29 protein-coding genes and 1 pseudogene are annotated in these 42,666 nt (G+C 71.3%); 13 read left to right on the plus strand and 17 right to left on the minus strand.

The genetic code is table 11. The features are described 5' to 3' along the window. The first annotated feature begins 1,175 nt into the window (after positions 1–1,175). The gene (locus tag IPI43_13180) at positions 1,176–1,646 is read left to right on the plus strand and encodes an AAA family ATPase (GenBank protein MBK7775063.1); all 471 of its coding nucleotides are present in this window, start codon (positions 1,176–1,178) and stop codon (positions 1,644–1,646) included. A 971-nt stretch (positions 1,647–2,617) separates the two neighbouring features. Beyond that, entirely contained in the window at positions 2,618–2,989 is a 372-nt protein-coding gene (locus IPI43_13185; GenBank protein MBK7775064.1) for a hypothetical protein, read from the plus strand. 542 nt (positions 2,990–3,531) lie between these two features. Here IPI43_13185 and IPI43_13190 read toward each other — a convergent pair. Then, on the minus strand, positions 3,532–3,756 hold the full coding sequence (locus IPI43_13190) for a hypothetical protein (GenBank protein MBK7775065.1): 225 nt from the start codon (positions 3,754–3,756) through the stop codon (positions 3,532–3,534). A gap of 787 nt (positions 3,757–4,543) precedes the next feature. Between IPI43_13190 and IPI43_13195 the strand changes: the two genes are divergently transcribed. Further along, entirely contained in the window at positions 4,544–6,286 is a 1,743-nt protein-coding gene (locus tag IPI43_13195) for a hypothetical protein (GenBank protein ID MBK7775066.1), read from the plus strand. Here IPI43_13195 and IPI43_13200 read toward each other — a convergent pair. The 12 genes from IPI43_13200 to IPI43_13255 all read right to left on the minus strand — a co-directional run bounded on the left by IPI43_13200 (position 6,271) and on the right by IPI43_13255 (position 23,322). Then, positions 6,271–6,498: a hypothetical protein gene (locus IPI43_13200; GenBank protein ID MBK7775067.1), complete on the minus strand. Its 228-nt coding sequence runs from the start codon at positions 6,496–6,498 to the stop codon at positions 6,271–6,273. The two genes, IPI43_13195 and IPI43_13200, sit on opposite strands and share 16 nt — an antisense overlap. An 803-nt stretch (positions 6,499–7,301) precedes the next feature. After that, positions 7,302–7,745 carry a putative metal-binding motif-containing protein gene (locus tag IPI43_13205; GenBank protein MBK7775068.1) on the minus strand — a complete coding sequence of 148 codons (444 nt, stop codon included), beginning with the start codon at positions 7,743–7,745 and terminating at the stop codon, positions 7,302–7,304. After that, positions 7,669–8,241: a hypothetical protein gene (locus tag IPI43_13210; GenBank protein ID MBK7775069.1), complete on the minus strand. Its 573-nt coding sequence runs from the start codon at positions 8,239–8,241 to the stop codon at positions 7,669–7,671. Before IPI43_13210 ends, IPI43_13205 begins: the two co-directional genes overlap by 77 nt. 3,134 nt (positions 8,242–11,375) lie before the next feature. Further along, entirely contained in the window at positions 11,376–12,047 is a 672-nt protein-coding gene (locus IPI43_13215) for a hypothetical protein (protein ID MBK7775070.1), read from the minus strand. Continuing rightward, the gene (locus tag IPI43_13220) at positions 12,044–12,622 is read right to left on the minus strand and encodes a hypothetical protein (GenBank protein ID MBK7775071.1); all 579 of its coding nucleotides are present in this window, start codon (positions 12,620–12,622) and stop codon (positions 12,044–12,046) included. Before IPI43_13220 ends, IPI43_13215 begins: the two co-directional genes overlap by 4 nt. Positions 12,623–12,888: 266 nt before the next feature. Further along, positions 12,889–13,158 (minus strand): hypothetical protein, encoded by a 270-nt coding sequence (locus IPI43_13225; GenBank protein MBK7775072.1) that lies wholly within the window; start codon positions 13,156–13,158, stop codon positions 12,889–12,891. 7 nt (positions 13,159–13,165) lie between these two features. After that, the gene (locus IPI43_13230) at positions 13,166–13,939 is read right to left on the minus strand and encodes a hypothetical protein (GenBank protein ID MBK7775073.1); all 774 of its coding nucleotides are present in this window, start codon (positions 13,937–13,939) and stop codon (positions 13,166–13,168) included. 1,933 nt (positions 13,940–15,872) lie between these two features. Then, on the minus strand, positions 15,873–18,701 hold the full coding sequence (locus IPI43_13235) for a hypothetical protein (GenBank protein MBK7775074.1): 2,829 nt from the start codon (positions 18,699–18,701) through the stop codon (positions 15,873–15,875). Positions 18,702–18,803: 102 nt separating this feature from the next. Beyond that, complete coding sequence (locus IPI43_13240) at positions 18,804–20,114, minus strand: hypothetical protein (protein MBK7775075.1); 1,311 nt, start codon at positions 20,112–20,114, stop codon at positions 18,804–18,806. Beyond that, on the minus strand, positions 20,111–21,055 hold the full coding sequence (gene bamD / locus IPI43_13245) for an outer membrane protein assembly factor BamD (protein MBK7775076.1): 945 nt from the start codon (positions 21,053–21,055) through the stop codon (positions 20,111–20,113). The genes IPI43_13240 and bamD overlap by 4 nt, the downstream gene beginning before the upstream one ends. Beyond that, on the minus strand, positions 21,052–22,809 hold the full coding sequence (locus IPI43_13250; protein ID MBK7775077.1) for a sigma-70 family RNA polymerase sigma factor: 1,758 nt from the start codon (positions 22,807–22,809) through the stop codon (positions 21,052–21,054). The genes bamD and IPI43_13250 overlap by 4 nt, the downstream gene beginning before the upstream one ends. Before the next feature lie 3 nt (positions 22,810–22,812). Next, positions 22,813–23,322: a DUF2505 domain-containing protein gene (locus tag IPI43_13255; protein ID MBK7775078.1), complete on the minus strand. Its 510-nt coding sequence runs from the start codon at positions 23,320–23,322 to the stop codon at positions 22,813–22,815. Between the two features lie 209 nt (positions 23,323–23,531). On the opposite strand from IPI43_13255, the gene IPI43_13260 reads away from it, so the two are divergent. The 7 genes from IPI43_13260 to IPI43_13290 all read left to right on the plus strand — a co-directional run bounded on the left by IPI43_13260 (position 23,532) and on the right by IPI43_13290 (position 36,925). Then, on the plus strand, positions 23,532–24,500 hold the full coding sequence (locus tag IPI43_13260) for a hypothetical protein (protein ID MBK7775079.1): 969 nt from the start codon (positions 23,532–23,534) through the stop codon (positions 24,498–24,500). A 62-nt stretch (positions 24,501–24,562) separates the two neighbouring features. Further along, positions 24,563–24,817, plus strand: a complete 255-nt coding sequence (locus tag IPI43_13265; GenBank protein MBK7775080.1) for a hypothetical protein — start codon at positions 24,563–24,565, stop codon at positions 24,815–24,817. Next, a complete protein-coding gene (locus tag IPI43_13270; GenBank protein MBK7775081.1) occupies positions 24,814–25,200 on the plus strand; it encodes a hypothetical protein in 387 nt (128 codons plus the stop codon). The genes IPI43_13265 and IPI43_13270 overlap by 4 nt, the downstream gene beginning before the upstream one ends. A gap of 240 nt (positions 25,201–25,440) precedes the next feature. Continuing rightward, complete coding sequence (locus IPI43_13275; protein MBK7775082.1) at positions 25,441–30,585, plus strand: hypothetical protein; 5,145 nt, start codon at positions 25,441–25,443, stop codon at positions 30,583–30,585. After that, positions 30,582–35,297, plus strand: a complete 4,716-nt coding sequence (locus IPI43_13280; protein MBK7775083.1) for a hypothetical protein — start codon at positions 30,582–30,584, stop codon at positions 35,295–35,297. Before IPI43_13275 ends, IPI43_13280 begins: the two co-directional genes overlap by 4 nt. A 146-nt stretch (positions 35,298–35,443) precedes the next feature. Then, the gene (locus tag IPI43_13285; protein MBK7775084.1) at positions 35,444–36,715 is read left to right on the plus strand and encodes an ATP-binding protein; all 1,272 of its coding nucleotides are present in this window, start codon (positions 35,444–35,446) and stop codon (positions 36,713–36,715) included. 66 nt (positions 36,716–36,781) lie between these two features. Beyond that, positions 36,782–36,925 (plus strand): hypothetical protein, encoded by a 144-nt coding sequence (locus IPI43_13290; GenBank protein MBK7775085.1) that lies wholly within the window; start codon positions 36,782–36,784, stop codon positions 36,923–36,925. Between the two features lie 563 nt (positions 36,926–37,488). On the opposite strand, the gene IPI43_13295 is transcribed toward IPI43_13290, so the two are convergent. The 4 genes from IPI43_13295 to IPI43_13310 form a co-directional block, all read right to left on the minus strand. Next, positions 37,489–37,869, minus strand: a complete 381-nt coding sequence (locus tag IPI43_13295) for a type II toxin-antitoxin system VapC family toxin (protein ID MBK7775086.1) — start codon at positions 37,867–37,869, stop codon at positions 37,489–37,491. Next, on the minus strand, positions 37,856–38,119 hold the full coding sequence (locus IPI43_13300) for an AbrB/MazE/SpoVT family DNA-binding domain-containing protein (protein ID MBK7775087.1): 264 nt from the start codon (positions 38,117–38,119) through the stop codon (positions 37,856–37,858). The genes IPI43_13295 and IPI43_13300 overlap by 14 nt, the downstream gene beginning before the upstream one ends. 106 nt (positions 38,120–38,225) lie before the next feature. After that, positions 38,226–38,579, minus strand: coding sequence for a hypothetical protein (locus IPI43_13305; protein ID MBK7775088.1), 354 nt, complete (start codon positions 38,577–38,579; stop codon positions 38,226–38,228). Between the two features lie 41 nt (positions 38,580–38,620). Beyond that, positions 38,621–38,959 carry a hypothetical protein gene (locus IPI43_13310; protein MBK7775089.1) on the minus strand — a complete coding sequence of 113 codons (339 nt, stop codon included), beginning with the start codon at positions 38,957–38,959 and terminating at the stop codon, positions 38,621–38,623. Between IPI43_13310 and IPI43_13315 the strand changes: the two are divergent. From IPI43_13315 to IPI43_13325, 3 genes and pseudogenes are all read left to right on the plus strand, one after another. Beyond that, positions 38,936–39,265, plus strand: a pseudogene (locus tag IPI43_13315) (hypothetical protein). The gene IPI43_13310 and the pseudogene IPI43_13315 sit on opposite strands and share 24 nt — an antisense overlap. Positions 39,266–39,492: 227 nt before the next feature. Beyond that, entirely contained in the window at positions 39,493–41,820 is a 2,328-nt protein-coding gene (locus tag IPI43_13320; GenBank protein MBK7775090.1) for a cadherin-like beta sandwich domain-containing protein, read from the plus strand. A 301-nt stretch (positions 41,821–42,121) separates the two neighbouring features. Then, positions 42,122–42,625 (plus strand): GNAT family N-acetyltransferase, encoded by a 504-nt coding sequence (locus IPI43_13325; GenBank protein ID MBK7775091.1) that lies wholly within the window; start codon positions 42,122–42,124, stop codon positions 42,623–42,625. Positions 42,626–42,666: the final 41 nt, after the last annotated feature.

The following is a 42,666-nucleotide window of genomic DNA, read 5'->3' on the forward strand; positions in this document are numbered from 1 at the left end:
ATGCGGGGTCGAGTCCATCGTCGATCCGAGGCGAAATCAGGCCGAAGAGCCCACCGTACTGGAACTCGGGCAGTGGTTTTTTTTTAGCACCCCACGAGCATCGGCCGGTGGATCTGATCCGGGTGGATGGGGTTGCAAAGACATAGCACAGGCTCGCCCCGGGCGGCGTACAGAAACCGGGAGGTGGCGCTGGGGCTCCCTTGCGTCCAGCCGCGACGCCTGGGAGCGGGCCGCCTCGACCGGGACCCGCGCCCCTTGCGATCCTTCGGTGATGGACCTTGTCACGTGCGGCCCGCATCCAAGCGATGCAAGCGGTTTCGGTCCCAGAGCAGTTGCTCCCCGCGCGATCCAGCGTTCGTTGAGCGAGGCCGGGAAAGCGCAAGCGCACCGCGTCTCGCTGGCTCGTGGACGTCGCCAGGGCGGAAACCACCTCGGCGATGCTGTAACGGACGGTGCCAGAAGAAACCAAGCCCTCGGGAATCGCGTCGGGTTCTGGCCCGCAGGACTGCCAGGTCCGCGGCGAACTCCTCCAACACCTGGCGGTAAGACCCTTGATCCGTTACCGGGATCAAAGGGTGCGGACCATCGCGCGCACGATCCATCTGCAAAACCACAGCTCACGTCGTCGGTCGCGCTGCTTATCGCTTCGAACGCAGCTTTGCCTCGAGGGGCACCCGAACGACTCGAGCAACCCGGCGCGTGGGTGTGACGGGACGCATCCGCAGGGTGCTGGAGGACGTCGATGAGCGCGTCGGTCCAGAATTGCCGAGTGGGGCTCTCGGCAGAGGGAGGTGTCTTCATGCGGCGCCGCGTTGGGACCGGCGGGCGAGGCCCGGCACAGGCGAAGGCCTGTGACTGGGAAGCCAGGAGCCTGGCGCGACACGCGCCCGGCCCACAAGCGTGGCATCCGTCATCAGGAGACTTTGCGGCCTGACTGTTCCTTGCAATTCTGGAGTCACACTCGAGTACAAGGATGATTGCCCGCCGTGCGAGCGCTATCCTGGCGGAACTCCTGGGTTCCACCCCCGCTGTCGCCCTGCTCGGCCCGCGCCAGGTGGGGAAGACCACGCTCGCGCTGGCTATCGCGGAGCAGCGACCTTCAGGATATCTGGGATCTCGAGTCCCGCGGCCGACCGCGCCAGAGATGGCGGACCGCGCGACCCCCCCCTCGCGCAGTGGACCAGCTGGTGATCCTGGACGAGGTGCATCCCCAACCAGGGCTGTTCCAGGAGCTGCGCGGGCTGATCGATCAGGGCCGCCGCCGGGGTACCCCACCGGACGCTTTCATTGCTCCGAGGTCTGCGTCCATGGACCTCCTGCGGCAGTCGGGGAAAACACTCGCGGGGCGTATCAACTACCTTGAGCTGGGCCCCCTCAGATGGGCTGGAAGGTGCGTGCCCCGTGACCAATCGAGCGGCTGTGGGTGCGCGCGGGGCTTTCCGAGGCTTTCTGACCGCAGCAGCGACGCACGCAGCGCCCGGTGTGGCTTTGACTTCATCCGCACTTACCTCAGGCGCGACGTGCCCAATGCTGGGACCGCGCATCGCCGCGGAGACCCTGCGCCGCTTCTGGACGATACTTTGGCACCACCAAGGAGCCCTGCTGCGTGCGTCGGCGTTCGCTCCGGTCGCTGGGCGTGGATGTAAAGACCGTGGCGTCATGCCCGGTCCTCTTGGTGGACCTGCTGCCCCGGTGCGCCGCCTCGAAACCGTGGCACGCGAACGATAAGGCAAGCGCCTGGTGAAATCGCCCAAGATCTACGTCGGGGACAGCGGGCTGGCTGCATGCGCTTCTCGGGCTCTCCGCGGCGGAGGAGGTGCTCGGGCACCCAGTGGCCAGCGCCAGCACGGGAGGGCTTCAATGATCGAGACTGGGATCGCCACCGCGGCCCCGACGGGACTCGCCCGCACTTCACCACTGCACGGCGGCGGGGGCCGAGATCGACCGGCTCCTGGAGCACCTTGGCCGGCGGCGCGACGTGGGACAACCTTCGAGGTGAAGCGCGGCCTCGCCCCCAGCCCGACCAAGGGGTTCCGCCGAGCGTGCGCGGTCTTTGCGCCCAGACGGAGGATCGTGGTCTATCCGGGCCGAGGCGCTTCCCGCTCGAAGCCAGGAACATCGGTGATGCCGGTGTGAAGAGCGGCCCGAAGCCGCAAGCGAGGAATGGGCTGGTTCGTGCTCTTCGGGGTGCTGCCAATTCGTGTCCGTCCACAGGGATAGCGCGATGCGTACCCTCATGATCGGCGACGTCCACGGCTGCTGGACGACTGCGTGCCCTGCTGGTGCGCTGTTCGTTCGATGGAGCGCGTCCGACCGTCTGGTCCTGCTGGGTGACCTGCTGGACCGCAGGGCTGATATCCTGTCGGCTGTGCGGTTCGCGCGAGCTGGGGGGCGGAGTCGGAGCAGGGCAACCACGAGGGGACGCACCTGCGCTTTCGTTCGCACTTTTCGGCTGAAGCGCGAGGCGGACCGGGCTATCGCCACCCCATGCGTCCGTTGAAGCCCGGCGCATGCGGCAGCACGAGGCGCTGTCCGACGAGGACTGGCGCTGGCTCGAGACGCTGCCGCACGTGCTGCCGCTCACGGGGGGGCTTCTGGCCGCGCACGATCGGGGCTCTTGCCCGGCAGGCGCTCGCCGACCAACCGCGGCGCGCCGATAGTGCGCCTGCGCTACCTGGACGACGGCGCGTGCTCTCAGCTCGAGCAGCAGGAGCGCCGCGCCTCGCCGAGCCCCTTCTGGATCGACACCTACGATGGGCCGGTGTCCACGGTGGCGCACGGCCACGCGGTGCTCGGCCTGACAGATCCCGTCCACGCAGCGGCCCTCGGGTGGAGGGCTTCAGCTCGGGCGCAGGCTGCGTGTTCGGCGGTGCCGGCGGCGCTCGTGCTCGACGACGCGCGACCCGGCGAGCGCACGTTCGTGGAAGTGGACGCGCTGCGCCGGTGTGCTCCGATGCGGGTGGGTCCCGAGGCGTCGGGCTGGGCCTGAGCTCGGCCGCTACTCGCCGATGGTCGAGCGCAGCGCGCCGTCCGCCGCGCCGAGCACCCGCAGCTGGGTATGGCTGCACCACAGAACGCGTCCTCGGTGACGACGAACCCGCTGTGCCGGTCGGCCGACCTCCTGCTTGAAGACGCGCCGGCCGTCAGTGACGTCGAACGCGGCGATCCACTCCCAATGGTCGACTCAATGGCGTAGGCACCGCCAGCGTGGTGCCCGCGAGCGCGGCCGACCCCGAGCTGCCCTGCTCGGCGTCGAGCGGGTTGGCGACCGGCGTCGAGCGACCAGACCCGCGACCGCGCTCGAGGTGGAAACGGCTTGGGCACGTAGCGCCCGGGCACGCACGCCGGACCCAGCCAGCGCGCCGTGCTTCCAGATGCGGTGGGCCACCATGCCGTCGAGGTTGCTCGGGATCTTGCTGCGACACCCGTCCGGCACGGTGTAGTTGGCGCTGCCCATCACGCGCCCAGCCGCAGCGGTAGGCCTCCACGCCGAGCGGGGCGCCGTAGTCGTCGCGGTCGGGTCCTCGCCGCTCATCGAGCGCGCCAGCACGGGGTGCACGCCGCGGCCGGGGCTCCGGACTGCCGACCCGTGGTGAGGTCCAGCAGGAGCTGGCGCTGGTCGGCGGTGGCCACGTGCAGCTCGCCTTCGCGGGTGGTGCACACCGCGAGCACGGTGTCGGCCAGCGCGCTGGTCCACTGCTCGGCGCCGCTCACGAGGTCATAGGCGTGCAGCTGCCCGAGCCGCGTGGTGACCACCAGCCGCTTTCACGCTGGTGCCGGCGACCGCTCAGCAACTCGGCGGCCGGCAGTCCGGCGTTGCGCACGCGCTCGGCGCCAGTGCGCGCGTCGAACACGGCCAAAGCGGGGCCTGCTCTTGCGACACCGGCGACCAGCTCGCTCGCGCCGTCGCCGTCGAGGTCCACCGCGAAGAAGGCGCTTCACTGCGCATGCGCAGCGGCGGCGCGGGGGGCGGCGTCGGTGGCTCCCACCTCGGCGGGCTCGGGCGCCTCGGCCACGTGGGGGGCGCGACGGCCGGGGCCACGCTCACCACCGGGGCGGGTGCAGACTCCACCCTGAGCATCGTGGTGACCGCGGCGACACCGCCGGCGGCCGCGAGCACGCCCACTCCGATGAGGGGGCAGCAGCCAGCCCGCGCTCCCGTGGTGGCCGCAGCGTGGCGGGCGGCGCCGTCTTCAAGATCGAGACGGTCTGGCAGTAGCCACAGGTGGCGCGGTCCGCTCCGGGCTCGACCGGGACGTGGGCGCCGCACTTCGAGGGCAGGTGGTGGTGGCAGGCGAGCCATGGCGGCCCGAGCATAGCGCGCCGGGCGGGGGCTTCGACCGTGCTCGGTGGTCCAGTGTGTATGCTGCGTCGACCGACGCGTGCTCTGGCGCCGCTCGGCGAAAAATCACGGGTGTCCAACTCGCGGCGCGTCGTTCGACGAAGGGAGGAGCCGCCAATTACGCCCTCCACACACTAGAACCGAAGGACCGAGCCATGACCACGCAGAAGTACCTCCTCATCTTACCGCACCCCTTCACCGCTGGCCCAGGGGAGCCGCCCTCGCCCGACCAGATGCAGGCCATGCTCGCGGCGTGGTCCGGCTGGAAGGAGAAGTTCAAGGAGCAGGTGGTGGACGTGGGCGACGGCCTCAGCCGGGTGGCAAGCAGCTCGCCGGGGGCGTCGTCATCGATGGGGCTTCATCGAATCGAAGGAGGTCGTGGTAGGCTTCTCCATCATCGCCGCCGCTAGCTACGAGCAGGCCATCGAGGTCGCGCGGGCGTGTCCCATGGTGCACATGCCAGGCTACAATATCCGGATCCGCGAGCTGGCGGCTTCTCGGCACCCGCGTGAGCGCTGGGCCGAGGGGCTGGGTTCGCCACTACTTCCGTCACGAGTCGGGCCGGCTTGCGTGGCGGCGCTCGCGCGCAAGTTTCGCCTGCTGCACCTCGAAGACGCCGAAGACGCGGTCAGAGGCGCTGATGGTGGCGCTCCACGGGCGTGGTCGATGAAGGGTATCCCCGATGGGCCCCGGCGTGGCTGTACCGCGGCGCCTTCCAACACGCTCGCCGATCGGGTGCGCAACGGCGCCTCGCGCGTGCGCTGGTCCGTCGGGGCGGCCAGGCCGGCCCCGACGTGGAGCCACGGAGACCGCGCTGCCCACGGAGCTGCCCGACGACCAGCTCCGCGTGCTCTTCGTATGCTGCGACCCCTCGCTGCCGGGGGAGTCGCAGCTGGTGCTGGCGCTGAAGGTGCTCTGCGGGTTCCGCGTGGACGAGATCGCTGGTGCGGCTCTTCACGAGCGAGGCCAACGTCTACAAGCGGCTGTCACGTGCCCGCGACGCGCTCGCCGCCCGCGGGATCGACCTCGACACCCCGCCCGACGTCGCCGCGCCCTCGGGACAGTCCAGGCCGTCTTGTACCTGCTCTTCAACGAGGGCTACAGCGCGTCCCGCCGCGGCGACGCGCTGCTGCGCGGGAGCTGTGCGGAGGCCCTACGTCTCGGGTACCTGCTGCTGGCGCACGAGGCCTGCTGACGTGCCGTCTTCGCGGGCCCTGGTGGCGCTGTTCCACCTCCACACGGCGCGCTTCGCCACGCGCGTGGACGCCACCGGTGAGATCCTCACCATGGCCGAGCAGGACCGTGGGTGCCGGGACCAGAGGCACGTGCATCAAGGGCTGCGCCTCCTCGCCACCTGCACCGACGCGGCCACCACGAGCCGCTACCACGTCGGGCCGCCATCGCCGCAGAGCACGTGCTCGCGCCGTCGTTCGCGGCGACACGCTTCGACGAGATCGCCGAGCTGTACGGACTGCTCGACCGCGTCGCGCCTTCGCCGCTCAACGCGCTCAACCGCGCCGTGGCGCTGGCCGAGGCGCACGGCCCACAGGCTGGTCTCGATGCGCTGCGCGACGTGCGGCTCCCCCCGGGACTCGCCGGCTACTACCTGTGGGACGCGGTGGTGGGGGACCTCTTCCGGCGCGCTGGACACATCCAGCAGGCGCGCAGCTACCTCGAGCGCGCGGCCGAGAACGCGCCGAGCCACGCCGAGCGGGGCGCTCCTGCAGCGCCGCCTCGAGACTGGGGTTGAGCCTCGCGCTCACCGCTGGCAGACGAGCAACCCAACGCGAAGCTCCCTGGATGGCATCACACCGTCGCGCTCGCCCGCTCCTTACCGCCGGCTTGATGGACGGAATGCGTGAGGCCGGCCCCGTCAGGTTACCGGGCCGGCCTTGCTACACATGTTCGACGGTGACTTGCGCGGCAGTTTATGGACAGCCGTAGGTGTCGTGTGAGTACCCGGTGCTGCCTCGCGGCACGAGCGGACGGCCACCCTGTGCGCCCACGCTCATCCATACGGTAGCGTTGATGGCGCGGAAAACGCTGTCGTGGGTGGTCAGTCGACTCACGCGGAACAGCTGCTCACCACTGGACACCCGCGCGCTGACCCAGAACGTGTTGCCATCCGCTGCGATGTCCAGGGTGCGGTGGCTCACGAAGCCACCCGCTGGGGCGTTGACGGTGAGCGCCCGAGGGTTTGCGCACGTGGTTCGAGCGCCGCCCCCTCAAACATGTGAGGGTGGGGGTGAGGTGGTGGAACCGTGGGAGATTGTCGCTTCCCGTGTACCCAAGCCGGAAGTTCCGCTGGCGTCTCGTACCAAGCTCGGGTTGCTGCCCGCGCCCACTGCGGCGTTGCTCGTGACGGTGGTTCCGCTCAGGAGTGCGACATGGGACTTGCGGGGTGGTCCCCTGCACCCACGTGATCACGAAGTTGGTGCCGCCCGCAGGGCAACGTCCATGCCGGTTCTGGCCGATGCTGGGTCCCGGGCAGCGTCGTTCCGCTCGTGGCCGTGTTGTTTCCGAGGGCCACCATGACGGCGGTTCGCACCACGGCGCCGGACGCGTAGATCACCATCCCAGCTGCCGTGCTGTTGTTGGCGACCCGCGAGACGCCATTGGCGCTCGTGTCCGCGACCAGACGTGAATGGGTGACGGTCGGGTTGCCGCTCCCATCCAGCCCCAGCAGCCGGTGCTGAACACCAGTGCCGTTGATGGTGCTCGCGACTCCCACTGTGTGTCCGAGAGACGGTCGATGTCGACGGGAGACGACGTTCGATGCTTCGAGCGTGACAAAGGCATCGGGCGTCCCGTGAACCTCACCTGCGGTGTCCACGCGGTAAGCCTCGGTGGTGGCCGCCACGCGTCCGGAACAGCTACATACCCTGCCGCGATGTTCGCGAGCTTGGCGTCATTGCCCAGCACCAACGTCGGGCCGGCGTGGTCCGCGCGATCATGCTCTTCATCGACCACCGTGTCGCAGTCCTCGTCGATGCTGTTGCAGGTCTCGGCGGGGGAGGCGTGCAAACAGCAGGACCGGGAGAAGGCATGCTGCCGTGCAGGAGCCGGTCCCTGTGGTGCCGCAGGTGGTGGTGCAGGGCTGAGCGCTGCCCCGAATGCACGCGAAGCCCTCGTCGGGGACGCCGCTGCAGTTGTTGTCCAACGCGTCACACGACTCGGCGTTACCCGTCCAGCAGGTGTTGCACGCGTCGTTGCAGTCGTCGCTGTTGTTCACGTATCCCGAGGGTGCCGTGCGCGCCATCATCGACATGGCGGGGTTGCCGCGCGAGTCCATGTCCGCGTCACGATAGAACGTGGTCAGAACGCCCTCATCCACGCCACCGACGCAGTTGTTGTCGAGACCGTCGCCAGACCTCGGGGGTTGCCCGTCCAGCAGAGGTTGCACAGTCGTTGCAGTCGTTCGTGTTGGTCACGTAGCCCAGCGGCGCGGAGCACGCGGTCATCGACATGTTGGGGTTGCCGCGGGAGTCCGAGTCGGCGTCCTGGTAGTAGGTCGTCGCGACGCCTTCGTCCACCGAGGCGTCGCAGTCGTTGTTGTTGCCGTCGCACACCTCGGTCCCGCCTGCGGCCATCATCACGTTAGGGTCGCCGAAGGTGTCGTTGTCGGCGTCCAGCCAGAAGCTGGTGCGGACACCGTTGTCGATGGTGCCATCGCAGTCGTCATCCAGGTTGTTGCAGGTCTCCGTGGTCTCCGTGACGCCACCCGTGCACACCAACTCGGTGCCTACGCACGCCATGGCGCCCATGGAGCACTCGCCTCGTCGGTTCCACAGGCCCCCCGCCCCCGCCACGTTGTCGTCGGTGCCATCGCAGTCGTCGTCCATGCCGTTGCAGGTCTCCGTGCGCGGCCCCACGGCCCCATCGCACTCACCGAACGTCATGTCGCTTCCGCACGTCTGCGTACCGGAGTGCAGGCACCCACATCCGTGCCGCAAGGCCGTGTCGACTTAACGGTGGTGCAATGGTCCCCACGCCGAAGTCCTGCATGGTGGCGTCCGGGGTGGAGCCATCGGGGCCGGCGTCGGCTGGGCTGGGATCGTCGCCGCATCCCCCCACGAACGCGCCCAGAGCCAAGAGCGTCGCAGCGCTACCAAGTCGAAACGTCATCTTATTCCTCCTCCTCGGGTTTGGTCTGCGACATGGGAAACGTCGCGGTGCCTACAGCTAACATGATTGTTCGACATGGGGTACTCAGTTTCCACCCGCCATAGCGACTCGGTGCAGCGCGCCCAATCAGACAGAAGGATGGCCGGCCCGGAGAGGTGTGGTTCGCCGAGGCCGCGGATGAACGGAGCCGCGAAGCATCACCCCCGTGGCGCGAAGGGCTCTGCCACTGGCAGACGGACAGCCGACCGCTAAGCTTACCGCTTGGGACTCCACCGTCGCGCGCGCCCGCTCCTCACCGCCAGCCTGGGCGTCGCCAGCATCACCATCACCGCGTGTGGCGGTGGCGCCACCACGGGCAACCTCATGGCTCCGCCCCGCGCCCGGCACGCAGGTGCACACCGGCAGCGGCTACGACGACTGCGCCGACGAGCGCCCTCCCGGCTATGCCGTGCTGCGCCCCACCGGAGACGCCCGGCTACGACTACTGCGAGCCGTGGACCCCGGCCCCACCGACGGTGGCCAAGATGGGGCTGTGGACGATGGCCGGTGTGGACGGCGGCGCCGACCCCGGGCTGCGCTTTGGCGGGCGTCAGCAGCGCCTGCGGCCACGCTACCGGCACCCTGCAGGCAGGCCCGCCACCAGGCCAGGAAAAAGCGCCTTCCGAAACGGCTCGCCCAAGAATTGGTGCCTGCGCGTTGGTGGCCCGCGCCGCCGTGGCTTGCTTCGGACTGCACGCGAGCGCGGCGGTGGAGGCTCCCCGTCCTCGAGCGCTGATCCACCAGGCTGCAGGGCGCGAAGAGGCCGTAATAGACGTTGGGCCGGGACGGACCACTTGTCCTCGAGCATGGGCCAGTGGAGGCTGCGGTACTTTCCGCCCGACAACACGCTGTGAGGGCTTGGGGTCACCGTCCTCGAGCCAGGTGTGCACCGCGGCGATGGTGGACTCGGCGAGCTTCCTGGGCACCGACGACATGGCCATGACGCCATCGAAGTAGGTGAGGTCGGCACCCTTGGCCCAGGCGGTCCAGACGGGCACGCGAGCTCGCACGCCTCGATCAGCGAGGCGGGACCGCGCGTCTGGGCACGGGCACGCTCCCGAGCAGCGCCCGCAGAGGTCTCGATGAGTGGTTGGGTGGGGCAGCTCGAAGCGACGCTGCGTGCGGGCGTCCACGTACGCCCACGGGGCTGCGCGCGGTGGGAAGGCGTCCTGGTGGTGTTCGTTGAAACAGCGCTGTACCGTGAGCAAGAACAGCGCATCCGGCGGGACAGCGCCGGTCGACCACCGTCACCGCGTGACGTCACCCACGGTGGGGCCTCGCTCGATGCGCTGGGGACAGTCGACGCTTCCACGCTGCGGCCGAGAAGCGCAGCACGACGCGCTGGTCGGCTCGCGGTGGCGACCTCGCCCGAGGAACCGGCCGTCATGTCCGTGGCGGCCTCCGCACTCGAGGAGCGTGAGGACGTGGTCCGCCGGATCCAGCCGAGGACGACCAGGTGTTGGGTGGGACCTCCATCACGCAGAGCCTACACGGCGCGCACCGGGGAGCGGGGGCCGACCCGCCTTAAGGCGTGTGTGGTACGTTCCAACCATGGCTGCTCCCGCCAGAAAACGCGCCACCTACGAGGATGTGCTCCGGGCGCCAGAGAACATGGTCGCCTCAGCTGGTGGACGGGCAGCTGGACCTCCAGCGCCGCGGGCCGTGCACGCCCGCTGCGCCTCGCCGCCCGGGCCCCGATCCCTTTGGGCTGGGGCGACGGAGGGGGCCCCTGGAGGCTGGGTCATCCGCCCGATCCACTTCGGCGAGCACTGCCCCGACCCCCGCTGGCGCCGAGGCGCAGCCCAGCTCGTCCTGGGAGCTCGCCCCCGACTGGCCCTCGCCCTCCACTCCGCTTCGCCGCTGGGCGCGACGGCACGCCTGGCTGGGGCCCGCGAGAAGACCGGGCTGGAGCCGGGGCCGGGTCGTCATGCGCGAGGCGCCCTTCGAGATGCCGCCTGTGGTCCTGCCAGCGGCTAGCAGCGTGTTGGTACCTACGCACCCACCCATGGACGGCTGGCGCCGGGGTCGCACCCCCCGCGCCCTGCCGCCCCTCGGCTCCAAGGAGCAAACGAAAGCTGCCCGCGTCGTCTTCTTCGCATTCACGGACAAGTCGCGCCCGACTGGAGTGAGTGGTGCTCCCAGGAGGCGCCCTCGGCACAGCCGGCTTCGACCGCGTGAAGAAACTCCCCTCTGCCGAACAGAGCTGTCGGTCCCGGCGCTCCACGAACACCTGGCTGGTTGGACCCTGGCAAACCCGGGCGCGGCCGCAGGCGGCAGCGGTGCTGGGCTGAGCTGGTCGGACGCGCTGGGGGAGCATGACGGCACGACGACCTGACAGGAGCTGGCCTGGCAGACTTGGACACTGAAGCAGGTGTTGCACGTTCCGCCACCGGTGCCGCAGGCGGCAGTGGTGTTTCCTGCCTGGCACACGTTGTTCTGGCAACAGCCGGTCGGGCACGTCGCTGCGTTGCACAGAAAGCCCGCGTCGCCGGTCTGGACGCGGCAGCCGTTCGGGCTGCCGGAGGACCCTCCGGCCTCGGCCTGGCAGGCGCCGGGTTTTCGGGTGCGAACGGAGCGCTCGCCGCCGACCTTACAGGGAGCAGGCAGCGCGCGTCATGAAGACCTCGATGCCTGGCGCCCGGGGGCCACTGGCGGCAGCCCGTGCGCCGAAGAACCGAGTCGACGACATCTTTCCCAGCTTGGTCCGGGGCCGCAGGCCTGCCCAGGCGCCGCCGAACGGGGGGATTGAAGGCCGGGTAGGTCTTCATGCGCACAGCGCCAATTATTGCTCGTGCAGGGACCTTTCGAGGTCGCACCGGCCGCGACGTTGGCAGGGGGACCGGAGGTGCGGGATCTTGCGGCGGAGCGCCTAAGAGCTCGACCTGCCGCCTGGGTGGCGCGACAAGACTCCGTGAACGCGTCCAGCGGGAACAGAGCGCACGACGCACGCGGCGGCACTCCAGCTGGCCCAGCTTGCGCAGCTGCGCGCGCGGCGCTTGAAGGTTCGCACACAGCGCCATCCGGCCACACGTTGGCAGGCCGTGGCGTCGCGGTCCGTGCGGATGGGCACCTGCTCCGCCTCGCGCCCCAGGCCGCTCGAGCACCGCGCGTAGTCGCCTCGCATCAGCGCGATGCGTGCCTCGGTGAGCCGCACGGAGGTATGCACCACGAGCACCTCCGACTCGCGCGGGACGGGCGCGAGCCAGGCCTCGGCGTCGGCCAGGTTGCCCGCGTCGCAGGCCCGGTTGGCGAGGGCCGTGCGCTGCACCGTGCGCAGCACCGGGTCGGTCAGCGTCTCGAGCGCGGTCTCGTCCACGGCGCGCGCGTGCCGGAACTCCTTCTTGGTCATGTACATCGTGCGCAAGATGCCGGCGGTCCAGAACAGCTCGATCTCGGCGTCGAAGCCACCGCCACCCAGCACCTTGGCCTCGGCCGCGCGGAAGAGGCTGTCCACCTCGCCGAGGCGCGCCACGTTCGTGGCCTGCTTCGCCAGGCCTAGCAGGTGCGTGGGCGGGAAGTTGTAGGGGTGCATGTCGCTCATCTGCTCGCGGAGCAGCGCGAAGCGCCTCGGCTTCGGTGGCCAACGGCTTCGGCGCGAGCGCCCGCTTCCCGGGCGCAGGTCTCGGGGCGCTCGTCACGGGGCTTCAGCTCGTGCGTGGCGCGGCAGTAGGTGCAGGTGTGGTGTCCACCGCTGGGCGCTGTCTCGAACGGCGCCCCGCAGTTCAGGCACACCAGGAGGCGGAGCGAGTGGCTGGTGGCGCTGACGGTGGACATGCGGCGGACGGTATCAGACCCCATCGGGAGGTGGCGCTCGATCCCGAGCGGCGCTCCGGCGTCGGCGCGTGTGCCGCCGGGTGTGAGGACCACCACCTGCTGCGGGCCGCTCCACGCGACGCTCTCGCGCTCGCGGGCCGCGTCGTCGCTGCGGTAGAGCGACAGCCGGTAGCGACCGGGTGGCACGTACACCCGCCCGCTCGGCTCGATCGCGAACGCGGGCGTGTCCACGAGGCGCTCGCGGCTCGCGATGCGCCCGCTGGGCACCGTGCAGCGCGCCGTCTCGGGGGCAGCCAGCGCCCGTGGTGCAGCTCGCTCGGCTGCGCGTCGAGCAGCGCCCACCTGCTAGGACGTGACGGTGACGCGCGGGCAGGCCGTACCCCACCACCAGCCCCTGCTTGCCGAGGGCCTTGTACCGGTAGCCGCGAGGATCGTGGGGGTCCAGCACGCCCGACTCCAGCAGCACGCTCAGGTGGCGCCCGTCGGAGCCACACCTCGGGGCCCACGCTCGGGAGGTAGGTGGCCTGTGGGCTCGGACGAGATCGGCCTACGCACGATGTTCGAGGTCAAGACGAGGTCCCGCTGCGCGAGTGGCGAGATGGAAGGGGTTACTGGAGGAAGCTGAGCATCCCGCCGGCCTCGCCGAGATCGCTCTTGGCGCTCTCGACGCGCGCGCGGACGCTCGGGTTGATGGGCTGGCCCTGGATGCAGGTGTGGAAGCGGATGAGCAGCATGGTCAGGCTGATGGGCTCGAGCACCGCGGTGCGCAGGAACCACGAGCCCAGCATGCCGAGCGGGACACCCACCAAGAGGCCCAGGAAGGCGGCGGCGAAGGCGCCCATCACGGCGGCCCCTTCGTCGGGGATGCCCGAGGACACGGCCGCGTCACCGGCCAGCGTTGACGATGGCGCCCACCACCGCGAAGCCCAGCGTCATGAGCACGAAGGCGAGCGTGCCGCCCAGGAACTTCTCCGTGAAGTACGCCCGGATGGCGGTGCCCAGCAGCGGCCCCGGGTTCTGCGCCACGTAGGTGATGGCGTCCTTCGAGGCCTGGTCCAGGTTGCCGTCGCCGCGGGCGATGGCGAACGAGAGCGCGAGGTCCGCGATGCGCGGGGCCACCCGGTCGGTCAGCCAGCCGAGCGCCTTGCGCAGCGGCTCGAGGTCGATGGGCAGGAGCTCGTCCAGCTTGTCGAAGGTGCGGAAGAACTTGCCCACCAGGCGCTGCACCTCGTTGTGCGCGTCGGCCACCGGCCCGAGGTTGCCGAACTGCTCCTCGAGGAAGCGCTTGGCGCCGTCCGCGGCGTTGTTCGCGGGCGCGGCCTGGCCGGCCACCAGTTGCTTGGTGGCGAGGTACGTGAACGCCGCGCGCATGGCCCACAGGCGACGGTCGATGTACGGCATGAGCCCGAACGCTAGGCCCAGGCAGAGCACCAGGAAGACGATCGCGCCGGCCGCCTTGTGCACGTACATGGAGAGCACGGCGGTGAGCAGGATGCCCACCGTGAGCGAGCCCGCGAGCAGGCCCATCTGGGCGAGCACCGCGACGGCGCGCTCGAAGGGGTAGCTGCCGGTCTTGCGGACCACGCTGGCGGCGGCGAAGAAGGACGCGCTCTGCTCGGAGACTCGGTAGCTGGGGACGGGATTGGCGGCGGTGTACATGGGTCCTCGGTGGGTGGTCGTTGGGGGGCTCTCCATGGGTTCGGGGGCAGGCCCGGCGATCCGTCACGCCATTTGCTGCAACGCCGAGAGGCGCCCGACCACGCGAAGTGGAGGGGCGCCTCTCGGCGGGTCGGGCGTGCTCGGCGGCGCGCGGTGGCTCAGCGACGGCGGCGCACGCGGCGGCTCACGGCCAGCAGCGTCAGCAAGCCGAGGGGCAGCGCGGGGTGCGGGCCGGAGGTGCTCTCGCCCACCACGCACCCGCAGCCACCGCCCGAGCTGGGCGGCGGGGTCACGCCCTGGTCTCCCGCGCCAGCGTCGGGGTTGGTGGTGCCTGCGTCGTCGTCGTTGCCTGCGTCGTCGTTGCCGGCGTCATCCGTGCCTGCGTCGTTGGTCACGCCGCTGTCATCGGTCACGCCGCTGTCATCGGTCACACCGGCGTCGCTGGTCACACCCGCGTCGTCGTTGCCCATGCCCGCGTCGCTGCCCACGCCGGCGTCCATGGTGTTGCACACAGGGTCGGCCGTGTACTCGCACGCGTTGCCGAAGCAGGCGTCCACCGTGCACGGGTCGCTGTCGTCGCAGTCGCCCGCGTCGTCGCAGCAGTCCGCCATGGGCGCGCCGAACACGCACACGGTGTTCAGCATGTCGCAGCTGTCAGCGGTGCAGGCGCTGCCGTCGTTGCAGTCGCTGTCGCTCACGCAGCAGTCCGCTGCGGGCGGCCCGGCCTCGCAGCTGCCGCGCGCCGTGTTGCAGGTGTCGGGCGTGCAGGTGTTGCCATCGTCGCAGTCGCTGTCGTCCATGCAGCAGCCGTTCGCGTCCGAGGGGCACTGCGTCAGGTCGCCGCTGCACACCTCCTCCGTGTCGCACGAGTTGGTGGAGCCACGGCACACCGTCAGGGCCGGCACGTACTCAGGCGAGCAGCTGCCGCCCATGCACAGGTCCTGCGCGTCACACAGGCCGCTGGGCGCGCCGCCACACGCCAGGCCGTTCATGGCGTTGGGGTTGTCCGTGGGGCAGCTGGTGGTGCTGCCGCTGCAGCTCTCGGCCGCGTCGCACTCGCCGGTGGAGGGGCGACAGGGCGTGCCCATGGGCTGCACGCGCGTCATGCAGGCGCCGCCCATGCAGAGGTCCTGCAGGTCGCACAGACCGCTGGGGGAGCCGCCACAGGCCATGCCGTTGAGGGCGCTGGGGTTGTCGGCCGGGCAGCTGGTGGTCACACCGTTGCAAGTCTCGGTGGCGTCGCACGCCCCGGTGGAGGGGCGGCAGGGCGTGCCAGCGCCCACCACGAGTGCCACGCAGGTGCCGGACAGGCACGTGTCCTGCGCGTCGCACACGCCGCTCGCAGCGCCGCCGCAGGGCGTGCCGTTGGTGGCCAGCTGGTCGGCGGGGCACATCGTGTTGCCGGCCACGCACACCTCTGGCGTGTCGCAGTCGGGGTTGCCCGCCGCACGGCACGTGACCGCGGGCGCGGCCGCCACGCTGAGGCCGGTGCAGGTGCCGTTGAGGGTGCCACCCGCTGCGATGCTGCACGCCTGGCAGTCGCCGGCCGCGCCGCCACCGCACAGGGTCCCGCAGCACACGCCGTCCACGCAGAAGCCGCTGCTGCACTCGCTGGCGGCGCCGCAGGCGTCACCGTTGCCCTTGATGAGCGTGTGCACGTAGGCGCTGCCCGCGTCGGTCGCGTCCACGTCGGAGAGCACCGCGCCGGTGATCAGGAGCTGCGCCGAGATGGCCACCGAGCGCCCGAAGGCGTCCCCGTCGGAGTCGTCGAGCGCCGGTGCAGCGATGATGGTCTGCGCGCTCCACGTGGTGGACGTCAGGATGTGCGGGACCACCACGCCCACGTCGGTGCGCCCGGCGTGCTCACGCCCGGGGACACCCACGGCCAGCACGTCGCCCGAGAGCGAGAGCGCGGCGCCGAACTCGTCGCCGATCACGCCGCCCGCAAGCGTGATGGTGTGCTCGAGCGGCCAAGTGGTGCCGCTCTGCGAGAAGGTGCGCACGCTGCCCGGGCCGGCGGAGACGCCGCTGAGCGGGACGGCGGCGGCGGCCACGGCCACGCGCGTGCCGCTGATGGCCACGGCGCGCCCGAAGGCTCCGCCGGCGCTGGACGGGCCCGAGAGCACGGCCTGCTGCGACCACGTGGTCCCGCTGCGCGTGAAGACGTAGGCGATGCCGATAACCACCGCGCCGCCACCCTCCGTCGCGGTTGGGGCGCCCACCACGACGATGTTGCCGTCGATAGCACGGCGCTGCCGAGGCTGTCGAGGTCCTGCGGGTTTCCAGCCACCAACATGCCCTGCTGCGTGAAGGTGGTGCCCGAGTCCACGAAGACGTAGGCCGCGCCGCGGTCGGAGCCGCCGCCGTTCACGCCGGGGGCGCCCACCACCAGCGATCCGTTGCTGAGACCGAGCGATGCGCCGAACGCGTCGCCGACCGCGCCGCCCATGGGCGTGAGCGCCGTGGGAGCCGACCAGGTGCTGCCGGTGCGGCGCGAGATCCACACCGTGTTGGCCGTGCCGTTGCGCGTGCTGAAGGCCAGCGTGTTGCCCTCGAGGGCCACGCTGCCACCCGCGAGCTGCACACCCGCGACGGTGAGCTTGGCCTGCTGCGCCCAGCTCGTGCCGCTGCGCACGAACACGTAGACCGCGCCGCCGTTCGGGGCCGCCTCGTCGTCGTTGGGGGCGCCGATGGCCGCGGTGTTGCCGTCGATGGCCACGCGCTCGCCGAAGCGGTTGCTGGCCACGCCGTCGGGCCGCAGGGCGGTCTCGGCGTTGTTGGTGGTGAAGTTCTCGCCATACACGATGCCGGCGTCGAACGCGTCTGCGTCATGGAAGGGGGCGCCATAGAGCGCCACCTCGGGTGCAGTGCCGTTTCGGTAGGGCAGCGCGCACGCCGAGCCTGCTGCGTCGCCGCCCACGGCACCCAGGAAGCGCTCCACGGACGTGAACGCGAACGCTGCGTCCATGGTGTAGCGATAGAGCGCACCGCGGTTGAACATGACGCCGCGCGCGCCGACGACCACGTGGTCTGCGGTGCCGTCATCCTGGAACGCCACGCACGTGCCGAAGCCGTCGTTGGCCTGACCGTCGGCCGCGGTGAGCGAGCCGGCGAGAGTGAGCGAACCGCCGGCGCGCGCCAGGCGGTGCACGGCGCCGTTGGTGCGGCCGGGCTCGCCGGTCAGAAACTGGGTGTCGCTGATGACCGCGAGTGACGTTCCGAACGCGCCGTTGGCCACCGGCGAGCCGTGCGTGACCTTCGCCTCTTGGGACCACTCTATCGGCGGGCCTGCCGCGCGCACGAAGCTGTAGACCGAGCCCGCGTTGGCCGTGGCCCCGGCATCATCGCTGGGCGCACCCACCAGCAGCGCGCCTGTGTAGCTGAACGTGGGCGGAAGCACCGCGCCGAAGCGGTCTCCGTCGGCCGCGTCGCCCGCGGTGAGCGTCGCCTCGAGCGCGTTGGTGCGGTAGACGAACACGCTGCCTCGATCATTGCTGATGCCGGGCGCGCCCACGGCGAAGGCGGTGGCGCCCACGATGTAGTTGTACGTGAGGGCCGCGCCGTACTCGTCACCGGCCGCAGGCGTGGGGGCCGTGAACGCGCTGGTGGTCAGCGCCAGGGTCGCGCTGGTGTAGGTGAAGGCGTAGACCTTTCCGCCCGCCGCCCGGTCCGGGGCGCCCACCAGCACCCGAACCTGCGTGCTGGAGGTGCTGCCCACCGCCACTGCGGCACCGAAGTGCGCGTCAGCCTCGGCGTCGTTGGCTTGGATGCGCGCGATCAGGTCCCAGCCGTTGTCGGCGGCGTTGCGGCGATACACGTAGGCCGCGCCCGCGTTGCTGGCCGCCCCGTCGTCGTAGGGTGCACCCACCACCGCCCATGTGCCCTGCACGGACGTGGTCGTGGCGGCCACGCTCGCGCCGAAGCGGCCGGTGTTGGCGAGATCGCTCGGCGCAAGGCGCGCCTCTTGCGTGGACACCAGCGGGTCCACCACCAGCGGGTAGCGCGCGTTCCGGTCGTCCACCTCGAGCACGATGCGGCCGTCGCTCACGTGCATGTGCGCGGGCACGTCGTCGCCCTCCGCGTCGAGCGCATAGAGGTCCGAATAGCGCGCCTGCTGCACGCCGGCCTCGTCCAGCAGCGCGATGAAGCTGCCCCGCGCCTCCGGGCGCAGGCCCTCGACCTCGAGCTCGAAGCGCAGCGGGCCCTCGCCCGCCGGCCGCTCGGAGAGCTCGAAGCCCTGCTCGAGGCCCAGCGGGCCATTCACGAACCACTCGAGCAGCCCCTCGCGCAGCACGCGGATCTGGTTGCCCTCCGTGGCCGTACGCGCGGGTGTGACGTCCAGCGTCTCTCCCTCACGCCCCGCGGCCACCAGGCCTAGCGTGAGCTCGAAGCCAGGCGTGGCGCCCTCTGCTGCGTGGCTCGCCACCTCGAGTCGACCGCGCGTGACGTCCACACGGAAAGCCTGCTCGCGGTTCTCGGCGCGCGCCGCGTGTTCGCTCACGGCCTCAGCCACGTAGGTCTCGTCGGCGCTGGCTTGCGCAGCGCTCATGGCGAGGCGCGCCGTGGCCCGCGCGTCGGCGGCAGCGTCGAGCGGACCATCGGCTTCGCGCGCTCTGGCCGCTTCACCTCCTGCGCGAGGCTCCGCTGCTGCGCCGAGCGCGGGCGTGGCCTCGTGACGGCGGAGCGCTGCGGCTCCTCCCACACTCAGCACCGATAGAACGACGAACGCTAGAGCTGCTCGCTGACGAGAGATCGTATCCATGAACTCCTCCGGCCCACGTGGGCGCTTAGAGGGGTTCGGGGCCACGCTCGCGGATCCGTCACGGTTTCTTTGCGGCGAAGGCGCAGCGCACGGCGCGCGGGCTCACGGCGAGATGCTGTAGACCTCGCCCGGGAACGGGATGACCGGATCCGGGTTGGTGCTCGCGCACTCGCGGAACTCGTTGCCGCCGAAGGCCATGGGCGTGCCGTTGGTGGTGACGATGAGGTTGTGGTCGCCGCTCGCCACGACCTGCTCGACGCCGCCCGCCTGCACCACCACGTCGCGCGGGGTGCGCGCGCAGGGCACGCCGCTGCAGTCGTCCACGGCGCCGCTGCTGTTGCCCACCTGCCCGAGCGCGTCACTGCCGAAGCAGCGCAAGAGCCCGTCCGTGAGCAGCACGCAGGTGTGCTCGTCGCCTGCCACCACCACGGACGCGTCGGCCAGGTCGGTGACGCGCACCGGGTCGAGCGCGCACGGCAGCCCGCCGCAGGTGTCCGCTGCGGCGCTGCCCACGCCCAGCTGGCCCAGGTCGTTCACGCCGAAGCAGTGCGTGCGCGCGAGCGCGTCGATGGCGCAGCCGTGACGCTCGCCGAGAGCCACGTCCACCGCGTCGGTGATGGCCAGCGCGCTGGGGGCCGAGACCACCTCGCCGACCGTCTCGCCCACGCCGAGGGAGCCGCCCACGCTGCGCCCGAAGCAGACGGGCCCGCCACTTTCGCGCAGCACGCAAGTGCCGAACGGGCCCGCACGCAGGCCGGTGGCGTTGGTGATGCCGGGCACGTCCACGGGGCTGCTGGCGCAGCGGCGCGTCACGCCCTCGAGGAGCGCCAGGCGTGGGGCCTCGCCGGCCGTCACCAGGCCGCAGTCGCTGAGTGTGCCCGGGTCCACGCCGAGTGTGCCGTGGTTGCCGAGGCCCCAGCAGGCCACCGTGCCGTTGGTGCGCCGCGCGCAGGCGTGGTGACGCCCGGCCACCAGCTCCACCACGGGGCCCGTCACGTCGTTCTCGAGCGGCTCCACGTGCGGGTCGGTGTCGCGCGTGCCGCGTCCCAGCCCGCCGAGGTCGTTGCTGCCTGCGCACCACACGGCGCCGCTCACGACAACGCATGTGAACGTGTCGCTCAGCGCCACGCTCGTGGCGTTGCGCAGCGCGAAGGTGGTGGGGAACGCGTCGCAGGGCTCGCTGCCGCAGAGCGAGTGCAGCATGGCGGGCTCGATGGAGAGCTGCCCTGCGCCGCCCGCGCCGAAGCACTGCAGCCGGCCGCTCTCGGAGAGGATGCAGCTCGCGCGCGGGCCGGCGAAGAGGACGAGTGGCCCGCGCGCGACGCCGCCGTCACCGCCGCCGAGGTCCACGTTCATGGTGCAGCCGGCACCGGCGGCCAGGGCTGCGAGCGCGAGCAGCGCAACGCGCGTCACGGTGTGCCCTCGGGCGCGCTGGGGCTGGGCGTGGGGCTCGGGGGCGGGGTGCTTCCGCCGCTGCTGCCGACGGCCGCGTTCACCGCGCGCAACAGCATGGAGCGTGGGTAGCGGGCGCGGAAGCGCTCGGCGCGCGCCATGGCCGCCGGGAGGTTGCCGCTGCGGGCCAGCGCCTGGATGGCCAGCGCCTCGCGCTCCTCCACGAACTCGCCCCGCGGGAAGCGCCGCTGGTGCTCGGACGTGGCGGCCAGCGCCTCCGACGTGCGGCCACGCGCGAGGGCGGCCTGAGCCCGCGAGACCAGCGCGTTCTCATCGGCCAGGTCGCGGTCGCGGCCGCTCCCGGCCTCGTCGCCGGTGACGCCCGCGTCTGCCGCGTGGCCGGTTGGCGACGGGAGGTTGCTTGCTTGCGTGGGGCTGCCCGTCACGGCCACGGTACCGGCCTGTCCGTTGGCGTCCACGTCGGCCCCGCCCGTCACCCCGGCGTCCTCGCGCACGTAGACCGTCTCGACCACACGCACGGGCACCTCCACCACGCGCTCGACGACGCGCTCTTCGACGCGCACCTCGGGAGGGGTGGCCACGCGCGTGCCCACGATGCCGGCGCCGAGGCCCAGCAGGAACGCCAGCGCCGCGGCCGTCGGTAGCGAGACGGTCGCGGCGGTGGTCGCTGCGGCGGTGGTGACCGCGGCCTGGGTGAGGGCGGCGTCTGCGCCGGGAGCCGAGGTGGGGCCGGGGCTCGGGCTGGGGGCGGGGCTGGGGTCGCTGCCACCCGCGGGGTCGCTGCCGTCCGTCGGGTCGCTCGGTGGAGGGTTCAGCAGCGACTGGCCCACGCGCTCGAACACGCGCTCGAACGCGCCGTCGGGCGGGTCCAGCGGATCACTCTCGATAGCCAGCAGCGCGCGCAGCTCGGCGTCCAGCTCGGGCAGGTCGTGCTCGTTCATGTGGGCCCCCGCTTGGGGCGCAGCCGCTGCACCGCCGCCGTGAACTCGCCGCGCGCCAGGCGCAGGCGGGAGTAGCCCGTGTTGAGCGGGATCTCGAGCGCCTGCACGATGTCCGGCATGGAGATGCCGTCCAGCTCGTGCATGACGAACACGGCGCGGCGCGACTCCTCGATGGACGAGAGCGCCCGCAGCACCAGGTCGCGGTCCTGCTGCGCTTCCAGCTGGTCGTGCGCGCTCGCGGACTCGTCGGCGCCCTCCGTGTCGTCCCGCAGCTGCTCCCGCCGATTGCTCGCCTTGCGGCGGTAGTCGGACGCGCAGTTCGCGGCGATGCCGAAGAGCCAGGGCTTCAGCGGCCGCGCAGGGTCGTAGTGGTGGGCTTTGCGATGCACGATGATGAAGACGTCGTGGGTGAGATCCTCGAGGTCAGCCGTGCGCACGTCGAGGCGCCGCAGGCTGTTCCACACGTACTTGAAGTGCGTGCGAAAGACCTCGTCCACGACGAGGCCATCCGTAGGGGTTCGGGGCGGCGGAGACGATTCCGTCATCGAAGTCTCACGCCCACGCCGATTGCTGCCAAGACCGACACGGGAGCACCTTGCCACACCTCGGCGTTGCTCAGCCGCAAGCTGGGCTGCAGCAGGGGCACGTCGGCCCCCACCCGCACCCCAAGCGAAACCCGCTCCCCCAACCCCCAAGTCATACCCCGCCAGCACCGCGATCCCTGCCACCACCCCCAGCCCACGCCGCGCGTTCGCGATGTCCGACCCGCGAGCCGGCATCACCCCCACAAACCCGCCCACACACCCGCGAAAGCCGCCCCCCAAACCACATCCCAAAGCCCGCAAGTCCAGCTGATAGGCGCTCACCCGCCCCCCGCCCTCGGCGGTCTGCGCTGCGGGCAACCAGCCCCGCACCGCCATCTCCGACCCTACCCAGCCCCGGTCCACATTCACCCGAAGCCCAAACCCGGGCCGCACCCGGGGCACGACCTCCCACCCCACCAGCATGTCCAGAGCCACGACGACCCGCCGTCGCGAGCCGCCGGCCTCGGTCTCGGCCTGCGGCCCGGGCTCGGCCTCCGACTCGGACTCGGACTCGGACTCCGATTCGGTCTCGGTCTCGGTCTCGGTCTCGGTCTCGGACTCGGACTCGGTCTCGGACTCGGACTCGGACTCGGTCTCGGTCTCGGACTCGGACTCGGACTCGGACTCGGACTCGGCCTCGGTCTCGGTCTCGGACTCGGACTCGGACTCGGACTCGGACTCAGCCCCGGGCCCCGGCCCCAGCAAGCTCACCGGGTCGATCGCCACGCTGATCGCCAGCGCCATGCCGCGCGCCAGCTCTTCGCAGTCCCGGGTGCGCGAGCGGATCTCGCGCTGCCCCACCTGCTCGCCCGCTGCGTCGAATACGTCCACCGTGGCCACCAGCCCCCCGCGGTCCCGGCGGATCACCGTGCGCACGTGCTGCGGAGCGTCATCCCGAAACGGCACGTAGCCCAGACGCGCCGACACCGCGTCGCGCAGCTCGGCCTCCTCGGGGCACTGCTCGGCCCCCCGTTGCCGCTCGTAGGTCAGGCTGGACGTGGGGTGCACCGCCTCACCGTTCTCGTCGCCGGCGCCCTGCGCCTGCGCCACCCCACTGCCTGCGATCACCGCGACCACCGCGCCCAGCTGGATCACCACCGCCAGCGCGCGCACCACCCGGCGGCGCGGCCGCTCCAGCTCATCCCGGCAGGCGTGGGGGCGCGTCCGCATCACTCAGCCGCCAGCGCGTCCTGCCGCTCGCTCCTTCAACATCTCGAGCGCCAGCTCGGCGGTCTGCCCGTACGACTCTTCGATGGTGGCCACCAGCTTCTGTTCCATCTGCTTGCCGATGATGGGCACCTTCACCACCAAGTCGCCCTCGATGACGCGCTCGGAGCCGCCCGCAGCCGCGCGCACCGTGGTGGTGCCGCTGCCCGTGAACTTGTTGGCCAGCACCATGGGGATGATGGTCCACGCCAGCGTGTTGCTGCCCGCCGCGCGCCGCGACTCCTGCTCGTAGCTGATGCGGTCTGCGCCGATGGCCTTCGCCATCATGGCAGGCACCTCCTTGTTGGCGATGACCTTCCACTTCACGTACGAGCCGCGCTCGTCGTTGCGCTGCTCCAGCAGCTCGCGCACCACACCGGTGCGCTGGGACATGCGCTGGTTGAACGTGGGGTCGTCGAACACCGACCAGAGCTCTTCGGGCGTGCAGGGGAAGTGGTGGGTCATGGACAGGCGCATGGTGGTGTCCTCATAGCAGATCAGCGGACGAATTCGTGACGGAAGCCACGGCCTCGCGGCGACCCAGGATATGCGTCGACCGGCCCCGTCCTTCCCTTTCTTCTCTGCCGCCGCCGAGACTCCGCTGCGTGACCTGGCTCTCGCGCTGGCGATGGCCGGGCGACGCCGGCGCTGATACGCTTCGCCTACACCAAGCAGGAGCGTGAGGGGTGAACCGTCCAGTCGTCTTCCATTGGCTCTCCAGAGCCCTCCCGGCGCTCTTCTTGGGCGCCTGCTCCACGGCGCACGAAGCGCCGCGCTGCGCCGGCGGGACGCGCTTCGGGGACTACTGCCACATGGCGCTGCAGGAGGGTGAGGCGTGTCCCGACCCGGACTACCCCAAGCCCTACCAGTTCTCCGACGGAGTGGTCTGCGGCACCGAGGACTCGGACATCGGCGCCGACATCGACGGGCTCTGTGACGCGTTGGGGGTTGGCTGTCAGCAGGGCAGGGCGGTGTGTCCATCGCCCCCGGCCACGCTCGCGGACTGCGCCAGCGTGGGGACCACCTACGCGGACTGCGGCGGCACCGGAGGCCCGGTGTTCGGCTGCGAGCTGCGCGGCAAGTGCCACTGGTTCATCCACGGGTGTGCGCCACAGACCCATCAGGTGACCACCTGTCCATCGTCGGACCTGTGCTGCCTCGAAGACTGGCCGTGGGCGCCGGACGCCGCGTTCTCGCACCCCACCGCGATCTTCATCCATGCCTTCAACACCGAGCCATGGGGGCCCGAGCGCGAGCTGAACGTGGACGTGGGCCCTGCTCCGAGCGAGCTGATGGAGCCCGGCCTCACCTGCGTGCCCGCGATGAACGGCGGGAACAACCCCTGTCATGACGCCTTCGACGTGTTCGACACGCTTGCGTTCGACGGGGGCCGGCGCATCGAGCTGCGTCCCTCGATCGGCATCCACTTTGGCTTCGCCCTGCTCATCGAGATCGAGCCGGTGGCCACGGGGCAGCGGGCGCGCGTCTGTCGCGCGGTGGAAACCGACGCCTTCGACTACACCTGCGAATTCATGACTCGCGGGTGGCAGCCGCGCCCTCTCTGCGCGACCTCCGGGACCGTCCAAGTGGGCGACGAAGGTGGCCACGTCGACGTGGAGTTCGAGGACGGCGGTCGCATCAGCGGCTGGTGGTAGGAGCTCGTGTTTCACCCACGTGGCGTTGACGCGCGGTGCTACCCAGTAGTACCGTGCTGATGATGACCTTCGCCAAGCTGTCTCTATCGCTTCCGCCCCATTTGCATCAATGGCTGACGGACGAGCACGACCGCTCGGGAACGCCGGTCAGCGCGTTGGTGGCGCGCGCGCTCGAGCAGACCCGCGAGCTCACGGCGCTCCGGACCGCGCGAGCGTCGCGTGTCCAGGCGGCGCTGGCTGAACTCGGAGGCAAGCCCTTGACCGCGCGCGAGCTCGCCCGCGCACGAGCCGAGCTGCATGAGCTGGGCCTGCTGTGACGGGGATCACGCTCGACACGGGCGCCATCATCGCGCTCGAGAAGGGCAAGCGGCGTATCCTCAGTGTGGTCAGTGTCGCCCTCGAGCACGACATCCCCGTCTTCATCCCCGCTACCGCGCTGGCGGAGTTCTGGCGCGAGCCGAGCAAGGCGATGCGCAGCCTGCTCGCCGACTGCACCGTGCTGCCCATGACCTCTCGCGAAGCCGAGGCGCTCGGCACGGTCTTGGGCCGCCTCGGGCGGCGGGCGGGCCCCCCGTTCGTGGACGCCTCGGTGGCCCTCTTCGCAGCCCTCTACGCGCCAGTCCTCTACACCGCGGATCCTGAGGACATGGGTGAGATCTGCAGCCGCGCGGGGCTCAACGTCCGCGTGCTGGGTGTCTGACGAGCTGGCTGCCTGGCTCGCATTCCCCGGGAACTTCTGCCCCCCACGAGTGTCGGCAGGAACGTGACCCGGCGCACATCGCGCAGGGGTGACCCAATGACCCCCGGTCCCCGCGTGTTCAACACGCCAAACCACCGATCCTGATACGCTCGCCACCGTCCCTGCCCGTGAACGGGCGCTTTGGGGGGACACCCAGAACCGACCTCGGGAGATCTTCTGATGCTCTTCGTTGCTAGACCGTTGTCCCCTCGCTTCGCCGCGAGCGCGCTCGCCCTCCTCGTCACCGCGCTGCTGTCAGCCCCGCCCACCGCCCGCGCGGACCAGCAGGGTGGCTGGGAGCTCATGCTCTCCGGTCGCCTCGACGCGCGCTTCGGGGAGCCGCTGCGGCTGTCCGGCGTGGCCTACAGCGTGGCGGGCCTCGACGACCTGCGGCCCCACGCGGGCGAGGTAGAGGCTGAGCTGCGGCACTACGACAACGAGTCGCGCACCTGGTCCACCATTGGGCGGGCCTCGGCCACGGCGGACCGCGAGGGGCGCTTCGGCATCGAGGTGCCCACGCCCACGCACTCGGCGGCCAACCTGCAGCTGCGCATCCGTGTGGGTGGGCAGGTGGGCCGCTGGTTCGAGCACGCGGTGCGCCTGATGCCGGCCAACCAAGTCCAGCTGCTCACGGACCGCGTGCTGTACCAGGCAGGTGAGGCGGTCCACGTGTTCGCCATCACGCGCAACACCACCACGGGCGCGCCCGTGCCCAACGCCAGCGTGGCCCTGACCGTCACCGACCCGAGCGGCCGCGTGCTGCTCGAGCGCAGCGTGACCACGGACGCGAGCGGCGCCATCACCGCGGACCTGCCGCTGCCCGACTCGGCCGGCAGTGGCCAGTACAGCGTGGCGGCGCGCGCGACCCTGCCGCAGGGGCAGGGCGTCACCGGCGCCCGAGCCTTCACGGTGGGCCGCCGCACGGTGGAGCGCCTGCTGGCTGAACTCACCATCGACCAGCGCGTGGTGCGCCCGCGGCAGCGCGTGACGGGCCGCGTCTCGGTGCACACGCCCAGCGGGGCGCCCGTGGTGGGCGCCGCCGTCGAAGTCAGCCACGAGAACGGCGAGCCGGCGTCGGTGGTCACCAACGACGAGGGCGTCGCGGTGTTCGAGCTGGCGGCCCCGGGCTACCTGGCGGGCGACGTGCTGCACACGCCGGTGGTCGCGCGCATCACGCACGCCGGTCACGGCGCGCTGCACGTGGTGGGCAGCTACGTGCTTGCCCGCACGCGCTTCCAGGTGGAGGTCCACGCGGCCTCGGGCGGCGTGGTGCCGGGCGTGCCCACGTTCGCGTACCTGCGCGTGAGCGATCCGCTCAACGAGCCCGCGCCGGTGGGCACGTCGGTGGAGGTCAGCGGCCCTGCCGTGCGTGGCGGGCGTCATCGCGGCGCGGTGGACGCGCACGGCCTCTTGGAGGTGCCCATCGAGCTGGCGCTCGCGGACGTCGCGCCCATCCAGACCGAGGGCTACAACTGCCCGTCGGGGCCGTCCACGCTGCTGGACGTGGAGATCGGTGACGCGAACGCCACGGGCGCGGCGCGCGCCGCGGTGGTGCAGACGCGCACGTGCGTGGCCGTCTCGAAGGAGGCCGTGGTGGTGCCCCGCGTGGCCACCGTGGTGCTGGACCAGGGCGGTGAGCTGGTGGTGGACCTCGAGCGCCGTGACGCGGCGCGCGACGCTGCGGTCCTGGTGGAGGTGCTGAGCCGCGGTGAGGGCACGCTGCTGGCCTCGGGCTGGGCCGACCGCGGGGCCTCGCGCGTCACGCTGCGCTTGCCGGCGCGCGCGCTCGGCTTGCTGTGGGTGCGCGCGCGGCCGGTGGCGGCGGCGGGCGCACGCAGCGCCCTCGACGTGGACGGCGCGGTCGGCGTGGGCATCGGCGCCTACGACGCCGTGCTGGTGCGCCACGCCGACACCTTCGCGTTGAGCCTCGTGGCCGACCGCGAGGTCTACGAGGTGGGCTCGCGCGCCGAGCTTGGCGTGCTGGCCACACCCGCCGCGCCCGCGCAGGCCTGGGCCACGCTGGTGGCGCGTGACCTCGCCGCGCACGGCGGAGAAGAAGACTACGTGCTGCCCGTCATGGAGACCGCGCTGCGGGCGGCCATCCTGGACCGCCAAGAGCGCGGCAACCTGCTGGTGCGCGCCACGCTCGCGGCCACCCTTTCGCGCGACACCACCCCGAACGAGCCGCCTCCGCTGGTGCGGCCGCCCTGGGACCCGCGCGGCCGCAGCTTCCCCGGCAACACCGGCCGCGGCATCCAGCGTGATCCCATCGCCATGCGCGAAGAGCTGCGCCGCCGCGCGCTGGGGCAGGTCATGCTGCGCCTCGAGCAGCTGGTGGCCGCCATGCCGGCCGAGGGGCAGCAGCGCGACGACCTGGTGGTGAGCCAGGGCGGGCGGCTGCGCTTCCGTCCGGATGTACTCGAGCATCTGCATCAGCAGCGCAGCGGCGCGGACTACCGGACGCTGGGCGGCGAGACGATGACCGTCGCCATGCTCACCGAAGTGGACCCCAGCTTCGACTTCGACCGCGTGGCCCGGCGCGTGGCCCGCACCAAGCTGCTGAGCCTGATGGTGGCCGTGACCGCCTTCAGCAACCCGGACAACGAGTCGGCGTCGCGCTCGTCGGCGGGCGTGCCACCGGAGGAGTGGCTCTCGCGGCTGGTGCAGCTGGGCGCCGTGCAGCCCACCGCGCTGCTGGACCCGTGGGGGCGCCCGTTCTTGCTGCGCCGCGCCGGGACACGCCGGCCGCCGGTGGTGCTGAGTGACCGGGCGGCGGGCTGGGAGCTGGTCTCCGCCGGCGCCGACGGACGCGCGGGCAACGGCGACGACGTGGTGAACCCGTTCGAGCGCGTGGTGCCGCGCGGCACCATCTATGCGGTGGCGTCGGGCGAGGACGACCTCATGCGACGCCTGGCGCTGCTGGCCCCGGGGCCGGACACGCTGCAGCGCATGTACACTGCCTACTCGACCATGTCGCAGGAGGCGCGCGACGAGGAGCAGGGCGAGACCATGGACGCGACCTCCTCCGAGGCCTACTACGACGACGCGATGGCGGAGGGCGAGCCGGCCGCCGAGATGAGCGCCTTGGGCGCACTCCAGGGCACCGGCGTCGGGGGGGGCGGCAGTGGCGCGGGCTACGGTCGCGGCATGGCCATGGAGGCCCGCTCACGCGCGGCGCCCAGCGCACCCCTGGCGGGTCTTGCCATGGACGCCCCGGAGGAAGCGCCTATGCCGCAGGGTCAGGCGGCGTCCACGCTGGCCTCCATGGGGGAGCGCATCCGTGAGGACTTCCCCGCGACGCTCTTCTTCGTAGGCCGCGTGGCGCTCGACGGCGCCCGCACGCCCGTCACCATCCCGCTCGCGGACGCGCTCACGACGTATCGCGTGGAGGCCATCGCGTGGACCACCTCGGGCTTCTTGGACGTGGCGCGCACCCAGCTGCGCGTGGATCAGAGCGCCACCGTGGACACGCCGGTCCCGAACGCGGCCGTGGTGGGCGACGTGGTGCGCTTCCCGGTGCGCGTGGCCAACCGCACCGGCGAGCCGCTCACCGTGCTGGTGGACGTGACGGCCGACGGCGTGCGGGTGGACGCCCCGGCCCCCGCCACGCTGACCGTGCCGCCGCGCGACGCGGCCGAGACCACCATGGAGCTGCGCCTGCCCGTTGCCGGCGAGGGCCACCTGGTGATCCGTGCCGTGCGAGCCGACACGCGCGCCCCGCTCGACGCCGTGCGCCGCCCCATCGCGGTGCGGGCCGACGCGCGCCTGGTGCGGGTCACGCAGCAGGTGCTGGTGGGCCCGGGTGAGCAGGTGCACGTGGACGTGCCGGCCGACGCCAGCGAGCGCGGCCCGGGCGAGCTGCGGGTCGCCTCCGGCGTGGACATGTTCGGCGCGTTCAGCACGCCGGACGCCATCGACCGCGGCTGGACGCGGCGCATGGCCGGGATCGCCGTGCCCGACGAGGAGCTGGGCTACGCGCGCAACCTGCTGCAGGCGGCGCAGCCCGAGGAGCACCGCGTGATCGGCGGCGACGTGGCGCAGATCGCGCGCGCCATCTCCACGCTGTGGAGCGACAGCAGCGTGAGCGACATGGTGCTGGCGCGCGGGCTGCGCTCGGTCACGCGGGTGACCGAGGGCGAGGCGGCCGACCCGGCGCGCGTGGGCCAGCGCTGCAACACGCTGCTGGGCCTGGTGCCGGCGGTGCGCAGCGGCGGACGCTCGGCGCTGCAAGAGGACCTGCGCGCGGTGGTGGGCCTGCTGCGCAGCGGCGTGGGCGACGGCGCCGCGCGCATGGACGAGCGTCAGGGCCCCACCGAGCTGACCTGCGCCGCCGCGGCGTTGGCGCTCACGCGGGGCACCGCCACCGACGACCGCGCGGCCGAGCTGCTGCGCCGGTCCGGAGCGTACATGGTGGCCATGGGCGAGGGCATCCTGGTGGAGGACCCCACGCGCGACGGCACCATCGCGCGCACGCTGCCCACGGCCTACACGGCGCTCGCCATGATCGGCCAGGACCGCGGCCCCGCCGCGCTGCGCTTCCTGCGCGCTCAGGCCGAGGTGGCCAGCAGCGTGACCGGCACGGCCGCGCAGGCGCCCACGGTGGCGGCGCTGGCCATGCTGACCAGCGGCATCCCCGACCGCCTGGGCGTCACGCTCGACGGTCGCGCGCTCGAGGTGCGCTCGGGCGATGGTGCCCACGTGGCGCAGCTCGACGGCATTGGCCGGCCCGGGCGGCATACGCTGGTCATCGACACGCCGGTGCTGGCGTTGGTCTACGTGGACGCGCTCTACGGGCAGCCGTGGACCACCGCGCCCGAGCGGCCCATGCCGGTGGACATCGAGGTGACCGGCGAGACCGGCGCTCGCGATACCCGCGCAGGCCTGGCGCTCACCCTGCGCAACCGCATGCCGCGCACGCTCTCGCGCGGCGTGGCCGAGCTGGACCTGCCTGCGGGCGTGGAGCTCGACCAGCCCACGCGCGACGCCCTCGAGGCGCGCGTGCGCAGCGTGACCCAGCTCGGTCGCACGCTGGTCATGGAGCTGCGGCCCATCCCGGCCGGGGGTAGCGTCACGCTGCCGCTGCCGCTGCGCTACAGCGTCTCGGGCAGCCTGCGGGGCCTCGGCGTGAGCGTCTACGACCAGAACGTGCGCGGCGGCAGCGTGCGCCCAGCGGCCGTGCTGCCCTCGCGTGCATTGGCCATCCCCGACGCGGGCCCCGAGCCCGAGGCCGCCGAGCCGCGCACTACCGCGCCGCCGCCGCCCATCCCACCGCCCATCCCCATGCCGCGGCCCATCGAGGTCCTGGCTCCCGTCGCGACCCTGATCACCGCCGAGGTGCGCCCATGAACCGTCTCTCCCTGCGCTCGCTCACGAGCACCGCGCTCGTCCTCTCGCTGGCCCTCGGCGCGGCTGGCTTCGCCTCACTCACCTCGGCTTCGGCGGCCGCCCAGGCGGCAGCCCGAGCCCGCCCCCGTGGCGACGTCTCCGGCGTGGAGGTCACGCTCGAGGGTGGCCTCACGGCGCGCCGCGGCGGCAGCCTGCGCTGGCTCGTCACCACCTACGAGGTGACCGGCACGCACACGCTGCGCCTCGCGCCCGGCGCCCAGGTCCGGCTCTCGTCGTCGCTGCAGGGCGCGGACGACGTCGAGGTGGTGGCCGACGCCCGCGGGCGTGCGCTGATCGAGCTGCCCATCCCCATGGACGCGCCCAGCGGTGTGGGCGTGGTGGTGGAGGTGCGCACCGCGAACAACGTGCAGCGCCGCTTCGAGGTGGGCATCAGCATCGAGGAAGGCCGCACCCTCGGGGTGGGCCTCCTGCCGCGGCAGGCCGCGCCGGGCGACACCGTTTACGCCGTGTTGACCCTCACTGAGCCGCACACGCAGGTGGGCGTCCCCAACGCGGAGCTGCGCGTGGAGCTGCGCGACGCGCGTGGGCCCCTGGGCGAGCCGCAGCGCGTGCGCACCGACGCGGCGGGCCTGGCCACCTTGCCGCTGGCCATCCCGGACGACGCACAGGCCGGCCGACTGACGGTCAACGTCACGCACCTCGAGCCCAGCGAGACCGGGCCGCGCGTCACGGCCGGGTCCGACTCCATGGAGCTCGAGCGACCGCGCATCGGCCCGCTGCACGTGAGCCTCCTGCCCGCGCGGGTGCTGGCCAACTCCGAGGAGCGCATCCCGGTGGAGGTGGTGGTGCGCCGCGCCAACGGTCGCCCCGTGGCGGGTGCCGTGCTGCGCCACAACGGCGAGGGCATGGACGAAGACAGCCCGCCGCTGACCACGGACTCGCGCGGCCGCGCGAGCTTCGTGTGGCGTGCCACGCGGCTCGCGTCCGGCTTCGAGGACCAGACCGTCAACGTGCAGGTCACGCGCGCGGGCCTCGGCTCGGCGTCGGCGTCCACGCCCATCCGCACCCACGCGCAGGACTTCTTCTTGGACACGGCCTTCGAGGGCGGCGCGCTCTCGGCGGCCCTCGGCGGGCGCCTCTATGCCTACGTGGTGCGCGCCGATGGGCGCCCTGCCGCCAACGTGCCGGTGGCCTTCGAGGGGCCGCGTGTGGGCAGCCGGCAGGCCACCACCGACGCCAGCGGCCTCGCGTTCGTGGAGGTCACGCTCGCCGCGGCCGACGAGGCGCGTGACCGCTGCGGCGGCATCGCCAGCACCGCGCTGAACATCACGGCAGGCACCGGGCCGCGCGCGGGCCTGAGCGAGACGTGCATCCCCGTGGACACCGACGCGCAGGTGCGTGTGCGCGCGCCATCCGTCACCGCGCCCGGCCCCGTCACGCTGACACTGGCGCGCGCGGCCTCGGTGGCCCGTGTGCCCGTGGTGGTCACGGCGTTCGCCGTCACTAGCCCCAGCGGCGAGACCCTCGAGGCGATCGGCAGCGTGGTGACCGACACCGACCAAGCGCAGCTGGTGCTCCCGGCCGACGTGCCACAGCTCGTCTACTTCCGCGCTCGCCCGTTGGTCGACGGCCGCGAGGTGCGCGGCTCGTTCACCAGCACGTGGGTGCGCCGCTCGGACGCGCTCACCCCCGTGGTGCGCTTCGACCCGTCCGGACGCGCGCTGGTCAGCGGCCTGCCCGCCGGCACGCCGTTCCTCACGCTGGCCATGCCGGCCGACGAGGCGCGCGGTCTCTACCGCGAGGGCTCCCAGCACACCGCGATCATGGCCGTCTCGGCGCTCGAGGCGGAGGCGCGCTTGGCCCGCTACACGCCCGCCGACAGCGCGGCCCCCGTGCGTCAGCAGGGCACCTCGCTCGTGCCGCAGCCCATGCCCGAGGACTCGGTCCAGCGTGGCTTGCTGCGTGACCCGTGGCGCGCCAGCTCGCGCTTCATCGAGGGGCGCCTGGCGCTGCTCTTCCGGCAGGTGGAGGCGCGCGTGGAGTCCGCGCTGCCCAACGACCTCGACGAGATCACGGTGGTGACCAGCGGCCGCCGCGAGTTCACGCGTCAAGTGTTCGCCACGCTCGCGGGCGAGGCCACCACCGGCCTCGGCGGTGAGCCGCTCTCGCTGGCCGACGTGCAGGCCCTCGACAGCAGCTTCGGCTTCGACAACACGGCGCGCCGCATCACGCGTCGCCGCTTGTTCCGCCTCCTGGTGATCCTGCGCGACCTGGTGCGTGAGAACGGGCTCGACCTGCCGTGGGCCCGCCCCGGCGACCCGGCCGAGTGGCTCTCGCACCTGCCCGGACGCAGCGGCGCCGTGGGCTACCTGCAGCCGGCCGACCTGGTGGACGGCTGGGGCCGGCCGTTCGTGCTCAGCCCCACCACGCGGCCGCGCTACACGCAGCTGCAGCCGGTGGCGGGCTACGAGCTGAGCAGCGCCGGACCGGACGGTCGCGCCGGCAACGGCGACGACCTGGTGGACCCGACCGCGCGCGTGCTGCCGTCCGACGGCCTCTACGCGCGGGCCGTGGGTGAGGACGCGCTGGTGGCGCGCCTGCAGAGCGTGGAGCTCGGACGCGCCACCGTGGAGCTGGCCAGCGGCCCCATCGGCATCGAGACGCCCTACATCCCGGGGCCGTCCGAGGTGGCCTCCGGGACCTCGCGCGGTGGCTCGGTCCGCTCCGGCTGGTCGGTGCCGCGCATCATCGAGCGCGACGTGCACGCCCTCGACCTCGCATGGCGTGGCCTCGGCACGCACGCCAGCGCCGCCATGAGCGTGGCTTCGGCGGGCACCACCAGCGTGCCGCTCTCGCTGAGCGACGTGCCGGCCACGTGGGGCGTCGTCGTCATCGCACGCGATACCCACGGCACGATGGCCTTCGCTCTCGACGTGGGGCTGGCCGGGACACCCATCGTGGCGGAGGCGCTGCTGCCTTCGCGCGTGCGGGTGGGTGAGCCGCTCACCGTGCCCATGCACGTCACCAACACCAGCGCCGCAGACGCCACCTATGGCCTCTCCGCGAGCGCGGGAGACACGCTGAGCGCCACGCTGCCCGCCACCGTCACGGTGCCCGCCGGCGAGTCGCGTGAGCTCGCGCTGGTGCTGAACGGCCGCACGCCCGGAGACGCCACGCTGCGCGTGCAGGTCACGCGCGACGGGCAGCCGCAGCGCAGCCTCGAGGCCACCGTGGCGGTGGACCGTGGGCGCCACCCCATCCGCCGCTGGGGCACGGGCATCGCCCGCGGGGACGAGTACTCGGTGAGCCTGCAAGTGCCGCGCGACGCGGTGGACCCACGCACACGCGTGGTGCTGCTCACGCCGGGTGCGCTGGCCGCCGACCCGCTCTTCTCGGAGGTGCGCGAGCGCCAGCCGGGCGCCATGGCGTGGGCCGCGGTGAGCGCGGGCCGCGGGGTGCCGGCCGAGCTGCGCGCCGCCCTGGTGCGACAAGACACGCAGCCCGTGCCGCTGGCCGAGCACGCTGCGCGCGTGGTGGCGCTCACCAGCGTGGTGGCGCTCGACCCCACGGACAGCGAGGCGCTCTCGGCGCTGCGTCGCGCGCAGTCGCAGCTGAGCCGCAACGTGGGCCGCTTGGACAGCCGCGAGCAAGCCGTGCAGGTGGCCACCGCCTTCACGGTGCTGGCCGCGGGCGGCGTGCCCGACGAAGACTCTGCCGACCCGCTGGCGGCGTTCATGAGCTCCGCCCGCGTGGCGCTGCGGCGCGCGCTCTTCGTGCACCGTGGTGACGCCGGCGTGCTGGCGCGTGTGGCGGCGGCGCTGCTGGTGGCGGACCCGGAAGACGGCTACGGCCTCGCCCTGCTGGAGCGCGCCCTCGGCTCCACCACCGAGCGCGACGGAGCGCGGCGCGTGACGCTGGACGAGCTCTTGGCGCAGGGCTCCGAGGCCACCGGGGCAGGGCTGGCGCTGGCGCTCGGGGCACACCACGCGGGCCGCGACACCACGCGCGACGAGCTGCTGCGCGGCGCGATGCAGACCTTCGGGAGCATTGCGCGTGACCCGGACGACGCGCTGCTCTACTGGTTTGCGCTCTCGGCCTACGGCGCCCTCGGCGTGGGTGAGCCCGAGGGGCTGGAGGTCAACGTGGGCGGCGGCTGGCAGCCGGTCACGCTCGAGGAAGGCCGCGCCGTGGTGGACGTGAACCTGTCGCCGGGCGGGCGCCTGCGCGCCAAGGTCCGCACCACGGGCGGCGCGGTGGTCTACGCACGCGTCGAGACGGTCTTCGGGGCCGCCTTCGAAGAGCGCAGCGACGCGCCCTTCACGCTCTCCATCGCCGGTGACGTGGGCCGCCTGGGCGGCGTGGCGGGGCTGGTGCTGGAGGTGCAAGCGGGCGAAGAGGCCGTGCAGCAGCCCGTCATCGAGCTGCAGCTCCCGGCCGGCGTGCCCGACGACGAGGCCCTCGAGGCCGCGCTCGCCGCGCCCGCGGTGGTGCTGTCCGCCGAGGTGCGCCGCCCCGGGTTCGTGCGCCTCACGCTGGCCCCGCTCAACGCCGAGCAGCGCCACAGCGTGCCGCTGTCGTTCGTGTGGACCTCGGCCAGCCCCGTGCGCGGTCTGGGTGCGGCGGGCTACGAGGCCAGTCACCCCACGCGCATGACGGTGCTGCCGCCGCGCGTGCTGACGCCCTCGGCTCCCGAGGGGGGCGCGCTGCCTTGAGCTACGCTCTGGGCAGGTGACGATGCGCGCCCGCGTGCTGCGCGGCTGAAGTCCGAACCCAGGCCCGGGGTTTCGAAGAACATAAAGGTAGCGTTTGTTCACGCATAAAGGTAGCGTTTGGTCACGCATAACGGTAGCGTAGCCACTTGCGGTACACCCAACGAGTCCTTGATCCCACGCTCGAGCGCCTCGTCGCGTCACTCCCCGCGATCTGCATCGAAGGGCCGCGCGCCGTTGGGAAGACCGCCACGGCAACGCGGTTGGCGGCGAGCGTGGTGGCGCTCGACGACCCTGCGGAAGCGGAGCTACTGCGCGCCTCCCCCGAACGGATCGCACGCCTTGCCGAGCCGATTCTGGTCGACGAGTGGCAGAGGGTACCCGCTGTGTGGGATCGCGTGCGTCGAGAGGTCGATCGCGACCCGCGGCCAGGCCGCTTCCTTCGCACGGGCTCGTCGTCGCCGACGAGTGCACCCACACACTCCGGCGCCGGCCGTATCGTGCGACTACGTATGCGGCCCATGACGCTGATGGAGCGTGAGCTCTGCTCCCCCACGGTGTCGCTCTCCACGTTGCTCTCGCAGCGAGACGCTCCCATCGAAGGCGAGTGCCCGCTCGGGATAGAAGACTACGCCGAGGAGATCGTGGCCTCGGGCTTCCCTGCGCTGCGCACGCTCACGAGCGAAGCACGCGCCTTCGCGCTCGACGGCTACATAGAGGGCATCCTCGAGCATGACTTCCCCGAGCTCGGCTACGTCGTACGTCGCCCCGCCACCCTGCGCGCCTGGCTTGCGTCGTATGCCGCCGCGAGCGCGACCACGGCCTCGTACAACACCATCCTCGACGCGGCGACATCGCTCGTGGTGGACAAGCCCGCCAAGACGACCGCCCTCGCATACCGCGACGTGCTGAACAAGCTCTGGTTGCTCGACGAGGTGCCCGCGTGGACGGGCACGGCGAACCGGCTCGCGGGACTCGCCAAGGCACCAAAGCACCACCTCGCCGACCCAGCACTCGCAGCGCGTCTACTCGGCGTCGAGGCGAGCCTGCTCCTCGATCGACCGCATCACGGACCGCCCATCCCGCGCGACGGGACGCTCCTCGGCGCGCTCTTCGAGTCGCTCGTCACGCTCTGTGTTCGCGTCTACGCCGAGGCTTCGCGCGCAACCATCTCGCACCTGCGGACCGCCAGGGGTGAGCACGAGGTCGATCTGATCGTTCGCAGGGATGACGGACGCTTCCTCGCCATCGAGGTGAAGCTCGGCGCGGAGGTCACCGACGAAGACACAAAGCATCTTCGCTGGCTACGGTCGCATGTGGGCGACGAGCTCCTCGATGCGATCGTTGTGACGACAGGCCGAGCGGCGTATCGGAGACGGGATGGAATCGGCGTCGTGCCGGCGGGCAGCCTTGGGGTTTGACCGGCTCCGCCCGCAAGCTTCACGCTCTCCATCGCCGGTGACTAACGGTGTGCAACACTCCGCACCATGAACGAGCCTGCCGTGTTCGAGTTACGCACCGGCGTGGGCGGGTGTCTCGCGATCCCGCTTCTCTTCTTGGCGTTCCCAGTCATGGCTGTCGTCTCGTTCTTCGGTGAACAGGCGATAGTGTCGGTGACCAGCCGGAACTGAAGGATTCTGACCGGCGTCCCGGCCTTGCGCCGGTTTCCGGACAAGCGAGGGCACCGAGTTCTAAGCTCGAGGCCCCGCGACATAGAAGCGGGCGCACGTACAAGCGTGCGCCCTTCGGACACCGCGCCAGCTGGTTGCACCCAGCGGCAGGGCAGAGTCCGCGAGAGAGTGATGGCATGAGCGTGGCGCGGGGCCAAGTTCCCTGTCGACATCGCGTTCGAGGGCGATCACACCGTCGTGAACGGGCGCTTTCTCGTCGGTGGTGGAATGGAGCTATCGGTGCTCGACCTCGCGACGGACAGACCCAGAGAGCTCGGAAAGCTGGCGGAGCTCTCCTGCTGGTTGACCTGGCATCAGGGTCCTGGGGAGGTGCGCGACTACTGGGGCCTACGTGTGCTGCGCGGCCTCGACAGCGCGGCGAGCTTCGTCCACCGCCACGTGCCGGGCGGCGAGGACGCTCACCGACAGCCGGTGTGCACCTCGGGGGGGTCGTCCTCGACGTCGCGGAGCTTGCGTAACGCGTGCGCCCAGCAGAACGCGATGAAGGCCTTGTCGTGCCCGCACTACAAGCGCTGCGCACCTTCCAGCTTGCTCAGTGCCTTGTCGAAGGTCGCAAGGGGAAGGTGACCCGCCTTGCGAGCGATCTCGAGGACGAGGCAGTCCGAGAAGCCGAGGGCCGGCTTCGAGCGGAATGTCGCAAGCGCTGCCGCGACCACGTCGGGGTCCTGAACCGCAAGGTCGCGATGGTTGAGCAGCATCTCCACGGCAACCGCGACCTTCGCCGCCGGAAGCTCGTAGGCCGAAGAGAGAACCCAAGAGGTCTCTGCCAAGACCACATGTGATACCCAGGCGCCCTTGACCACAAAGGCTTCTGCAGCGGCCACCTGCTTCGGATCATCTCGCGTGATCAGCCGCACCAGAACGTTGGTGTCAACGGCGAGCATGCTTCGCCTTGAAATGACGCCCCACGCTCTCCTTGAGCTCCTCCAGCGAACGCGCGCGGGGGGGCTCGCCCGAGAAAAGGGCGGTGTGGATGTCCTCCGATGAGAACTGGCCGACTCTCCGCACGACCATCGTCCCGTCCTCCTCGACCCACTCGAGCACCGAGCCGGGGACGAGGCCGAGCTGGCGCCGAACTTCTGCGGGCACAGTGATTTGCCCCTGCGAGGTGAGCTTCGATTGTGCGATGGTCATGCCCATTCATTACCGTGGTAATGAGTCTCTGTCAAGGTGCCGGTTGACCCAGCAGGGCGCTGCAGGATCGTCACCCCGATGCAAGTTGGGACGATGGTCTCCCTGGTCACGTGTCCCGAGCGTAGCTCAGGGCAACGCGCCTCCTTCGGGCGCGGAAGGGGTCAGCACGCGCGGTGGCAGCACGGTCATGCGCGTGGGGTGCGTAGACCACGGCGCCGCCGGTGGTGCGGACCTTGGCGCGCAGGCGGCCGCCCGGCGACAGGTTCACGTCCACCACGGCGCGGCCCTCCTCGAGCGTGACGGGCTGCCAGCCGCCACCCACGTTCACCTCCAGCCCCTCGGGCTCACCCACGCCGAGGGCGCCGTAAGCCGACAGCGCGAACCAGTAGAGCATCGCGTCGTCCGGGTCACGCGCGATGCTCCCGAAGTTCTGCATGGCGCCGCGGCCCATAGGAAACATGAACACTTTCAAGCTGTTGTACGGAAAGTTTACATAACATTCTAACTGCGCAACACGCTGTCGGTCAGAACGTCGACACGGAACGCGCCGGTCGTGACGTTCGGGCGCGCGACGGCGATGACATCACCGTCGGCGAGCGCCAGAACGGTGGGCAGCGCGTTGGCCGGTGTCACCGTGCCCTCGATGGTTCCCGTGGAGGCGTCGCCTCCACACGCCCGTGAGAAACGCCGCAGCAGCCGCAGCGGTCCGCGCACCAGCCCCGGCACGGCTCCGTTGAGGACGTCCAGACGGCGGCCGCGAGAGTTGCCTGGATTGAAGCGTCTTCGCACCGTATCCTTGGACCACCCCAGGAGGGCATGATGTTTCTGCGTTTCGGTCACCTGCTCGCACTCGCACTGGTCGTCTCTACGGTTTCGGGATGCGGCGACGACGCTCCAACCATCGATCGGGACGGCGGCATGACAGACACCGGACTGCGAGACGGCGAAGTGGATGTCGACGGAGCCATATGCCCAGACAACGACGGTGACGGCTATGGTGCAGCTCCCTGCGGCAGCGACTGCGACGACAGCGACGCGACCCGTTTCCCTGACAACATCGAGATCTGCGATGGCGACGACGAGGACTGCGACGACACCACGTACGGTCCCGACGCTGACGGCGATGGCTTCGCTTCGAGTGCGTGCTGCAACGGACCCAACAACTGCGGCACGGACTGCAACGACACGCTGAACACAGTGAACCCTGGTGCCGCAGAGACGTGCAACGCCGGCATCGACGACGACTGCAACGGCCTCGCTGACGCGGCCGACGGCGTCTGCGTCCCTTGCCCTGCCGGGTTCACCGGTCTCGACGACGCATGCGTCGACAACAACGAGTGCGCGATGGGCCAGTGTGGGGCGCTGCGGGCACCGTGTGCGAGAACACTCCGGGCTCATACGTCTGCACATGTCCGTCCGGATACACGGCGCCGCCCACCGCGGGCACTTGTACTGACACCAACGAATGCGCGATGGGTGCCCCCTGCGGCGGGCTGGCGACGATGTGCACGAACGCGCCGGGGACATATGTCTGCTCGTGCTTGCCGGGCTACTCACCGCCACTCTCGGGCGGAGGACCTTGCGCCGACCTGGACGAGTGCGCGCTCGGCATCTGCGGACCGGGGTCCACGGGCTGCGTGAACTCACTGGGCACGTACGCGTGCAGCTGCGGCAGCGGGTATAGCGCACCGGCGAGCGGCGGCCCGTGCGTGGACGTCAACGAGTGCGCGCTCAGCGTGTGCGGAATCCAAGCGGCCTCCTGCACGAATGCGGCCGGCACCTACGCCTGCACGTGCAACGCTGGGTACGGAGCGCCAACGAGCGGCGGCACGTGCAGCGACTTCGACGAATGCATCGCGCAAACCGACGACTGTGATCGCGACCCGGCGGCCATCTGCACGAACAGCACAGGTAGCTTCACCTGTGAGTGCCCTACGGGCTTCATTGGCGCCGCACGTGGTGCCGCCGGGTGCCTGCTGAGTGACCCGGCGCTCGTCTCGCTCAATCCGTCGGCCGGCGTGCTCAGCCCTGCGTTTGACGGGGCAACGACGCTGTACACGCTCGCGCTGCCGCCCGGCGCCACGAGCGTGACCCTGACTCCAGCCGTGGCGTTCCCCACCCGCGCCACCGTCCAGGTCAACGGCAGCCTCGTCGCGCCCGCAACCGCCTCAGCGGTCCTCGCCGCAGACCTCGGGCCGACACCTGTGACTGTCGTGGTCACGACCGAAACTGCCGCGACGCGCACGTACACGGTTCTGCTCGTTCGCACCGCTCGGTACATCAAGGCGTCCAACACGGACTCGAACGACACCTGCGGCAGCGTCGCTTTGTCCTCCGACGGCTCCACCCTCGCCATTGGCTGCTCCGGCGAGCGCTCCAACGCAACAGGCATCGGCGGCAATCAGGCCGACGACAGCGCCGTCAATGCCGGCGCCGTCTACGTGTTCACGCGCGCAGGTTCCTCCTGGTCGCAGCAGGCATACATCAAGGCCTCCAACACGAATGGAGGGGACAATTTCGGCGCTACCCTGGCCCTCTCCTCCAATGGCTCCACGCTCGCCGTTGCCGCCCCGAGCGAGGCCTCCGGCGCCACTGGCGTAGACGGCAACCAGGCTGACAACAGCGTGGCCAGCGCGGGTGCCGTCTACGTGTTCACGCGCGCCGGATCCACTTGGTCCCAGCAAGCCTATGTGAAGGCTTCCAACACCAACACGTTGGACCTATTTGGCACCTCCGTCGCGCTCTCTGCCGACGGGAACACCCTCGCGGTGGGTGCCAGGGGCGAGGACTCGAACGCGACGGGCGTCGGCGGCAATCAGGCCGACGAATCGGCCTCTGCATCGGGCGCGGTCTACGTGTTCGCTCGCGCAGGCTCCTTCTGGTCTCAAGAGGCCTACGCAAAGCCATTCAGCACCAACGCGAATGACCGGTTCGGCAGCTCCGTCGCCTTGTCCTCCGACGGGGATACCCTCCTCGTGGGCGCCCCTGGCGAGGACTCCAGCGCCACCGGCATCGGCGGCAACCACGCCGATAACTCGGTTGCGGACTCGGGCGCTGTCTATGTGTTCAACCGCCGCTACAGCCCCTTGTTCGGTTGGTACACGCTGTACTACATCAAAGCTTCCAACCCGGGCTCCTCGGACAACTTTGGCGCCTCCGTCGCGGTGTCCTCCGACCGGTCCACCTTCGCCGTCGGCGCCCCGGGCGAGTCCTCCCAACGCAATCGGGATCAACGGCGACCAGACCAACAACAGCGCCCCCAGGCGGGTGCAGTCTATGTCTTCCGTCCAGCAGGTTTCGCGTATCTCCAAGACGCTTACATCAAGTCGTCGAACGCCCACGTGCAAGACGCCTTCGGCAGTTCGGTTGCCCTGTCCTACGATGGCACCGTCCTGGCGGTGGGGGCTTACTTGGAGGACTCCAACGCCACAGGTATCGGAGGCAGCCAAACGACACGCCTCGCCTCCTACGCGGGCGCGGCGTACGTGTTCGCCCGCCCGGTCTCCTCCTGGGTCCAGGAGGCCTATGTGAAGGCCTCGAACACCGCCGCGGAAGACTACTTTGGCGGCTCCATCGCCCTCACGTCCGACGGCTCCACACTCGCCATCGGTGCTGGAGGTGAGGACTCCAACGCGACCGGCATCGACGGTGATCAAGCTGACAACAGTGCCAACCTCGCCGGCGCAGTCTACGTGTACTAACCAGGACCGTCGAGAGGTGGATCCAAGTTCCTGTTGATTCGGGATCCGAGGAGGATCAGGGTCCGTGACAATAAGGACGTGGTCATGGCACGGTCGAAAATCGGCGAAGCGATCAGCGGTACGAGGCCATGGGTGTCGAGGGGCTCGGGGTGGTCGCCGAGCCAGTACCGGCGCTCGGCTTCCCCCCCGGGACCCGGGTGCAGCACGACGGTGGAGACGTGAGCGTCACAACTCCCTGACGGGCGCCCTCGACGCCGATACCGGCGCCGTCACTGCGTGAGTGCACGGTAGCCTGCCCGCCATGACCCCGCACGACCACATCCGCTCGGCAGAGCCCACCGACGCCCACGCCATCGCGCTGGTGCAGGTCGCGGGGTGGCACGCTTCCTACCGCGGGTTGATGCCGGACGCGGTGCTGGATGCCTTCACCGTCCCGGTGCGAGATGCCAAGTGGCAGCAGAACCTCGCCGAGGAGATCGAGGGGCTGCGCATCACCGTCCTCGTGCGTGATGGCCGCGTGATCGCGTTCGCCTCGTCGGGCCCGAGTCGCGAGGAGCCCGGTGTGGGTGAGCTCTGGGCTCTCTACGTGGCTCCGGATGCCTGGGGCACCGGCGCGGGGCGCGCGCTCCTCGACGACGCGCTCCAGCACCTGGCCACCAGTGGATACGAGACGGCCATACTGCGTGTCCTCGCTGGGAACGCGCGAGGCGTTCGGTTCTACGAGCGCGCGGGCTTTCGCCGCGACGGCGAGCCGTTCGAGGACGGCGGCTTGATGTCACTCCGAATGCGCCGACCGTTGGTGTAGACGTCTCGGCCCCCGCCCTTCACCCCACGGTGCAGCGGCAG

This window comes from Sandaracinaceae bacterium, from assembly GCA_016706685.1.
In the GTDB taxonomy this organism is placed as follows: domain Bacteria; phylum Myxococcota_A; class Polyangia; order Polyangiales; family Houyiibacteriaceae; genus JADJJE01.

Coding starts and splice junctions, on each gene's coding strand:
- IPI43_13295 (MBK7775086.1), bottom strand. CDS start 37,869: ATGCTCGCCGTTGACACCAACGTTCTGGTGCGGCTGATCACGCGAGAT.
- IPI43_13265 (MBK7775080.1), top strand. CDS start 24,563: ATGACCTTCGCCAAGCTGTCTCTATCGCTTCCGCCCCATTTGCATCAA.
- IPI43_13255 (MBK7775078.1), bottom strand. CDS start 23,322: ATGCGCCTGTCCATGACCCACCACTTCCCCTGCACGCCCGAAGAGCTC.
- IPI43_13300 (MBK7775087.1), bottom strand. CDS start 38,119: ATGACCATCGCACAATCGAAGCTCACCTCGCAGGGGCAAATCACTGTG.
- IPI43_13210 (MBK7775069.1), bottom strand. CDS start 8,241: ATGACGTTCGGTGAGTGCGATGGGGCCGTGGGGCCGCGCACGGAGACC.
- IPI43_13325 (MBK7775091.1), top strand. CDS start 42,122: ATGACCCCGCACGACCACATCCGCTCGGCAGAGCCCACCGACGCCCAC.
- IPI43_13215 (MBK7775070.1), bottom strand. CDS start 12,047: ATGAGCGACATGCACCCCTACAACTTCCCGCCCACGCACCTGCTAGGC.
- bamD (MBK7775076.1), bottom strand. CDS start 21,055: ATGAACGAGCACGACCTGCCCGAGCTGGACGCCGAGCTGCGCGCGCTG.
- IPI43_13290 (MBK7775085.1), top strand. CDS start 36,782: ATGAACGAGCCTGCCGTGTTCGAGTTACGCACCGGCGTGGGCGGGTGT.
- IPI43_13250 (MBK7775077.1), bottom strand. CDS start 22,809: ATGCGGACGCGCCCCCACGCCTGCCGGGATGAGCTGGAGCGGCCGCGC.
- IPI43_13230 (MBK7775073.1), bottom strand. CDS start 13,939: ATGTACACCGCCGCCAATCCCGTCCCCAGCTACCGAGTCTCCGAGCAG.
- IPI43_13305 (MBK7775088.1), bottom strand. CDS start 38,579: ATGTTTCCTATGGGCCGCGGCGCCATGCAGAACTTCGGGAGCATCGCG.
- IPI43_13280 (MBK7775083.1), top strand. CDS start 30,582: ATGAACCGTCTCTCCCTGCGCTCGCTCACGAGCACCGCGCTCGTCCTC.
- IPI43_13235 (MBK7775074.1), bottom strand. CDS start 18,701: ATGGATACGATCTCTCGTCAGCGAGCAGCTCTAGCGTTCGTCGTTCTA.